The organism is Archangium violaceum (genome assembly GCF_016887565.1).
In the GTDB taxonomy this organism is placed as follows: domain Bacteria; phylum Myxococcota; class Myxococcia; order Myxococcales; family Myxococcaceae; genus Archangium; species Archangium violaceum_B.
The window spans coordinates 12,176,702-12,234,372 of record NZ_CP069396.1; the positions used below are offsets into that span (position 1 = coordinate 12,176,702).

Consider the following 57,671-nt stretch of genomic DNA (forward strand, 5'->3'; position numbering starts at 1 on the left):
ACTTCTTCGTCCGGGCCTTCCGCTCGCTGCCGGAGACCGTGGAGCTGGTGCAGGCCGAGCACAAGGGCAAGGTCATCGCGGGCGCCTTCAACCTCGCCACCCCCGAGCGCCTCTATGGCCGCTACTGGGGCTGCTTCGAGGAGCATCCCTTCCTGCACTTCCACGTGTGCCTGTACCACTCGGTGGACGAGTGCATCCAGGCGGGCCGCAAGGTGTTCGAGCCCGGTGCGGGCGGTGAGCACAAAATCGCTCGCGGCTTCGAGCCCACCGCGGTGCACAGCGCCCACCTGCTCTTCGACAAGACGCTCGACAGAGCCGTGCGCGACTTCCTCCGCCGCGAGCACGCCCACCTTCAGCCCGCCATCGAGCAGGCCGAGGACCTCGCCGGCCTCAAGCCCTGGCCCCTCCCCGGTCAGGGCCGCGCCACCGGTTAGTAGCGCACGTCCAGGCTCGGCAGCAGCAGCCGTGCCTCGCCCTGCGCGCGCAGCGACTGTCCCAGGTCCAGGTGCACCACCGCGTGGCCTCGCTCCGCCAGGTACGCCACCGGCGACTCGAAGCGCAGCGGCGCCACCCGCGTGTCGATGACTCCTCCGCTCGCGGCGTCCTCGTAGCCGCCGAAGTCGTCGAACTCCACCTCCACCTTCACCCGGTCCACCCCCTCCGGCACCACGAAGCGGCCAATGAGGTACGCCTGCTCGGGGTTCGTGAGGTCCATCGACTGGCGGGACTTGAGCCGCGTCGGCAGCGAATACCCCTCCATCGTGGTGACCGAGATTCGCCGCACCTGCACCAGCGCCGAGGCATAGCCCGGGTTGTTCACCCCCTTGAGGCGCAGCTCGAAACGCTGGCCCTGGAGCTCCTCGGGGAAGTCCGGACGCGGTCCCGGAGCCTCCTGCGTCCGGCCCGCCTCACCGCAGCTCGCGAGCACGAGCGCCACCGCTCCCATCGCCGACAGCATCAGCTTCTTCATGGTGTGTGTTCTCCTGGAAGGCGTGTGAAGGAAACGGCCCTACGGACGGCCCGGCTCCGTCGGGTCCGCGGCGATGCTCGCGGCGTGCGCCGGCGTCGCCCGTCCCGCGTCGAACCCCTGGGGCAACGGCTCGCGCGTCCCCGCCTCGTTCTGGCTCCTCAGCTCCTTCATGAGGCGCTCGGCGCCCTCTCCACCCGAGCGCAGGGCCCTCAAGGCCTCGTCCAGCACCCGGCCCCGCTTCGCGCTGGCCCCGAAGAGCCGCTCGTTGCAGGAGGCCACCAGCGCCTCGCGCGCGAGCTCGAAGCGCCCCGCGTCCGCCTCGCTCCGGACGCCTCCGTTGCGGTCCAGGCCAGGGCTCGCCCACAACAGGCCCAGCGCCTGCTCCAGCGACTCCACCCGCGCCACGCCCAGCTCGAGGTACCCAAACCCGAGGCACTGCTGGAGCGCCTGCTCGTGCACCTTGAAGAAGCCCGCGTTGCGCGAGGTACTCCGAGCCCCGGACGCCGACTCCGTGCAGTACGGGTCCTCCGGCGGGCACGCCATCTCGCAGTCCACGAAGGGCTCGCAGCAGGTGACGCGCGCGGCGCACTGCGTCTCTCCCAGCGCCCACTTCACCCGAAGCGCGCTGTCGAAGTTCCCATCCGCCCTGCCATCGCTGGCCGCCAGCGCCTGACACGCCTCGGGCGAGGCCAGCTTCAGCTCGAAGGTGGCCTCTCCCGACCTGCCCACCCCGAGCGCCAGCGGCGTGGCGAACGGCGCTCCGAAGCCGTACGGCGCCAGCAGCGGATCCTCCACCAGGTCCGCCACCGACTCCGCCTTGGGGTGGACATTCCTCAGCGTGTAATGGAAGCGCAGCGTGGCCGGAAACTTCGTCACCCGCGGCGCCTCGTCCTTCGGCCCACCCTCGCCCTGGACCTGGACGCGCTTTTCACAGGTGAACTCGTGGGCACTCGCCGCGCCCGCCGCCCCCAGCACCGTGGCCATGGCCGCCGCCTTCCATCCCCTCAGCATGTCGCTCCTCCCTGTGTGGACCCGAGCGCCCTGACTGCTCGCGCCGCCGTGCCCCTTCACGACCCATACCGGGCGAGAAACCACCCACTTCGTCCACCGGCGGTCGCTTCGTGGGTACACCGAGCAACAGGGATGCTTGCCTGCCTGCCCTGGGCTGGGAAACGGCGTACCCCTCGGTGGGAAGGAGGTTGCCCACCATGGGACCTGACACAACCCGGTGAATGGAAAGTGAATCGCGGTGAAACAACTCGTAGAGTCCCCCCCGCTATGAAAGCGCCTGAGACGGAAGCGGACTTTCTGCAGTGGTACGAGGACTGTTGGGCGGATCGGGACGAGGTGGAGTACCCCAAGCTCTTCGGGGCGATCAGCGAGGAGGTCTACACGCTGGAACAGAGCGGGGCCCTGGAGGCATGGCTGGAGAGTGACCTGGCCGAGGTCAAGGAGCTGGATCCGAACTGGGGCGGCATGGGCGTGCGCGTGGCGCCGCCGAGCCCCGAGTACCCCTACTGGACGTACGTAACGAGCGGTCTGTCCAACCCCTTCACGGTGGTCCCCGGCCAGGAGATCGAACCCGGCACGCCAAGCGGCATCGGCTACGAGATGGTCATCCACACGTCCGAGGAGGCGCAGTGGCCGGTGCTCCGGCTGCTGGACATGATGGCCTACAACCTGGTGTGCATGCGGGCCTTCGCGATGGGGCACCGCTATCCCGTGGAGGGCACGCTGACGGGCGGTGAGACGAAGCTCAACGGCTTCGTCTTCGTGATGGACCCGTCGCGCCCCTCGCACTTCCAGCTCGAGTCGGGGCAGGTGCAGTTGCTCACGCTCGTGGGCGTGACGAAGAACGAGATGGCCTTCTCTCGCTCCAACGGCATGGACCGGCTGATGGCGAAGCTGGTGGCCGCGGGCTCCGGCTACATCACCTACCCGGACCGCGAGCAGGTGCAGCTGTAGTCCGCAACCTCCTTCCCCTCCTATTGGGAGGGCCCACCCCTCTCCCGCTCTGGGAGAGGGGTCGCTTCACCCCAGGCGGCCGTAGACGGCGCCGCGGACATCCACGCCCAGGCCCCACTCGCGGCCGGCGATGTCCACCTGAGGCCCGATGGGCAGCGAGTGGTTCGACCACGTCCGCCCCCCGTCCTCGCTCTGGTGCAGGGCCAGGTCGGTGCCCTTGGACGGGTCCGCGCCCCGGGTGAGCAGGCGCAGCACGCCATCCGTGGCCACGAGGCGCAGCGGCTCACGGCCCTTCGGCAGCGGCTCCAGCCAGTGCACCTCCGAGCCCTGACGCTCGCCCACCCGGGCCTGCCCGTCCACCACCGCGGCCACGAAGGCCCCAGCCACGTCCACCACGCGCGCCGCGCCCACGTCCACCTGGCTCCAGGTGGCGCCACCATCCGTCGTGACAGAGAGACCGCGACCCAGCAGGGCCACCCCGCCCTCCACCCGCCGCAGCCGCTCGGTGTGCGGGTTGCGCTCGCCCTCGAGCTCCAGCTCCGTCCACGTGGCACCACCGTCCGCCGTGCGCCCGAGGAACCAGGCGCCCAGCACCCAGACCTCCTGCGCGCTGACGGCCAGCACCTGACCGAGGCTCGGCGCCCCCACGGGCCCGCGCGTCTGCCACTCGCGGCCACCGTCCGTGGACACCAGCAGGTGGTAGTCCGACCCCGAGCCCGAGGGCTTCAGCGTCGAGCCGATGGCCACGGCCAGCGCCCCGTCGCAGTCCAGGGCCTGCACCCAACCCGGACCCTCCCAGGTCCTCGACACGGACCCGGCGGCGACGCGATGGATTTGAGCGCGGCGGCCCCTCATCCGCTCCAGGAGGCTGCCTCCGGACGGCTCCACCACCGCGCCGATGAGCCCGAAGCCCTCATGGCTCGCCGCCACCGCTCCGATCTTCAAACCCTCGGACAGCTCTCCCAGCCTCTCCCAGTCTTTCTCCGGCACGCGTCAACCTCGGATGTCGAATGCGGGGGCGAAGATGCCAGCCCGCCCGCTACCAGGGAAGTGAGAGGTGGGGCAGCTTGATGATCGGCGGCCACGACGGCTTGATGTCCTTCCACAGCTCCTTGAGCGACTCCTTGGCCACGCTCCCCAGGTCCTCGGGCTTCATCTTGCCGAGCGCCACGGCCACCTGACGCAGCCCATCCTTGGTGAACAGGTCCTTGAGGTCCGGCGTGGTGCCAATCTTCAACAGGTCCTGCGCCGGCAGCTTGTAGAGGCCCGACTGCACGTAGGCGTCCGGGTGCGAGTCGTAGGCGAACTTCTTGAAGGCCTCGGGGTCGCGCTCGAGCTGGGCGAAGCCCACCGGGTCCTCCATCCGCTTGGTCTCGATGGACTCCTGCAGGGCCTTGAGCGTCCGGTCGCGCCACGCGAGGCCCTCGGGGGTCAGGTCCTTGGACCCGAGGCTGCCGAAGCGGTCGCAGTACTTCTGCCCGTACTCCAGGTAGTACGCGGGCGGCGTCATCCCCGGGTTGCGGCGCACGAAGTCGTCGTAGCGCTGGCGGTAGTAGTCCTTGGTGCCGGTGGGAATCTCCGCCGGGAGGTTCCGGGCGGCGTTGCTCCGGGCCGTGCCCCCAGCGGCGGCCGTCTGGGCCGCGCGGGGCGTCTCGAAGGTATCGGCGGAACGGGCGGCCGGGGCCGTCGGAGAGGGGGTGGCCGGCGTGCGGACCGCGTTCTTCTGCGCGGCGGCGGGCTTGGACTCCGTCTGCGGCGCCTGGGTCCGGGTGGGGGGAGTGCCGGGGCGGCTGATCCTCATGATGGCGTTCCTCGGGATGCGCCCGGCGCTGGGAACTTCGGGTCAGGCCAGGGGGGACAAACGCGATTATCGCGAGGACCCGCCGGAAGTTTCCACCCGAGCGCGGAAAATACCATGGGTGCGCTCCGTGGAGACTGGGGGTATGGGAGCGCTCACGGCCCGCCCGTGCCCACCAGGTCGATGACGGCGATCTCCGGCCGGCACAGGAAGCGGATGCGGGGGGCATGGGGCTCGACCCCGACGCCCCGGCTGACGAAGAGGGTCGTCTGGCCCACCTCATAACGGCCCATCTCGTACTTCTTGTCGAAGCGGGACATGGTGAGGACCGCACCATAGAAGGGCAGGCGCACCTGGCCACCGTGCGTGTGGCCCGCGAGGTAGAGGTCCGGCCCGAGCGGGGCCAGGTCCTCCACGAGGTCCGGCGTGTGATAGGCCACGAGCCGGAAGCCCTCGGTGTTGTCCCGCAGACACGAGGCGACGGCTCCGGGTGCCCCGTAGGGAGCGCCACAGAGCACCAGCCGCCCCTCGGCGGTCCGGAGGGCCTCGCTTCGCAGTTCCTCCGCGACTCCACCACCGAAGAGGTCCAGCCCGCGCCACAGCGAGACGTCGTGGTTGCCCTGGACGGCGAAGCGGCCGTAGCGCGTCTGGATGCGCGAGAGCACCTCGCGCAGGACGGGAAGCCCGGCCTCCGAGTTGAGGGAGTCCCCGGTGAAGACGAGCAGGTCCGGCTGAAGCGCGTTGACCTCGTCCGGAAGACGCGAGAGCGCCCTCGTCCATCCGTCGACGTGGAGATCCGAGAGATGGACGATGCGCAGCGTGTTCCCCGCGGGCAGCCTGGGTGTCCTCACCTCCACGCGGGTGACCTGGAGCCAGTCGGCCTCGATGGTGAGCGCGTACACGAAGCAACCCACGCCAATGAGCAGGAGGCCGATGAAGAGGACAGCGGCCCTGCGAGTTCCTCGCGAGACGGGCCGCTTGCGCAGCTTCGCCAGGAGGAGCTTCACCCCCAGGAAGAGCCCTCCGCTGCACACGATGGCGATGAGAAACGCTAGGAGCACGAACCGCTGCTCCTGCGCCTTGAAGGCCTCATTCATGCAGAGCCCTTCGCGATGAAGGCGCACGCCGTGGACAGCGCGGCGCACAGTGGCGAGTAGAGCCACGTGTCCCAGGTCGCGAAGCGGGTGCCCCGGACGCGCTTGAAGAATCCCACCCGCCGGAACTCGCCCACGGCTCGCATTCCGAACACTCCCGCGAGCACCCAGGTCCCCAGCGTCACCACGCCCCAGAGCATCGTGTCCCGGACATGGTCGGCCAGCGCCCCGCGCAGCAGCACCACGACCGCCGCGGCCAGCAGCAGCCCCGCGACTCCCAGGGTCATCGCCGGCGAGGGCGTGAAGGCCCGTGCTCCCCCCTCCTCCGGCAGCACGGCCGACATCGCCCAACGCCCCCCGAGCGCCCAGTAGATATGGAGCAGGGACAGCAGGAGCAGCACCGCGCAGACGAGCAGGGTCACCAGGAGCATGGCAGTGAGGCCCAGCCTACCCGCTCGCCGGGCGGGCGACCTGCCAGAACGTAGGGAAGTGTCCGCCCGGGCAGCTTGAGCCCCCTTCCCTCCCTCCCCAGCTTTCGGCGGCGCGGAATCCTCCGCGCGGCTTCAGGAGGAGGGCAGGCATGGCGGCGATGGACCTGAACAAGATGATCGATCGGCTCAATGAGCTCATCGCGCTCGACTTCGACGCGGTGGGTGCCTACGAAGCGGCCATCAACCGCATCGACGTGGAGTCCCTGCGCATGAGCCTGCGCACGTTCCAGCAGGACCACGAGCGCCACATCCGCGACCTGTCCCGGGTCGTGCTGACGCTGGGCGGCACTCCCACGAAGAGGCCGGACCTCAAGGGCTTCATCCTCAAGGGCTTCACCGCCGTCACCTCCATGATGGGCAACGAGGCCGCGCTCCAGGCCATGCGCGGCAACGAGGAGCTCACCAACCGCACCTACCGCGCCGCCCTCGAGGTGGAGTGGGGCGACGAGGCCCGCGCCATCATCGAGCGCAACTACTCGGACGAGCAGCGCCACCTGGCCTTCATCGAGGCCGCCCTGCGCAACCGCATCTGGGAGCAGAGCACGGTTCAGCCGTAGGCCACGCGAGGTGCCCGGCCAGGGTTCGCGGCCCGGCCGTCCGGCGACCCGGCACGGAGCGGGCGTCCTCGAGCGGGACGGCTGCCCGCTCCCCCGTGTGTTCCCTCTCCATCGGGTGCGGGAGACACCCGCCCCAGGGGAGGGAGACATGCGAGAGAGCGAACACCCCGCGCGCTGGTGGCATGCGCTGGAGGATGGACGCATCCAGTGCGACCTGTGCCCTCGCGACTGCAAGCTGCACGAGGGCCAGCGGGGCATGTGCTTCGTGCGCCAGCGCACGGGCGACCAGATGGTGCTGACCACCCACGGGCGCTCGTCGGGGTTCTGCGTGGACCCCATCGAGAAGAAGCCCCTGGCGCATTTCCACCCGGGCAGCAGCGTGCTGTCCTTCGGAACGGCCGGGTGCAACCTGGCGTGCCGCTTCTGCCAGAACTGGGACATCTCCAAATCCCGTGAGATGGACCGGCTCACCGATGAAGCGAGCCCCGAGGCCATCGCCCGCGCCGCGGAGGCGTACGGCTGCCGCAGCGTGGCCTTCACGTACAACGACCCCGTCATCTTCGCCGAGTACGCCATGGACGTGGCGGACGCCTGCCATGCGCGCGGCATCCAGACCGTCGCGGTGACCGCCGGCTACATGCACGCCGAGCCGCGCCGCGAGCTCTACGCCAGGATGGACGCGGCGAACGTGGACCTGAAGGCCTTCACCGAGGACTTCTACTTCCAGCTCACCGCCGCGCACCTGAAGCCCGTGCTGGAGACGCTCGAGTACCTCCACCACGAGACGAACGTGTGGCTGGAGATAACGACGTTGCTGATTCCGGGGAAGAATGACTCGGACGCGGAGGTGCGCGCCATGAGCGAGTGGCTGATGCAACACCTCGGGCCGGACGTGCCGCTGCACTTCACCGCCTTCCATCCGGACTACAAGCTGCGGGACATCCCGCCCACCCCGCCGGCCACGCTGCGCCGGGCGAGGGAGCTCGCTCGCGAGGCGGGGCTGCGGTACGTGTACACGGGCAACGTGCACGACCCCTCGGGCGAGACGACGTCCTGCCCCGGCTGCGGCTCGGCGCTCATCGTGCGCGACTGGCACGAGCTGCTCACGTACAGGCTCACGGCGGACGGCAAGTGCCCGGACTGCGGCGCGAAAATCCCCGGACACTTCGACGCGAAGCCCGGAGATTTCGGACGCCGCCGCGTTCCCGTGGCCGTGATGTGACCCGACTTCCCCTCTCCCTCCGGGAGAGGGACGGGGTGAGGGTATCTCGAACCCCGGGTTGAACCCGTGGCGCCCCACCGTTACGCATTGACGCCGTGCTGGACTCCGACGCCACTCCCATCCGTGTCGTCCTGATCGCCGAGGACCCTCTCGCCCGAGGTGCGCTCTCCCGGGCCCTCGTCGAGCAGGGCGGCGACATCGTCGTGCTCCTGTCTGGCACACTGGCCGAGGTGGAGTCCTCGCGCCAGGACTCCCCTCCCGATGTCGTCCTGTGGGACGTGGGCCTCCACCCGGCTGACGGTGGACGGCTCGATGCCCCCGAGCTCGGTGCTCCCGTGCTCGCGCTCGTCCCCGATGAGCCCTCCGGAGAGGGCGCGCTCTCCGCGGGTGCTCGGGGCCTGCTGTTCCGCGACGTGGCCCCCGCTCCGCTGCTCGCCGCGCTCCGGGCCGTGGCCCGAGGGCTCTCCGTGTTCGACCCCGCTCTCTCCTCCGTGCGCACGGCCCCACGGGCATCGAATCCTTCCTCGGGGCAGGAAACGCTGACACCTCGTGAACGCGAGGTGCTCGCCCTGCTCGCCGAAGGCCTGTCCAACAAGGCCATCGCGGACAGGCTCGCCATCAGCGAGCACACCGCCAAGTTCCATGTGAATGCCGTCCTCGCCAAGCTCGGTGTTCAGCGGCGCACCGAGGCCGTCGTGCGGGCCGCTCGCATGGGACTCGTGACCCTCTGATGACGGAGGGGAACCTGGGGGACTCGATACCCTCACCCCGTCCCTCTCCCAGAGGGAGAGGGGAGAGTGTGGGCCCTGTTCTTCCTGGGGATGACCCTCACCCCGACCCTCTCCCAAAGGGAGAGGGAGCCTGTCCATTCGGGTAGGTCGGGTACCATCCGTCTCGCCGATGTGCGGCCTGGGCGCTCCTCTTAGCTTTTACAGCGAAAGGAACGCCTCAAATGTCCCTCGACCTCAACGCCCTCTCCCAGTCCCTCGCCTCCATCGTCGAGCGCGTCGCTCCCAGCATCGTCCGCATCGAAGCCCGCCGCCGCCACGGCGCCACCGGCATCGTCTGGAGCTCCGAAGGTCACATCGTCACCACCCACCACTCCATCGAACACGAGGGCTCCATCTCCATCGGCCTCTCCGATGGTCGCACCGTCTCCGCCGAGCTCGTCGGGAGAGATCCCTCCACCGACCTCGCCCTCCTCAAGGCCGATGTCCCCGGCCTCGTCCCCCTGCCCCCCACTCCGCTCCAGGACCTCAAGGTGGGCCACCTCGTACTCGCCCTCGGCCGCCCGGGCCGTACCGCGCGCGCCACGCTCGGCATCGTCAGCGCGTTCGGCGAGGGCTGGCGCACCTTCGCCGGTGGCCGCATCGACCGCTACCTGGAGACCGATGCCGACCTTCCCCCCGGCTTCTCCGGTGGCGCGCTCGTGGACGCGCAGGGCCGCTTCCTCGGTCTGCTCACCGCGGCCCTGTCCCGCACCGCCGCCGTCGCCATCCCCGGCGAAACCATCACCCGTGTCACCCAGGCCCTCCGGCAGCACGGTGGCATCCGCCGGGGCTACCTCGGCGTGGGCGCCCACCCCGTCCGTCTGCCGCAGGCGCTCGGGGCCCGTGTCGGGAGCGAGGCCGGCCTCATCCTCCTCACCGTCGAGCCCGACGGCCCCGCCGACAAGGCCGGGCTGCTCATCGGCGACGTACTGGTGAGCCTCGGGGGACAGCCACTGCACAGCATCGAGGAGCTGCTCGGCTACCTCGGTGACGAGAAGGTGGGCACGCAGGTGCAGGCACGGGTGCTGCGCGCGGGCGAAGTGCGCGAGGTCCCCATCACCATCGGCAAGCGTTCTTGAAGGGAGAGTGAAGCCATGAAGTTCCTCCAACAGTTCTCCGATGAGCTCGAGTCCCTCGTGTCGAAGGCGGCGCCCGCGGTGGTGGCCGTGGAGCACGCGCGAGGCCATGGCACCGGCCTCTTCCTCACGCCCGACGGCTACATCCTCACCAACCGCCACGTGGTGCGCAGCCCGCGCCGGCTCACCGTCGAGCTGCACGATGGCACCGAGGTGCGCGCCGAGCTCGTGGGCGCGGACGCTCCCACCGACCTCGCCGTGGTGCGCGCCGAGACGGGCTCGAAGTTCCCCACCCTCCCGCTCGCGGATCCGCATGACGTGCGCGTGGGCCAGCTGGTGATGGCCATCGGCAATCCCTTCCGCCTGGAGCGGTCCGTGTCCATGGGCGTGGTGAGCGCCGTCAACCGCACCCTGCCCCTGCCGGATGGGGTGGTTCTCGAGGGCCTGCTGCAGACGGACGCGGCCATCAACCCGGGCAACTCGGGCGGGCCCCTGCTCAACATGCGCGGGCAGGTGGTGGGCATCAACACGGTGGTGCTGCCGTACGCGCAGGGCATCGGCTTCGCGGTGAGCGCCACCACGGCGGCCTGGGTGGCCAGCCTGCTCATCCAGCGCGGCAAGGTGGACAGGCGCTTCCTCGGCATCGCCGCCACCGCCATCAACCTGCCTCCCGAGCAGGCCCGGGACACGGGCCAGCCGCGCGCCGTGCGCGTCCTCAAGGTCGGCGAGGGCTCGCCCGCGGCCGACGCCGGTCTCGAAGCGGATGACCTGCTGCTGGGCATCGACGAGCGGCCCGTCACCAATGTGGACGACGTGCAGCGGCTGCTGGCGCTCGCCACCGCGCCCGAGGTCAGTCTGAACGTGCTGCGCAAGGGCCGCCGCCGCACCCTGCGGGCCCGCGCCGCCCAGCGCGAGCACAGCAAGGCGGCGTGAGCCTCCCACTCACGGCATGACGTGGAAGAGCAGCGGCAGCGAGGTGCCACCTCCAGGTCCGGGGGTGTGCACCACCACCGTCGCCTCACCCGCCGTGGCCAGGGCCGAGGCCGGCACGGTGGCGACGAGCGTCTCGTCCTCCAGCCGCGTGGGGAGGGGCTCGCCATTCCATTGCACCACTGAGGCCGCGTGGAAGCCCGAGCCACTCACCCGGAGCGGAAAGGACGGGCTGCCCACGGGCATGCCAGCGGGCCTCAGCCTCTCCAGGAGCGGCACTGGCCGTTCGGGCGTCACGTGAAGGAGCGCCGTCAGCGACTCGGTCTCTCCCACGGCGGAAGGCTTGGACAGGCGCACCTGCACCATCTCCGCGGTACGCACGTCGGCCGCGGTCACGGGAATCCAGGCATCGAACCCGGACGAGTTCAGGCTCATGCTCCGGGCCGTGCCATTCCACAGCACCTGGGTGTCCGGCGGCCGGTATTGGCTGGAGTATTGGGCGCCAACGAAGTTCTGCCCGTGCACCCGCAGGGCACCGGAGCCGGTCTCGCCCCACTGCCCCACCGACACCACGCCGGGAGAGAGCGTCCTGAGCAACGGCGTGCGCGGGGGGACGATGTGGAAGAAACTGGGAGCACTCAGCCCCACCCCGGGCGTGGACACCCGCACCTCCACCTTCCCGGCGGAGGCCAGCTGCTCCTTCTCCAGATGCACGGAGAGGCTGCCCACGCCACGGATGAAGGGCACGAGCACTTCGCTCCCCCAGTGCAGAACCGAGTCCTCGGTGAGGGGGGAGTCGGACCGCCAGCCGCTCACGTTGAGGAACAGCTCCTGGGTCCCCACCTCGGCGGAGGCCGGGGACAGCGTCCCCCCCCACTCGCCGGGCGCCAGGACGGTGAAGATCACCGGGTCGCTCAGCCCCCCTCCTGGCTCGGGACTGAACACGCGCACCTCGGCGGTCCCCGGACTGGCCAGCAGCGAGGCCGGCACACGCGCGGACAGACGCCCCTCCCCAAAGCGGGAGTACTCATCTGCGTTGAACCAGGTCGACAGTGCCATCCCATTCCAGAGAATGACGGACGTGGGCTCGAAGCCATACCCCACCAGGGAGAGCGCCACCTCCGGTGTGCCCGCGGGGGCTGTCATGGTGCCGGGCAGGCTGATGAGCGGAACGGCGTGGCGTGGCTCGATGCGCAGCAGCAGCGGAAGGGACGTTCCTCCCCCGGGGCCCGGGGTCACCACCGTTATCCGAGCCACTCCGGCACTCAGGAGGTCCGCGGCCGAGAGGGTGGTACCCAGGGTGCTCGAATCCGAGAAGGTGGTCTCGCGCTCCTCGCCATTCCATCGAATCCGCGAGGTCCGGTGGAAGCCGCTGCCGTACACCCAGAGCGTCCTCGAGCCACTGCCCGCGGTGAAGACGGCGGAAGAGAGGTCCCGGACCACCGGCGCGGGACGTTTCTCGGAGACGAAGAAGCCCAGGGACGGGGAGCTCTTCCCGTCCCCTCCCACCACGGTGATCCGCGCCGTGCCGGACAGGGTCAGGTCCGCCGCTGGAATCTCGGCCAGAAGACCCCTGTAGGGGAGGAACCGGGTCGTCCGCGCGCGCCCGTTCCAATACACCGTCGAGGCGCCATCGAACCCCTCCCCCCACACCTCCAGGGTGAAACCAGCACCTCCCAGCTCCGCACTCGCGGGGAACAGCTCTCGCGCCACGGGGCCCGAGCGGATGAAGAGGAGCGTGGGGCTCGACGTGCCCCCGCCCGGAGGGGCGTTGTGGACCGTGAGCTCCCCCTGGCCGCTGGTGGCGACGAGCTCCGGTGGGAGCACCACCGTGAACGTCCCATCGCCGTTCCGGAAGAAAGAAACCCGGGTGCCGTTCCAACGCACCTCCGTGCCGGTCCCCCGGCGGAGCAGGCCCGTGCCCCGCAGGGTGAGATAGGCATTGCGATCCGTGGGCGTGCCCGCGTCCACTCCCGCATCCGCGCCTCCGGACTCGCGGACGGAGATGACGCGCGGCCAGACGTCATCGATGACCGGCTCGGGGTTGCGCACCTCGAACGTCACCCGGGCCGACGAAAGCGGCCAGACGGAGGGAGTGTCCACGTACAGCAGGCGGGTGTCGGCCGAATAGCAGGTCGACCGTTCGAGCCGCGCGATCAGCTCCTGGTTGCTCACGAAGGTGGTGGGCAGGGGGAGGCTCCCCACGAGCGACACGACGGAGGTCCGCAGGAAGTTCTTCCCGAGCACCCGGACGGTGATGGGCTCTCCGGTCTGCTCGCAGTCAGCGGCGATGTGGCCGGGCACGAGCTCCGAGATGACCGGCGAGGGCAGCGGGACATAGACCCGTGCGGACAACCCTCCTCCGGGAGCCGGTGCGAAGACCTGAACGGCACCATTCATCACCAGGTAACGGAACGAGGCACTCGGGAACGTGGCGGTGAGCCGGGTCTCGCTGACGTAGGTGGTGGAGAGGGGCTGCTCTTCCCAGTGGATGATGGAACCGGGAACGAACCCCCGACCCTGGACGGTGAGGATGATGGTCTCCCCATCAGGATCCGCGTAGGTGAGCTCCGAGGAGCGCTCCACCACCGGCACCGGAGTCTCCTCCGGGGAGACGCCCGTGTCCGGCTTGCTTCCCGTTCCGCCCGTGCCCGCATCGGGGTTCAGACTCAGTCCCGGTCCACAGGCACAGAGCACCACGGCCAGGGCCCAGGCCCCCAGGTGATTCCAGACTCGCATCGACGCCATCCCCTCGTTTGGATTTCAGCGCGTTGCCTCCTGAACCCCGGAGGCGGAGGGAATGCGCAAGGTTTCTTCGCGTCAGCGCAGCACGAAGGCCACGCCGAGCCGGCCGCTGGGGATGAGCTGCGTGGACGTCGGCCCGTCCTGACGCTTGAGCAGGGTGATGGGGGCATGCACCTCGGCGAGGGCCAGGACGCTGTCCGACAAGGGCCACCGCACGCCAACCCAGGGGCCGAGACCGGGGCTCACCAGCCAGCCGATGACCTGCGCCCCCGAGGTCTGGTGGATGAGCTGTCCCACCAGCGCCATCCCCAGATAGGCCTGGAAGCGATCCCCGGGCCTGCCCAGCACGTTCCAGCGCAGGCCCAGCGAGAGCTGTCCCACCGTCTCACGTATCTCTCCCACGCGGAGGCTGCCTAGCTCGAGCCCCGCCACCAGCCGGAGCGTCCCCCTTCCCGAATACGAGAGGTGGGCCAGCGGCATCAGCTCCCCGCCGAGCGCGGCCGTCCCGCGCACGCCCGGCCCCAGGGTCAGCTCCGCGCCCTCGATGAAGGGCACCACGGGCTCCGCCTGTACGGGCACTTCCGGAACGGGAACCTCCAGCTCGGGCTCCTCGCCCTTGGCGCTGGCCGCGACAGTCGGTCCCGCCTCGGCGGGAAGCTCCTCCCACCGGAGCTGCTTCGCCTCTCCGGTGCCCACGCGCACGCGAGCCCGGTGGAGCTTGCCGCCGCGCCACACCTTCACCGCGTACTCGCCCGGAGGCAGGGCCACCTTGCGCGGAGCGCCCGCGGGCAGCTCGACCAGGATCTGGTCGCGCAATATCTGGATGAGGAGCGCACGCTCGAAGCCCTCGGGCAGCTCCAGGGCCGAGGCCGGCGTGTGCACCTGGGTGAGCACCAGGTCTCCCTGTCCCGAGAGCCGGTAGTCGTAGGCCGGGTGCTGGCCGCCCGTGAAGGTGTTGGAGGTGGCGGTGACGGTGCACGAGAAGGCGTACTGGTAGGCCTCGGTCAGCGTCACCTGTCCGTCGCCCGAGGCATCCGCCGCGCCCCGCAGCCCCGACACCAGGTGGTGGGTGAAGAAGGAGCCACCGATCTCCTTCGATTCCAGCGACACCTCGTCCTCCGCGCTGGAGGTGAGCAGCACCTGCCCCGCGCTGGCGACGTCGTCCGCGAGCTTGATTTGAAACGCCGGGCCGGGCGTGCCCCCCTTGGCGCGCAGCAGCGCACCACTCCGGCAACTGTCGACGACGGCCAGCCGCACCTCGGCGCCCGTGCGCTCCAACCACTCGCGGAGCGCGGTGAAGGTGAGGCGCTCGCGGCCCAGCTCGAGCGCCACCCCATCCGAGTGCCCGGAGAAGTAGAAGAGGAGGACGACGCGGGTGCCCGGCTCGCCCCGCCAGGAGGAGATCCTCCGGGTGGCGAGGTTCAACGTGTCTCGGAGCTGGGCCAGTCCCTTGCCCTGGAGGAGGAAGAGGTCATCGGGGGCCACGTCTCCCAGCTCCGTGAGGACACGGGCCATCTTGCCTGCATCGGTCTCCGCGAAGCGCAGCGGCGGCCGGTCTCCACTTCCCACGTTGTTTCCCACCAGCACTGCGACGCGGCGGGTGTCCGCGAGCGCGGGCGAGCCCACCAGCAGCGCGGCCAGGACGGGGAGCAGCAGGAGTCGCGGGCTCATGGCGTGGCTTTCTCGAAGAGGAAGGAGGCCTGGTCATCGGCCTCGACGGGCAGGCGCGTGGAGGCGCGGATGGCGGCCGGGCCACCGGATCCTATCTCCTCGAGCGCGGCGCGCACGGTGGTGGCCTGGAGGGGCTCGCGGGAGAAGAGCGCGAAGAGCCGCTCCGGTCCCGGCGCGGCGTCCAGGATGATGCTGTAGGGGAGCGCCACCGCCTCGCCCGTCTCCACGGGGCCGCTCTTCAGCCCGTTGAAGGGGTAGTAGATGCTCGGCTTGCCCGCGCCGTCGATGGAGACCACCATCAGGTACGGCAGCCCGCCGGACTCCACCTGGAAGCGGATCTGATCCTTCGGAGCGAGCGGCTCGCCCTCCCCGGCCTTCCACACGCGCTCGTCGCGGTGCACGAAGACCTGGAGCGTGGCCCCGCCCTTCACGGCCAGGTCCGGCGCCTCGTGCACGGCCTCGCGGGGCAGCACGAGGAAGAGCGCGAGTCCGGCCACCGCGAGCACGGGCACCACCCGGGCGAACAGCGCGCCCCAGCGGGCCCACGGCGAGGGACGCCACCGCGGATCCGCGAGGTGATGCGGAAGGACATGGCGGGTGAAGTGGGCCTTCAGGGCGGCGTTCTGCTCGGAGCGCTGGCGGCACGTGGCGCAGGTGCCGAGGTGCGCCGCCATCCGCTCCTTCTCCGGGGAAGGGAGCGCGTCGAGCGCGAGCGCATCGAGCTCCAGGCTCGAGAGGTGGGCCTGCGCGGGATTCATGCGTCACTCCTCCTGGCGAACTTGTGGGCGTTCTTCTCGAACTCGGCGAGCCGGTTGACGACGGTGCGGCGGGAGATGCCGAGCACCTCGGCGACCTCGTCCTGGCCGAGCCCCTCCGCGTGGTAGAGCCAGGCCACGGCGGCGACCTTCTCGGGAGCGCGGGCGATGACGCGGCGGGCGAGGTCGGCATCGAGCAGCACCTGCTCCAGGTGGGGCCCGCCGAGCTCGGGCAACTCGGCCACGGGCTCGGCGTGGCGGCGACGGTTGCGCTCCTGGTTGAGGCAGTAGTGGGTGGCGACGCGGTAGATCCACGCGAGCGCGTGCTGGTTGTCGGCCGCGCGGTCCAGGTGCTTGTAGAGCCGCAGGAAGGTCTCCTGGGTGGCATCGGCCGCCGCGGCGTCGTCGCCCAGGATGCGCCGGCAGCGGGCGTACAGCGTGGGCCCGTAGGTGCGGTAGAGAGTGGTGAAACGGTCTGGGTCCATGGGCCTGCGGCGGTGCTCCTACACGAGCGGTCACAGGTCGAACACCGACGCCCGGGAAATCGCGCAAGAAATCTTCAGGGCCCCTATCTTCCGCGACCATGCGATTCGCCATCGTGGGTTCCGGCGCCGTCGGCGGCTTCTTCGGCGCGAAGCTGGTCCAGGCGGGCCATGACGTGACGTTCCTCGCGCGGGGCGCGCACCTGGAGGCGCTGCGCCAGCGGGGGCTCGAGCTCCGCACGCCCACCGGGAACGTGCGCGTCCAGGTGCGAGCGGAGTCGGACCCGGCCCGGGTGGGGCCGGTGGACGTGGTGATGCTGGCGGTGAAGACGTACGACATCGCCGGTGCGCTCCCGGCGGTGAGGACGCTGGTGGCCGCGTCCGACACACCGGCCCTGGGAGGGAGCACGGCGGTGGTGCTCACGCTGCAGAACGGCGTGGACAGCCCCGACGAGGTGGCCGCCGCCGTGGGCCGGGAGGCGGTGCTCGGCGGCTCCGCCTACATCTCCGCTGCCATCGCCGAGCCCGGAGTCCTCACCCAGACGGGCACGCACCAGCGCATCACCTTCGGCGAGTACTTCGGTGACACCTCGCGCGTGTCCTCGCGGGTGGCCACCCTGCGCGACGTGCTCGCCGGAGCCGGCATCCACACGGACGCGGTGGCCGATGCCCGCGTGTCGCTCTGGGACAAGCTCGTCTTCCTGGCGCCCTTCGCCGGGCTCACCGGCAGCACCCGCCTGCCCATCGGCGTGCTGCGCGACTGCCAGCCGGCACTCGACACATATAAGGAGGCGGCCTCCGAGGTCATCCGGGTCGCCGCCGCCGAGGGCGTCACCGTGAGCCGGACTCCGGACCTCCTGGTGGGAGAGCTGGCCAGACTGCCTCCGCAGACACGTGCGTCGCTGCTGGTGGACCTGGAGCAGGGCAAGCGGCTGGAGGTGGAGGCGCTGATGGGCTCGGTGGTGCGCCGGGGCCGGGCGGCCGGAGTGCCCACGCCGGTGATGGCCACCTTCCACGGCGTGCTCGCCCCCCATGCGAGCGGGCGGCCCCAGGGCTGAGGGGCTCCCTGGCTCGAACGCCCTCGAAGGCGAGCGTGGCACGAACGAGCGCCTGGTCCGCCGCCTGCCCATTTGCACGCACGCCGAGGCCCACCAGCTTTCCCCCGTCCAAGGAGGAATAAATGACGAGAAAGCTGATCGCTGGTGTGGCGGTGCTCACCCTGTGGGCCGGGAGTGCCGTGGCGCAGGAGCGCCGGGAGGCCAACGCGGACATGCGCGGACTGACCGTGCAGCTCGGTGGCGGTGTGGAGGGCTACACCAACGCGCTCGCATCGGACATCAACCCTGGCGTCGCGTACGGGGCGACCCTGGTCCTCAAGCCCACCAAGGTGCTGGGGCTCGAGGTCGGCTACTCCGGAGCGGTGAACAACTTCGACCGCAACTCGGTGGCCGCCTCGGTGACGACGAGCGGCCCGGACATCATCCGCAATGGCGGCCAGGCCGTGGCCACCGTGGGCCTCACCGCCGCCCCGCTGCAGCCCTATCTGCTCGCCGGACTCGGCCTCAGCCACTACAACGTCCGCGGCAGCGCCCCGGGCTTCCAGGATGACAACGTGGGCAACGTGCCGGTGGGCGCGGGGCTGCGCCTGTACGCCGGCAACTTCACCGCGGACGCGCGCATCAACTACAACGTCCTCTTCGATCAGGAGTTCGCCGCCGTGCCCACGGCCGACGTCTCCCTGCCGGTGGGCGAGACCTTCAGCAAGGGTGGCAGCTACACGGGCACCCTCAACTTCGGCGCCACCTGGTGAGAACCGGTGGGGACGAGGCGGGCCGGCCCCCTCACGCGCGAGCCTCGCCGCCGTGCATCGGCAGGCTCACGCGGAAGGTGGTGCCCCGGCCCACCTCGCTCTCCACGGAGATGTCTCCCCCGTGCGAGGAGATGATGCGCTGACACACGGAGAGCCCCAACCCGCTGCCCTGGCCCACGGGCTTGGTGGTGAAGAAGGGCTCGAAGATGCGCTCCAGCTTGTCCGCGGGGATGCCGCATCCCGTGTCGCGCACCTCCACGGTGACTCGCTGGGCGTCCTCCACCCGGGCCACGAGTTGAATCTCGTTGCGCTCCACGGCGCCCGGCGAGATGGCGTGCGCCGCGTTGATGAGCAGGTTGAGGAACACCTGGCACAGGCGGGCGCTGTTGCCTCGCACCGGCGGCACGTTCTCCACCAGCTGCACCAGCCGCGCGCGGTCGCGGATCTCATGCGCCGCCATCTTCGCCGCGCTGCGCACCACCTTCACCAGGTCCACCGGTCCGCTCTCGCGGTCGTCCGGGTGGGACAGCATCTTGAGATCCCTCACGATGAGGCGCACGCGCTCGGCGCCCTCGCGCGCCTCGGCGAGTGACTCCAACAACTCCCTGCGCTCCACCTCGGTGGGCGCCGCATCCAGGTCCGTCACCACCTGCTGGGCGTAGTTGAGGTTGCTGAGGACGAAGGCGAGCGGGTTGTTGATCTCATGCCCCACGCCCGCCGCGAGCTGGCCGATGGTGGCCAGCCGGTCGGCGAAGAGGAGCTGGGACTGGGTGGCCTGCAGCTGCGTGAGACTCTCGGTGAGCCGGGCGTTGGCCTGCTCCAGCTCGGCGGTGCGCTGGTGCACGGTCTCCTCCAGGAGGGCGTTGGAGCGCTCCCGCTCCCGCAGCGCCTCCTGGAGCTGGACGGCCATGCGGTTGAAGGAGCGCGCGAGCTGCCCGTACTCGTCACGGCCTCCCTCCGGGAGCAGGGTCTTCAGGTCGCCCGAGCCCAGACGCTCCGCGCCCCGCAGCATCTCCAGCAGCGAGCGGCGGATGGTCAGGTAGATGGCGATCGCCAGCGAGCACAGGAGCCCCAGCGCCACCCCGGGGACGAGCAGCCCGCAGGCCCGGCCCATCCGGAGCGCCCGCTGGCCCTCCTGCGTGTGGGCATCCAGCTCCGCGCGCTCCAGGTCCCAGGCCCGCTCCAGGAGGGGCGCCACCTGCGCGCGGAAGGAGGAGAGCGCTCCGTGCAGCAGCGTGGCCTCCGAGCCCGCCGGGGCCTCCCGCACACTCCGCTCGGAGCGCCGCAGCCAGTCCAGGTGGGCCCGCTGGAGCTGGTCGATGCGGACGAGCTCCTCCGCCTCGGTCGCGTCCTTCTTCTCCTGGCGGACCAGCTCCCGCAGGTGCGAGAAGCCCTGCTCTGCCTGCTTCTCCCGCTCCGCGAGCAGGGCCCGGGTGTCGCCGCCCGTCCCATGGGCCTGGAGCAGCTCGTGCAGATACCCGAGCGACTCGTCCGTCATCCGGCCGTAGAGCTCCGTCTGCTTCTGGATGGCGAGCATCCGCTCCATGCTCGCCCGACCCCGGTCCGCCAGGACGAAGAGGAAGGCGCCCACCAGGACGATGAGCCCCACCGCTACGGACGCGAACAGCAGCACCTTGCCGCGCACTGTCATCGTGTTGGCCTCACCCGCGTGGGATTGATCCTGGAAAATCCAGGTCCAATGTCCAGCACTGGAATTCTCCTGGAGCCGGGAAACCCTTCCAGTTCCCCGCGGGTGGAAACCCGCTCGCGTCCGGTGTATCCCCAGCGGCCCCTCCGCCCGGCGGTGGCGCGCCCCCCGGGGAAGCGTGTCCGGGGGCAGACATGAAAACGCCCCCGTGTCTGTGAACGGTTTCACACCCCCTCAGTGAGGTGATTCACAGCCCCGGGGGAGGTCCTCGCGGTATCAACATTCCTGGGAACGGGGACTCGATGCCCGTTGGACCCGAACGCCGTACCCGAGACGACCGGGGCCATGCCTGAGGGGGGATGGCCACAGGGCGCGGGGATGGAACAAGGTCCGACACCATGGCCATGCCGGGGGGTGTGGCCTACCGTCCAAGTTCCCAGGGGAAGGAGAGGCCACGCTGGGGGGCGCGGCCTCCGCCCATGTTTTCGGGAGTCGAGACCGCGCGGGGGGCGCGGGCTCCTCCCCACCTCAGTCCACCACGTCGCGGCGCAGCCGCTCGGGGTCCACCAGGGTGATCTGCCCGTTCTCGTACGACAGCAGCCCCTCGCGGGCGTAGAAGCGCAGCCACTTGTTGGCGCTCTCGCGCGTCACGCCACACAGGTTGGCCAGGTCCGCCTGGGTGAGCTGCTTGGGGATGACGATTCCGCCGCCGGCGTTGGGCTGGCCCTGCGTCCGGGCCAGGTCCAACAGCACCCGTGCCAGACGCGCGCGCGCGTCCAGGAAGGCCGAGTCATGCACCAGCTGGGTGACGCGCCGCACCATCTGGCTGAGCACCGCCAGCAGCCCCATGGCCACCTGCGGGCGCTCGCTCAAGAAGCGCCGGAAGTCCTCCTGGTGGAGGCTCAGCAGGTGCGTCTCCTCGCGCGCCACCGCGTCCGTCGAGCGCGGCTCCCCGTCCAGCAGCGCCAGCTCCCCGAAGGCATCCCCCCGGCCCAGCAGCGCCAGGATGACCTCCTTGCCCTCCGCGGAGCTCAGGCGGATGGCCACCTCGCCCTTGCGCACGATGAACAGCGCCGTCCCCACATCCCCCTGGTGGAAGATGACCTCGCCCTTGCTGTAGCGCCGCTGCTGCAGCAACGCGGAGAGGTTGTCCAACTCCTCGCTCGCGAGGTGCTCGAACATCGGGATTTGAGCCAGCAACTGCGAGAAGGACATGGGGGAACCTCGGCATCCTGAACGGGCGAAGCAGGCGAACGCCGGAAGTCTCCTCCCGCCCGCGCACGGGTCAAAACCATATCGGATCCTCCCCACAGGCCAATGCCCGCTTGCTTGCACTCCTCTCATGACGGGGGGCGCGGGCAGGGTCACATTGACCATCAAGTATCATTGCGGAATGATGTGCCGAGGGTGTAACGCCGAGCTCGACACGCGTGGATGCCCCGGCCGTGTTTCTCGAAGCGTGATGAGCGAATGACCGCAGAGGCTCCCTCGGCCGCCACGGCCCCCCGTCCCCAGTGCCCACGTTGCGCGACGGTGCTGCCCGCCGTGAGCCAGGGCACGCAGGTCATCCGTTGCGCGGGCTGTGGTGCCGCCCTGCAGGTGAGTGTGCGTCCCGTGGAGCCCTCGGCGCCCCCCCTCCCAGGCCCCTCGGCCGACGGTCCGGGAGTGGCGAGGCCCCGCCGCCGGCCCATGGTGGAGGTCCCCGGCCCCCGGCGCGTGGAAGCGGAGCCCACCCCGGCGCCCGCGCACACCATCACGGTGGAGCTGTCGCAGCGGGACATCGACTACGAGCCCGAGCCCGAGCCCGGGTCCGCCCCCTCCACCCCGGCGCCCGTACGGCCGCCGACGCCAGCCCCCGCCGCCAGCGCCGACGTGCCCTGGTTCGCCGAGGACATCGAGCGGTTGCCGGAGACCAACGTGGACCTCGGGCAGCTGGCGCTGGAGAACTTCGAGCCCTACCCGCCCCTGCCCCTGCCCCCGCGGCCCGACGTCCCCCCGTCGTCCCGGTCCGTGGAAGCGCCGTCACGCCCGCCTGGTGTGCCAGCGTCTCATTCGCAGGTGAAATGACGACCATCCAGCAGGCTGGTGCTCTGACGACCAGGCCCGCGACCCCATGACGCCCCCGAGGGGTGGGTGGGGTATCATGCCCGGGGCGCGCGGTTCGACGACGGCACGCATCAAGGAGGGAGTGGAGGAGCGTGATGAGGAACCCAACCAGCATGGAGTCATCCGCGGACGCCTCGGCGGACCTCCAGGGGGCGCGGCAGGGTTGCATCGAGCTGGGGCGCCAGGCCGAGAGCGTCGCCGAGTTGGTGTTCCCCCTGTTGCGGCAGGCGACGCAGGAGCTCAACCGGCTGGAGACGCAGCGCGACGAGCTGCGCAAGACGGCGGCGACGCGCGAGACGCCGCCGACGGTGCTGAACCGGCTGAACGATCGCATCGAGGAGCAGGGCCAGGGCGTCAAACGCCTGGAGCGGGCCAGCCGCGGACTCAAGGAGCTCATCTCCGGGCTCGGCGGGCTGGGCGAGCGGCTGCGCAACGGACTGGCCCGGCGCGACGAGGAGCAGCGCGAGCTGGAGGCCATCGCCCGCGAGGAGAAGCGGATGTGGCTGCGCGAGCTGGAGACCCTGCGGGAGCAGGCGCGAGGCCAGGCGGGCGCCTCGGGTCCGTCGCCCGCGCAGCAGGAGGAGCTGCAGCGGCTGCGCGCCGAGAGCGAGGGCCTGCCCAAGCTGCGCGCCGAGAGGGATCGGCTCGCCCACCGGGTGGCCGAGCTCGAGAAGGGGCTGGCCGAGCGCGAGCAGACGCTCACGGCCAAGGAGCAGACCATCGAGGACCTGCGCAGGATGATCGTCCTGCTCACCGGGGACTCGGCGGCGGCCTCCACCCCGTCCACGCCCACCGCGCCCAAGCCCGTGCCGGCGCCCGTCAGCGTCGTTCCCCTCGGCACCTCCAGCAAGACCCCGGCGGCGCAGGCCCCGAAGCCCAAGGCGTCCAATACGATGTTCGGCAACAGCACCATGCAGCTGGCCGACAGCCTGTTGGAGACGCTGGGCGAGAGCGCCCCGGACATGCCGTACACCCCGCCGCCCATCTCCGTGGAGCCCCTGGCCCCCGACAACCGGCCTCCGAGCATGGAGATCATGCTCGGCCCGCTCGATGAGCTCGTGGCGCCGCCGCCCGCGGCACCGCCGCCCGTGCCCGCCCTGCCGCTCGCGCCGCTGGTGCCTCCCGTGGCGCCGCTGTCCACCATGCCCAAGGCGAGCGCGCGGGTCGCTCCGCCGCCTCCCTCCAAGACGCCCGCCCCCCTTCCCGGCATGGCCATGAAGGTGGTGAGCCGCCCCGGCACGCTCGTCATCAGCGAGGACATGTTCAACGACATGCTCGTCGAGGAGAAGGACCTCGGCGGACCCGGTAAGAAATGAGCATGGCGCCGTCCGGGGACACCACACTGCCGGCGCGCTTCGGCCGCTATGTGCTGCTCAGCCACCTGGGGCGCGGCGGCATGGCGGACATCTTCCGGGGCGTGGCGCTCGGCGCGGGCGGCTTCGCCAAGCCCGTCGTGGTCAAGCGCGTGCTCCCGGAGGCCACCCAGCAGGAGTCCGCGGTGAAGATGTTCATCGAGGAGGCGCGGCTGTCGGCGCTCCTCCAGCACATGAACATCGCGCAAATCTTCGACTTCGGAGAGCAGCGCGGCGAGTACTTCATCGCCATGGAGTTCATCCATGGGCGCGACCTGCATGACGTCCTGCGGCGCGTGTCGACGCGGGGGCAGGGCATCCCCGTGCACGTGGCCTGCTACATCGCCATGGAGGTGCTCAAGGGACTGGACTACGCGCACCGGGCGCGCTCGGCCGCCGGCGAGCCGCTCCACCTGGTGCACCGCGACGTCAACCCCACCAACATCCTCCTGTCCTTCGAGGGGGAGGTGAAGCTGCTCGACTTCGGCGTGGCGCTGGTGGGCAACGCGGACACCACGAACAACGTGCGCGGCAAGCCGGGCTACATCCCGCCCGAGCAGCTCGCCCGGAAGAAGGCGGACGGGCGCGGCGACATCTTCGCCCTGGGCATCACCCTCTACGAGATGCTGGCGCGCCGGCCCGCCTTCAAGCCCGGTCCGATGATGGACGTGCTCAAGCAGACGGTGGCGCTGAAGGCCCGGCCCCTGCGGCTGCAGGACGCATCCCCCTTCCTGCCCGAGCCGCTGTGCGCGGTGGTCAACCGGTGCATCCTCGCCAACCCGGACGAGCGCTTCCAGACGGCCGCCGACGCGCTCGACGCGCTCGACGAGTTCCTGCTGTCCGCCGGCCTGCGCGTGTCCCAGCGCGACCTGGCCGCGCTGATGGCCAGCACCTACGAGCCCGAGGTGCGCACCCCTCCGGTGCAGCCGCCCATCCCCCCGGAGCTGCTGGCACAGGAGGTCCCCGCCCCGGTGGCCCCGTCCGCCGCCGCGCCCACGTACGCGGTCCGCGAGCCGGGTGGAGGCCTCGCCCTCTCGAAGCTGGGCGAGGACGACGTGCAGCTCCTCTTCGCCGCCGGAAAGCTGTCTCCGAAGGCACAGGTGTCCCAGGCCGGCGGGCCCTTCCTGCCGCCCTCCGCCTTCGCCCGCTTCAGCGCCGCGGCGGCCTCGGCCCAGGAGAGCCTCGCGGCCCGGCTCGCCAAGGCCCCCCCGCCCCGCTATGCCGGGAACCTGACGCTGGCGCCGGCGCTCCGGGTGATGGCGCGGCTCATGCTGTCCAAGGCCACCGGCCGGCTCCACTTCGCGGACAACCACGCCCACAAGGAGCTCTTCCTCAAGGCGGGCCAGGTCATCGCGGTGCGCTCGAGCGTGGCGGCGGACCGCTTCGGCCCCTTCCTGCTCCACACGGGAAAGCTGACGGCGGAGCAGTGGCAGCGGGCGGTGGAGAGCACGCGCCCCTTCTCCGGCCGGCTGATGGACGCGCTGCTCGCCTCCCGGGTCCTCTCCCCCGCGGAGCTGGCCGAGTGGTCGCGCGAGCACCAGCGCACCGTGGCGCTCGGCCTGCTGGGCTGGACGCGGGGCCGCTATGCCTTCTTCGAGCGCGAGGCCCCCATCACCGACGGCTCCGAGGAGCGGCTGGGAGGACTCGCGCTGCTCAACGAGGGCCTGCGCGCGCACTACCCGCTGGAGCGGCTGGTGCGGGAGCAGGAGCCGCTGCGCCACAAGCCCCTCTTCCGCAACCTGGACGCGCCGGTGGCCGCCAGCGACCTGGCGCTCTCGGCCTCCGAGCTGCGCGCGGCGTCACTGCTCAACAAGCCCGGAAATACCCTGTCTTCCGCGCTTGCGGAACTCAAGCGTCCGGAGGATGAAGTAGCTCTGCGCCGCGTGGCGCTGCTCTTCACCGAGGTAGGGCTCCTGGCGGCGGCCTAGAGGTGGGCCAGGAGGGACGGGGCGTATGGGAATCGTTCTCGGAATCGACCTGGGCACGACGAACAGCTGCATGGCCGTGGTCGATCCGGCCACGGGACATGCCCGCGTGCTGCCCAACCGCGAGGGAGAGCGCACCACCCCGTCCGTCGTCGGCTTCGATGCCTCGGGCAAGGTGACGGTGGGCAGCGCGGCCCGCCGCCAGGCCGTGCTCCACCCCCGTGACACCGTCTTCAGCGTGAAGCGGCTCATCGGCCGGCGCTTCTCGGATCCAGCCGTGCAGCGGATGACGAAGCTGCTGCCCTACGAGGTGGTGGCGGACCCCTCCGGCAACGCCGCGGTGCGCGTGCACGGCCAGGTGATGACGCCGGCCGAGGTGTCCAGCCACGTGCTGCGCTACCTCAAGGAGAGCGCCGAGGCTCAGCTCGGCCAGAGCGTGGACGGCGCCGTCATCACCGTGCCCGCCTACTTCGACGAGGTGCAGCGCCAGGAGACGAAGAACGCCGGCCAGCGCGCCGGGCTCACCGTGCACCGGCTGCTCAACGAGCCCACGGCGGCCATGCTCGCTTGCCGCTTCGACGAGTCCCAGCCGGAGAACATCGCCGTGTTCGACCTGGGCGGCGGCACCTTCGACATCTCCCTGCTGCACGTGGAGGGCGAGGTGGTGCAGGTGCTCGCCACCTGCGGCGACAACTTCCTGGGTGGCGACAACGTCGACGAGCTGGTGGTGGAGGCCCTGCGCCGCATCTTCCTCAAGCAGACCGGGATGGACCTGACGGGCAACCCCGAGGCCCTCTGGCGCTTGAAGGAGGCCGCCGAGTCCACCAAGCGCACCCTGTCCGAGACGGACCAGACGTCCATCGACCTGGCCTTCCTCGCCACCCTCCCCGAGGGGCCCCTGCACCTGTCCATCCCCTCCTTCTCGCGCACCCTCATGGAGAACCTGGTGTCCAAGGAGCTGGACAGGCTGCGCGGCCCCTGTGAGCAGGCCCTCCAGGACGCGGGCCTGAAGGTGGAGGACATCCACCGCGCCATCCTGGTGGGCGGCATGACGCGCATGCCCGCGGTGCGCGCACGCGCGGAGAAGTACCTGGGCCGGCCCGGCGAGCGCTCCGTCAACCCCGACGAGGCCGTGGCCGTCGGCGCCGCCCTGGAGGCGGACATCGTCGCCGGCACCTCGCCCGAGGAGCCCAAGGTGCTGCTGCTGGACGTGCTCTCGCGCAGCCTGGGCATCCGCACCGAGGGTGGCCGCTTCAGCGTCCTCATCCCCCGCAACACCACCATCCCCACGCGAGAGACGAAGGTGTTCGCCACCACCTTCGACCACCAGACGCACGTGGACATCGAGGTCTACCAGGGCGAGGAGCCCACCGTGGAAGGCAACCGCTACCTGGGAGAGCTGCAACTGGCGGGACTGCCCGCCGCGCCGGCCGGCACCGTGCGGGTGGCCGTGGACTTCACCATCGACGCGGATGGCCTGCTGCAGGTCACCGCGCGCGAGCCCGCCACCGGCCGCAAGGCCGAGGCGACGCTGCGCCCTCCCACCGCCAGCTCGCCCTGAGAGGGTTTCCCCATGCCCCAGGACCTCTCACCCTTCCACGACAAGAATCCCTTCGAGGTGCTCGGGCTCCAGGGCACGGAGGACCTGCCCGCCATCCGCAAGGCCTTCCTGACCATCGCCGCGAAGTCCCACCCGGACCGGCTGCGGACGAAGTCGGAGGCGGAGAAGGCCCAGGCGCTGGAGACCTTCCTGAGCGCGAAGAAGGCCTTCGAGGTGCTCTCCCACCCGGACAAGCGCCGCGAGTGGAGCGAGAAGCTGGCTCGCACGAGAGCCGCTCCTGGCAGGCCCCAGACACCGGCCGCCCCGGTGGTGCCACCTCGCGAGACCCCGAGCGCCCCGGTTCCCGCGCCGGTTCCACCCCGTCCCGGCCCCGCCTTCACTCCCGTCCACGGCGTGCCCGTCGCCCCGCGTCCCGGAGCTCCGGTGGCACCGCCCTCGCGCGGAGTGCCCGCCGCCCCGCCCCCTTCACGCCCCGGTCCCGCCCTGACGCCCGTGCACGGCGTGCCCACCACCCCGCCCCCGTCACGCCCCGGTCCCGCCCTGACACCCATGCACGGCGTGCCCGTCGCGTCTCCACCGTCGCGCGCCGTGCCCACCGTGACGCCGGCCGCGCCCGCTTCGCCCGAGGTGAAGACCCCGTCCCTGCCCACGCCACGCGGAGGACCCCTGCCCGCCGCCATGGCGCTCCAGCTCTACAAGCTGGGCATGCTCGCGCTGGAGTCCGCGGACTACGCCAAGGCACTCGACCTGTTCGCCAAGGCCGCCAAGGCATCCCCCACGCCTCGCAACCAGGCCATGGAGCTGGTGAGCCGGGGCCACCAGTACCTCAGCACCCGCTTCTTCGATCGCGCGCGCGAGAGCTTCGAGCGCGCCCTCCAGCTCCTGCCCGAGTGCCGCGAGGCCCGCGCGGGCCTGGAGCTCATCGACAAGCAGTCGGGCCGCTACATCAAGGGCCGCTAGGCGCGCGCCCCCCTCACTGGATGGTGATGGGGATGTTGTAGAGGAAGCACACCGGCACCTTCTGGGGCTTGTACTGCCAGCCCTCCTTGATGCCCGCGATGATGTCCTCGTCCGCGCCGGGCACGGCCTTCACCGGCGTCACTTCATAGACGCTGCCGTCCGTGGACACGCAGATGCGGTACATGCCGTTGAGCGTGCCCTGACCGCGGCGCGACTGCTTGAAGACCTCGGACAGGCGCGGCGGCGTCTGGCGCACCACGTCACGCTGGATGACGAAGGGCGGCACGTTCTTGGGCTTCACCGGCTCCTCGCCCGTTCCCCCGAGCTGACCGCCGAGCTGCCCTCCCACCACGCCCCCAATCACTCCGCCCACCACGCCGCCCTCGACGCCTCCCTGCACTCCGCCCTCGACTCCGGCCGGAGCATCCTCCGCGGCCGGCTCGGCCTCGGGCTCCGGCTCGGGCGTCGGCTCCGGTTCCGGCTCCTTGGGCTTCTCCTCGATGATCGGCTGGATCTTCTCCGGCTGGCGGATCACCACCTCCTTGCGAGGCGTGGGCTTGCGCTGCACCACCGAGCGCACACCCGCGGGCGGCGGAGGGGGCGGCGGGGGCGGCAGTGATCGCATCAGCGACACGGCCACCTCCTTCTCCTCCACTGGCTTCTCCTGGGGCCTCGCGAAGAGGAACAGCACCCCGATCACGCCAGCGTGGACTACCACGGAAAACAGGGTAGGACCGAACAGGTGGGAAGACTGAGAAGCGGTCTGCTGCGCGAACATGAGATCTGGGGGCTGAAGGTCTCCCTCTCATACCACACTCCGGCCCGGTGTCTCCCCTACCCCCCCGGTCAGGATGTGAACTGCACGTGAAAATGGGTGCCCGGTTGGAAAAAAGTCCCAAGTGTTGATACATGGCCTTCCCGGCAGCGGCGCGCGTTCACTTCAGAACGCCCATGTCGAGGCCTCCCCCAATCTCCCCACTCTCCCCAGAGAGGCTCCTCGTGCAAACGAAGCAGAAATGGGCACTGACGCTGATGATGGCGTTGGGTGCCGTGTCTTGTGGCGGCTCGGCTCAGCCGGGTGATCCGTATCGGGGCACCATCGACGCCACCGGACTCGACGCGAAGTTCCAGCCCCACGCCACCTGCGGCTCCAACAAGCGGGACAAGTGCCCCTTCGAGGCGCAGAAGGCCTACAGCGGGGGGACGCAGTTCTCCTACTTCTTCCTGGGCACCATCGCCAAGGACAACGCGAACCTCGCCAAGGACGCCCTGCAGCGTCCGGCGGTGCCGGCCAAGTTCGTGAAGATCACCGCGTATGACTTCCCGGACGGGTGCAAGACGGGCAAGGAGTACGACGTCCGCACGGACGCGTACCGCGAGGACACGCAGTACTCCGTGTTCGACGGGCTGCCCTCGAGCACCACCAGCACCAGCACGCTGGTGGTGCCGCTGGTGAAGGTGAAGCCCTGGACGGGCACGGCGCAGCAGCCCTGCAACGCCATCAAGGATCTCACCTCCCTCACGGAGGGTGACTTCGGCGGCAGCGCGGCCGAGGGCGAGTCCTTCGCCTTCCGCGCGATCGTCGACACGACGTATGCCCCCTATCCCGCTCCGGCCGAGCTGAAGTACGGGTGGTACCGCGGCCTGCAGCTGGCCTACTTCGACAGCGGCGCGGTGACGGTGGACGAGGCCGGCAACTTCCAGGCGATGGACGCCGTGTGGCTCAAGGCCGCCGCCGCCGACAGGACCCCGGTCTACAACTCCAAGTTCGTGTTCCAGGCGAAGCCCGGCGAGGCGAATTGGTCTCCGGTGGTGCGGGTGTATGAGCTCGTCCCGCCCGCGGGCAGCAACTACACGAGCCTCTGCTACGACCCGCCGTGCGCCGCGGACGCGCTCGACATGACGACGGTCAAGACCCTCAACGGCGTGATGTTCCTGGCGAGCAGCCCGCAGTGAGCCCCTCCTCTTCCCCCGAGATTTCATTCATGACGACCACCACCCTGCTCCGTGGCCGGGGCCTGCTGCTGGCACTGCTGGCGCTCACCGTCCTGCCACTGTCCGCGCTCGCCGCGGGCGAGAACTACGGCCGCGTCTCCGGCTACGTGTACGACCCCACCGGCACCCCGCTGTCCGAGGTGCCCCTCACCATCAGCGGCCCCGCGCTCCAGCAGCCCATCTCCCGCACCAGCGGTGAGGACGGCCGCTTCGAGTTCGGCCAGCTGCCCCCGGGCGAGGGCTACTCCCTCGAGGTGAAGGTGGAGGGTTTCACCCCCATCAAGAAGACCGGCATCATCATCCGCCTGGGTCAGACGACCCCCGTGGACGTGAAGCTGGAGGTGCTCACCGAGACGCAGGCGGTGGCCACCTATGAAATCGTCGAGAAGGTCAACCCCATCATCAACCCCGACTCGGCGCAGACGGGCGCCGTCGTCACCTCGGAGAAGGTGGCGTCCATCCCCGTCTTCACCCAGGTGCAGGCCATTCCGCAGCTGGTGGCTGGCGTGGGCCCGGGCAACGCCCCGAGCAGCCGCGGCGGTCTGTCGCGCTACGGCAAGTTCTACGTGGACGGCATGGACACCACGGACGTGTCCGACGGCTCCATCACCTCGCCGATGAACTTCTACGCGGTGGAGAACTTCGAGGTCATCACCGGCGGTCTGGACGCGCAGTACAACGCGCTGGGCATGGTGGAGAACGTCGTCACCAAGAGCGGTTCCAACAAGTTCACCTACGACGCCACCATCATCCTGTCGCCGGCCTGGAGCAACGCCAAGGCGAGCTCCGCCACCAACCAGACCCCCTCGACGGGCGGCTTCCTGCAGAGCAGCACCCCGCAGTCGGAGACCGACTTCTACTCGCCGATGCTGGCCTTCGGCGGTCCCATCATCAAGGACCGGCTGTGGTTCTACGTCAGCGGTCAGTGGAACATCAGCAACCAGGAGACGCCGCTCACCGTCAATGGCGTCCAGGAGAACCGCCCCAAGGACACCAACACCCGCATGGGCCGGCTCAAGCTCACCTGGCAGCCCACGGACAAGGACCGTCTGTCCGTGGCCTTCAGCATGGATGACAACGTCATCGGCAACAACTCCTCCCGGGCGACGACCTCGCTGGAGGCGGAGTCGCGCATCGATCGTGGCGGCACCTTCATCATCGCCAACTACGACCGCAACATCAGCCAGGACGTCCTCTTCCAGCTCCAGACGGGCGCCACCAACAAGCGCGCGTTCATCGGTCCGCAGAACGAGGACCTGAACGTCCCCGCGCACGTCGACCTGGGCAACAACTCCTTCCTCACGGGCTCCTGGGGCAACTACACCAACGAGAACAAGTGGCGCTTCCAGTTCGACCCCACCGTCCTCTTCAAGGCGGGCGCGCACCAGATGAAGGGCGGCCTGCAGCTGGGCTACCTGACGGGCCGCCTGCAGGTGGGCAACACCGGCAACGTGCGCTACTTCGACCGCAACGGCGTGTGCAACCCGGACGATGTGGCCGCTGGCGGCTGCGAGTCGAAGACCACCTACTACAACCTGGATGGCCAGCCGGGCTCGCTCACCACGAGCGCCTCGGTGGCGCAGCTCGGCGCCTTCGTCCAGGACCGCTGGACCGTCAACCGCTACCTGACGCTGGTGGCCGGTCTGCGCGCGGACGTGGGCCGGATGTACGCGGACGACAACCAGTTCGTCACCAACCTGGTGGGCATCGGTCCCCGCCTGTCGGCCACGTACGACATCACCGGCGACCGCAAGACGCTGCTCAAGGCGCACTACGGCCGCTCCAACGAGGTGGGTGATGTGTATGTCGCGCAGCACGCCAACCCCGAGCCCATCCAGATGTCGGCCAAGGTCGTCAACGGCGCCTTCGTGGAGTGCACCCCGGACACGGTGCTGGATCCCAGCAACACCAACTGCACCCGCGCCGGTGGCCTCGCCCGCCGCACCTTCGACAAGACGCACACGCCCCCCAGCGTGGACGAGCTGAGCCTGGGCCTGCACCGCGAAATCACCGAGGGCACCGTGCTGGGCCTGGACGTCACCTACCGCCGCTACAACAACCTGTGGGTCGACGAGGAGGTGAACCAGATCTGGGACGCCTCCGGTACGCGCGTGGTGGGCTACGTGGACCCCAGCAAGACCGGCTCGCAGGTGCTGGTGCACAACCCGGACGACGCCTGGCGTGACTACAAGGGCATGGACCTGTGGGTGCAGGGCCGGACCGGCGGGTGGGACCTGCTGGCCAGCTACACCCTGGGCTTCAACAACGGCACCGTGGACACCTACTTCGACGGCTACGGCGCCAACCCGCGCATGAAGTACCTGTTCGAGGGCGCGACGCCCGACGACATCCGCCACACCTTCAAGGGCTCGGTCAACTACACCACCAGCTTCGGCCTGGACTTCGGCATCCGCGCCCGCTACCTGACGGGCACGCCGCTGTGGATGAACCAGTCGGTGTCCTACCCCGACAGGACCACCCTGTACCGCTCGCCGCGCGGCACCGGCTTCTCCACCAACCGTGGCACGCCGAACTTCAACGACCCGACCACCATCTCCGAGCTGCGCAACCCGGACCAGTTCGTCATCGACGCCCAGGCGCGCTACGACATCGGCCGGCTGTTCCAGATGTCCAACAAGCTGGAGCTGACGCTCATGGTGGTGAACGCGCTGAACAACACCGACCCGACGTTCTATTACGACCGCTGGGCGCCCACCAACAGCGACTACGGCCTGGTGTCCGGCCGCAGCCGCCCGCTGCAGGCCGAGCTGCTGCTGCGCTTCCGCAACTAGCGTCAAAGTCAGACACGACGTGAATCCGGGGCCCTCCGCGAGCAATCGCGGGGGGCCTCTGGTTTTTGTATACGGTGCCTCCCATGTCCCGACCCTGGCTGAGCGCCTTGCTTCTTCCCCTCGTGCTGTCCCTCGCGTGCGCCGCGCCGGCTCCCGCCGTGCGCGCCCCCGCCCCCGAGTCCGCCCCCGTCGGCGCTCCCGGCCTGGTGCTGGTGGAGAGCGTCCCCGTGGAGACGACGCTGGACCACGCCGACATCCCCGATGCCAAGGACGTGTGGCCGGAGATGGTGAACGGCGCCACGCGGACGCTCGACATCTCGGAGTTCTACGTGAGCAACGAGCCCGGCAGCCGGCTGGAGCCCGTCATCCAGGCCATCGAGGCGGCGGCGGACCGGGGCGTGAAGGTGCGGCTGCTCGCGGAGGAGAAGTTCTACAAGACGTACCCGGAGACGCTGGAGCGGCTGGCGAAGCGGCCGGGCATCGAGCTGCGCCGGCTGGACACCGCGAAGTCCATGGGCGGCGTGCAGCACGCGAAGTACTTCGTGGTGGACGGCCGCGAAGCGTACCTGGGCAGTCAGAACATGGACTGGCGCTCGCTGGAGCACATCCAGGAGCTCGGGCTGCGCATCCGCGTCCCCGAGGTGGTGCGCGCGCTCGCGGACGTCTTCGAGCTGGATTGGGGACTCGCCGCGGGAGGTAAGGCGCCGGCCACGGTGACGGCGGTGGGCGGCCCGTTCCCCGCGCACGTCTCGGGAGGCCCGGTGCGCGTGACGCCCGCGCTGAGCCCCCAGGGCTGGCTGCTGGACCCGGGCACGTGGGACCTGCCCAAGCTGGTGAAGCTCATCGATGGGGCGAAGCGCTCGGTGCGGGTGCAGCTGCTCACGTACCGCGCGAGGGGACGTGACGGGAGCACCTTCCCCGAGCTGGAGGAGGCGCTGAAGCGGGCCTCGGCGCGCGGGGTGAAGGTGGAGCTGCTGGTGGCGGACTGGGGCAAGCGCAAGGGCACCATCGAGGGCCTCCAGGCGCTGCACGCGCCGCCGGGGCTGACGGTGAAGCTCGTCACCATTCCCCAGTGGTCGGGCGGGTTCGTCCCGTTCGCGCGCGTGGTGCACGCCAAGTACATGGTGGTGGATGGAGAGCAGGCGTGGCTCGGCACGAGCAACTGGGAGCGCGACTACTTCACGCAGAGCCGCAACGTGGGCGTCATCGTGGAGGGCGCGCCGTTCGCGAGCCAGCTCGAGCGCTTCTTCTCGGACACCTGGTCGAGCCCCTACGCGGCCGAGGTGGACCCGAAGGCCACCTACACGGCGCCGAACATCAGCGGCACGCCCTGAAACATGGAAGAAAGCCGCTGACGCGCTCCAAGGGTTTTTACCTGGGGGTGCTCCTGAATTGGGGACCCAGCAGCCGCCTCAGCGCTTCCTGCTCGTCCCAGGCCGGCTCCGGCACGGCGGGCTCCACCTCCACCCGGCGGGAGGCCAATGACAACCGGACGGCGGGGTCCCCCAGCAGGATGTAGTTGGCGAGATCCTGGCGCTGCATCCACAGCCGGGCCTTGTCCGCCGGAGTCACGGAGGACGGACGTCCATCCATGAGGTCCATCTGCTCCTGGTTGTAGAGCGTCGCCAGCTCGCTGCTCGCCTCGTTGAGGAACTGCAGCAAGGTGCTCAGGGCGACACCGGCGCGGCTCCCCTGGGCGAGCGCCCTCAGCAGCTCGATGAAGCGCGAGGTCGTCCGGCGGCCCCTGTCGTTGAAGCCGCAGGACCAGGCCAGGTCCACGTGCCCCATCACCGCCAACGGCCCGTTGGGGTTGGCCAGCGCGGCCTGGGGCAGCGCGGCGATGAAGGGCCGCTCCCCCTGCTGGGGCAACGCCTCGAGTCCCCTGCGTGCGTTCGGGTCGCTCGTGGGGAGCTGGCGCAGCCAGTGCGTGTAGCTGCTCCGCGAGGGCGTCCCCGCGCTGAAGCACGCGAAGCTGAACCAGACCCCTCCCGGGAGGAAGGGCCGCGACGCGAGCGCCTCCGCCGGCAGGAACCGCCCGTCCGGCAGCAGCAGCTCTCCCTGATGCGCGAGCCGCTCCTCGGGCTTGCCCCAGCCGCCCGAGGGCCGACCCCTGCCGTGGCTCAGCGTGAACAGCACGCCCGGCCCGGGCCGCTCCGCGTGGGACAGGAGCTCCTCGATGGACACGGCCCCCTCCCCTCCCAGCTCGAGGATGTCCGCCGCGGGGAAGTCGTCCAACTGCTGGCGCTCCCGGCAGGCCGCGACGCTCGGGGCGATCAGCATGTCGTGCCCCATCTCCGTCGCGGGGGTGCGGTCCCGCGAGGTATAGAAGAGCATGCGCGCGCTCGCCTCTCGCGCGGCCTCGCCCTCCCACCGCAGCACCTTCTCGACGTAGGCCTCGTAGCCCGCGTCCGACGCGAAGGCCAGCCGCCCCACGAAGGCATCGGTGGTCAGCGCCTGCTGCAACTCCAGCGGCACCTGGTGCAGGTCCCCCAGCAGCAGCAGGTAGCGCGGGCGGTTCCTCTCGGACATCGTCTCGTCGCGGAAGACCTCCTTCTTCCATTCCGCGGCGAACGCGCCGTCCATCACGGACGGGACGCGGTAGAGCTCCACCGGCGCACCTCCCTGGGACGCCTGGCGCAGCCGCCGCAGCGGCTCGACGAGCGCCAGGAGCCGGTCGCCCTCGCGCCCCTCCGGAACCACCAGACCCCAACGCTGGGCGGGCAGGTCGTTGGGATCCTTCGTCGCGTCCCACAGGTCATCCGGCAGCTCGACGGCCTGGGGCCGTGGAGCGCGCTGGAGCGTCTCCATCTTCAATCCCTGGCCGGGTGCGGCCGGGCGTTCATCGGCTTGGGCGAGCAGCAGCTCGAGTGTCATGGGTTCCCCCCTCCGTTCCACGGTGAATCCATCCCGTCGCGACTCACGGGTCAGTGCTACGCCGCGATCTGCTGCGTGCTCGTGCTGAGGGTGCTCACGCCGTTGGAGGGCAGAATCGAGCGCGCATCGAAAGCCTTGGGGAAGGCCGCGGCGACGTACTGCTGCAGGAAGCTCAGCGACGGCCAGTCGCAGAGCCCCACGTAGGTTCCGGTCGCCCGCATCCGGGCCACGAAACCATCGAGGTGCACGGCCACCTCGCCCCTGGCCGCGAAGACGAACAGGTGCTTGCCCGATTCCGGAACGTCGGTGCACACGCCCAGGGCCAGGAATTCCTCATGGCCGGGCAGCGGCATGATGAAGACCTTCCGCGCGGAGACGTACTGCGCGGGCCACGTGGGGCCGTCGGAGATGGGCACGGACATCACCGCCTCCCACAGCGAGGGACCCGCGCCTCCCGCGTAGGAAATCCTCCCCGCGTCGGTCGAACCCTTGGGCGGCGAGGTCTCCGAACCATCGAAGGGGTCGTCGGAGGTGTACCGCTTCACGAGGGGCCACGGTAGCGGCACCCGCTCGTAGAGCTCCACGTCGGCCCCGGACCGCTTCATCCGCTCCAGGAAGTCCCCGAGGCGCTCGCCCACCCGGCCCCTGGCCACGAAGAGCACCGTGTTGGACGGGTCGAACACGCCGAAGGCCACGAACTCGGCGGGGTTGGACAGCGGCATGAGGAAGACGCGCCGCGAGCGGTCCTCGACCCCGCGCCAGTAGGGGTAATCCACGGAGAACTTGAGGTTGTAGAGGACCGGCTCCTGGTAGCTCATGGCTGACTCCTGTGCTGGGAAGGATGGAATCGCTCCACCCGTGCACAAGAACGGCCCCGGTCCGGTTTGTTACCTCGCCTTCTTTTTTTCTCATTCGAAGAGCAGCACGCTGTCGAGCCACGTCGCTCCCCGGCCCGCGCGCAGCCACTGCACGCGCTCGTCACGCAGCGCGAGAGCCGGCGCCGTCCCCGAGCGGATGCGCTCGCGGACGGCGTTGAAGAAGGCCCCCGCCTCCAGGTCCGGAATCTCCACGGTCGCCGCGAGCACGCCGCGCGCGCCCGCCTCGATGAAGGAGGCCGGGAGGCTGAAAGGCGTCTCGAACGTGTAGGCCGTGTGCGCGGCGTGGCAGGCCACGAGCACCACGAAGGGCGCCCCCCGCAGGGAGGCGGAGCGCACCCGCGGCACGCTCAGCTCCGGTCCGTCCTGCTCGGGCGCCAGCAACAGGTAGGAGGTGTTGGAGTAGCCGTCGACGATGCCGTGGGCCACCAGGTCGATCTCCGTGGCATCCCTCATGGCGGAGAGGACCCGGGACGGAGTCGCCTCGGCGCCCGAGAGCGTGACGCGCTGTTCCTCGGAACCGAAGACGGGAGTCCAGGCATTGAGCCGCTTGAGAGAGGCCTCGGTTGGCAGCTCCGCTTCCACGTCGTAGACGACGAGGTGGACCGAGGGCCCCACACGCGGGGCATGGGAAGGCGAGGTGCGCGTCAGATAGCTCCAGGCCATTTCCGGCGGGAGCAGCCCCGCCCGGCCATGGAGCGGAGGCCGGGCCAGCACCTCCACCCGAGGGCACGTGCGCAGGGCCGCCAGGAGCTTCTCCGGCACGAACCCGTCGAGCCGCTGGGGCAGCGGCTGGCGCCGGGACTCGTCGAAGTGGCCGAGCAGCTCCCCGGAGGCGCCCCGCGCCAGCAGCAGCGTCCGCTCCGAGTCCGCGGTGACCGCCAGCAGGCACTTCCCTGGCAGCTCCATGCCTCGCTCGCGCGCGAACAGCTCCAGTGCTTCCGGGAAGGCACCCCGCCGGCCCGCGTCATGCAGAAGCGAGGTGTAGCTGTAGGCGCGCGCCCGCCGCGCCCCCGGATCCTCCTCGAGACCCGGAGCCGAGGCCTCCTCGATGGCGCGCTGGAGCAGGGCACGCCCCTTCGCCGCGTCGCGCTCGATGTAGAAGCGCCCCCGCATGTGCGTGGCGACCGCGCGCTCGCCCGCGCTCAACGCGGGCCCGGCCGCCTCCAGCGCCTGGTTCAGGTGGGCCTCGTCCCCGGGCTCGCTCTTCAGCCGCGAGATGTCCGTCAGGGAGTAGGCGCCGCTGTACAGGAGCGGAAGACCCGTGGCCAACGCGGAATCGATCTCCCGCCGGGCCTCGTCCACCCGCAGTTCCCGGAACGCGATGCTCGCGAGATCCTGATGGGCACGGCGCCGCATGTCCGGATCCTCCCGGCCCCGCTCGAGATACTCCCCCAGGTAGGCACGCGTCAGCGCCGCGTCGTTCACCACCCGGGCGATCTGCGAGAGGTTCCACAGCAGATCATTCTCCAGCTCCCACTCGTTGTTCTCGCGAGCCGCCTTCCAGCTCCGCTCCGTATGGGTGCGCGCGGCGTCGACCATGCGGCGCAGGATGTAGAGGTTGGACAGCTCGCGATCGATGCAGAGGCAGCGGTACTCGACGCCGCGCGCCGTGCAGAGGCCACGCGCGGCGAGGAGGGTCCGGGTGGCCTGGGTCCAGCGCCCGGCGGCGCTCTCGGCCCTGGCGCGCTCCTGCGCCGCGAGGAGCTGGAACCAGCGGTCCCCCGTGGCGGCGGCCTTCGCCTCGTAGAGCTCCAGGTGACGGGCGGTGGCGCCCATCTGGATGAGCGCGCCCAGGAGGATGTCATCTTCCCGCGACTGGAGGAGCGCCGCGAGGAAGCGCTCCCGCTCCTCCGAAGAGAGGCGCTTGTCGATCAGCTCCGAATACTGGCGGGCGAGCGGGGCGCGGCGCGAGAAGTCCGCCTCCGCGCTCCGCTGCACGTAGCGCTCGAGCACATCGCCGCCCTCCCGCGCATCCAGCTCCCGAGCCACGGGCAGCAGCGCGAGCACCCGCTCCCGGTCCGGGGCGGACCGGACGGCGTCGTAGAAGAAGAGACGCGAGATGGGCACCTCACCGAAGCCCCTGGGCGGCACGCCCGGAGTGGCCTCGCGGAGGGCCCGGCCCGCCTCCCGGGTGGCCATCCACCGGGTGCGGCGCTCGAACACGGCGCGCTGGAGGGCCTCGGCCTTCCGCGCGGCCTCATCGGACCAGCCGGGCTCCTTCAGGGCGGCGACCTCGGTGAAGGCCCGGGCCGCCAGCAGCGGCAACCCCAGCTCGCGCAGCGCCAGGCCCCGGTTCCACAGCGCCTGCGGATGACGAGGGTGCGTCTCCAGCACGCCGTCCACCAGCCGGAGGGCCTCCTTGGGCTGGCCCTTGAGCAGCAGCGCCACCGCGCGGTCGTTGTCCAGCTCCGGCGAGTGCTCCAGCTTCTCCAGCTTCCGGAGCGCCTGATCCGCCAGACCCTTGTCGTCGCGAACCAGGTAGGCCGCCACGAGGCCGTGGGGATCCTCCCGCTCGAGCCAGGCCATGGCCTCGAGCGGCAGCTCCTCCGGGTTGCCCGTTCCGCCCATCATCTTCGGAGCCGGGGGACGATAGACGTCGGCGCCGGGGTGGCCGAGACGCGCCTCCAGCAGGCGCTCGGTGCGCTGCGCCAGCCACACGTCCTGACGGGGCTTGGAGGGCAGCAGGAAGCGCACCGCCACCAGCACCAGCAGGGCCGCGGCGAGGGCGGCCGGCACCAGCACGACGGACCGCTTCCAGAAGGCGACGGGCGGGACGCGCGATAACGGAGCCGGCGCGCGCTCCTCGGCGTTCTCCGCGTGGCGGTGGGCCAGCAGCTTGAGCTGCAGGAGCTCCGTCACCTCGCGCTGGCAGCGGGCGCAGTCGGGAAGGTGCTGGCGGAACGCCTCGGCGTGTTCGGGAGCCAGCTCCCCGTCCACGAACAGCTCGACGTTGTCACAGAGGCTGTCCATCAGTTCACTCCGGATTGGATGTGGCGCAGGAGGAACTCGCGCAATCTGGCGCGGGCATCGTGCAGCCGCTTGGAGACCGTGCCCACCGGGATGCCGAGGGAACGAGCGATGTCCTGGTATTTCTTCCCGGACGCGTGCAGCTCGAACGTGGCGCGAATCTTCGGGCTCAGCGTCTGGAGGGCCTCGGAGAACTGCGCGTCCGTGAGCGTGTCATAGACGGGCCGGGCGTCGGGCTCATGCTCCACCACCACCTCGTTGCTCAGGTGGGGATCCTTCGCGCCCTGGGCCTGCACCCGCCGCCTGCGGCACTGGTCGTAGAAGAGATGGGTCAGGGTGGTGACCAACCAGGCCTCGCAGCTGCGCTCGTTGGGGAGCGCCTCCAACTGGCCGAAGGTTTGGATGAATCGTAGCAGGGCGTCCTGCACGAGGTCCTCCGCGTCGGTGGCATTGCGGCAGAGGTTGTGGGCCTGGGCAAGCAGCCAGGCTCGATACCGCGTGGCGAACTCCCCGGCTCGTTGCTCGCTCTTCGCCGTGTCCATTGGCCCCCTTCGTCGCCCCGGGCCCTGCTCACGGGGACGAACGGGCAGCTTTATGACACGGGCCCCACCTGTTGAGGAGGGTCCTTCCGGGTCCGTCTGGCCCCACGACTGGGGGACGTCCGGTTGCCGGGCCTCACCGGGGGTGCGCGCCGCGTTCATCGAGGGTGCTTCGAGGGCCTCGGGATCGCATGACCGTGGAGGAGCCAGGAGCCGCATCAATCTTCTCGTTCGAAGGAGCCAGGGGGAGGACCGCGTGCCCTCCCCGCTCCGGCAAGACGCGAAGAGAGGGATTTGTTACCCGCGCCGCCGACGAGGGATGCCGCGGGTAACAAACCAGACCCCTCGCGTCCTTTCTTCGCGGGGGCGGTGATTCCAAACGAACGGCCCCGGCAAACCCATTACTGACAGCTGACCAGACCGCTCCTGGCCCTCTACGGACGTCGGGTGGGGGGAGAGGGCCAGGGGCGGCTCTGGGAACAGCGTGGGCCGCCCGTCTGGCGGAAAATCCGCGGGAAATAGGTGCGGGTAACAAACCCGCCGACGTGCGTCCTCTTCGAGGAACACGGGGAGCCGGCGCACGCCGTGGCCCCCGTGCAAAACGAGGGGGATTGCACATGAGCACAGCACACCTGGGGGAAGTGAGCCCACGACCCGAGTCCGGCCAACACGAGGGACCTGAGGCCGGCCCCTACGAGTTGGTGCTGGAACTGTCGCGCGCGGACAGCCCCGAGGATGCCCACGACTTCCACGCTGGGTCGCGGGACTACCTGGTGCGGGTGGGAGAAGGCGGCGTGAAGCGCGCCAGCCTTCCCTGGGCGGAGCTGCTGGGAGACCTGGCGGCGCTGACCGGGGGAAAGCCAGATGAGGAGATGGCCCGGCGGCTCGGGGAGCGGATGAGACGCTTCCTGGACACGCTGGACTGGGGCGGGCACGAGGAGGCGCTGGAGAGGGCACGTGGCAAGGGAGGGCAGCTGCGGCTGGTGGTGCGCTCGTCGGCGGCCGAGCTGTACTCGCTGCCCTGGGAGCTGGTGACGCTCGAGGGCAGCGGACGGCACCTGGCGGACGTGCCGGGGTGCACGCTGCGCTACGAGTGGCCCGGGCAGCGGGGGGAAGAAGCGCGCAGGGGGGCGGCGCGCGAGGGACGGGTGCTCCTGGCCTGGTCGGAGGCAGGTGGCGCCGTACCGGAAGACGCTCACCTGCTGGCACTCATGAAGGCCAGCCAGGAGGGAGGCTTCGCCTTCGACTCACGGCGGGACGTGCTGCCGAGGGTGTCGCTGGAGAGTCTGGACAAGAAGCTGAGGGAAGCCCAGCAGGCGCAGCAGCCGGTGTCCGTGCTGCACGTGCTCTGCCACGGAGCACCCCTGGAGACGTCGGGGCCGGGCCTCCATGGATTGGCGTGGAACGCCTCCGAGGTCCGGGGCGGTACCAAGGAGCTGGTGGACGGAGTGGCACTGGGCGCGGTGCTGGCGCCCTACGCGGACACCCTGCGCATGGTGGTGCTGTGCGCCTGCCATGGCGGAGATGGCGGCAGGGTGGCCGGCTACCTGGGCAGCGTCGCGCAGGAGCTGCACCGCGCCGGCATCGACATGGTGGTGGCCTCCCGGCTGCCCTTGTCGACCGTGGGCTCGGTGCTGCTGGCCGAGACGCTGTACCAGAAGCTGCTGGTGGACTCCCGCTCACTGGAGGAGGCGCTGGGGGCGGTGCGGCGCCGGCTGAGGGTGGAAGCCAGGAGCTTCGATTGGGCCTCGCTACAACTGTACGCGCGCCGGGAGGGCGAGGCGGATTTGAGGCCGGTGGTGTTGCGGCCCTACCGCGGCCTGCTGGCCTTCGGGCCGAAGGACCGGCGCTTCTTCTTCGGCCGAAGCCGCCTGGAGGCGGAGCTGCTGGAGCGGGTGGCGCAGGCGACGAGAGGGCAGAGGCCGCGCTTCCAGGTGGTGGCGGGAGCCTCGGGAGCGGGCAAGTCCTCGGTGGTGATGGCGGGGCTGGTGCCGCAACTGCCGCGAGAGGAGTGGGACTGCCTGGTGGTGAGGCCCGGTGAGCTGGTGCGTACCGAGCCTGAGGTGGCGGGGAAGCGCTCCGTGGCACTGAGGGAGCTGCAACACCGGCTGCACCGGGTATGGGACCTCGAGCCACTGCCGACCGGCGAGGGAGCCAGCCAACAGGAGGTGGTGGAGGAGGTGCGGCGGCTGAGGAAGGCGCGGCCGGAGCGCAAGCTGTTGTTGGTGGTGGACCAGATGGAGGAGCTGTTCACCCAGCTCGGAAGCGAGGAGCGCCAGGCATTGCTGAGGGCGGTATGGGCGCTGGGGAAGGAACCGGAGCTGGGATGCGTGGTGATCGCGACGGTGCGGGTGGACCACTTCGAGCGCTGCGGAGAGGTGATGCTGGATGAACAGACGCGGCTGGACACCGTGGTGTACGCCGAGGAGCACCGTCTGTTCGTGCCCCAGATGGGGCCGGAGGAGCTGGCCGAGGCGATAGAGAAGCCGGCGCGCGTGGTGGGGTTGGAGCTGGAAACGGGGCTGGTGGAGAGGTTGCGCGGTGACGTGGGGCAGGAACCGGGGGCGCTGCCGCTGCTGGCGCATGCACTGGACCTGCTGTGGCAGAGGAGGGAGGGCAGGAGGCTGACGCACCGGGCCTACGAGGAGTTGGGGGGCGTGACCGGAGGCCTGACCCAGACGGCGGATCGGCTGTACGAGGAGCTGGGCGAAGGCGAGCGCCAGCAGATACGGCGGCTGCTGGTGCGACTGGTGGCCGTGAAGGACATGGGCAGCCCCAGAGCCCGGGAACGGGTGTGGGTGGAAGGGATGAGGCCGCGGGACGGAGAGGAACGGGCCGCCTTCGAGTCGATGCTGGAGAAGCTGGTGACGAGCCGGCTGCTGGTGAAGGGAGGCACCCCGGAAGGCGGAGAAGGGAAACACGGGGCGTGGGTGCAGCTGGCGCACGAAACGCTGCTGCGGAAGTGGAAGCTGCTGGCGAGGTGGGTGGAGGAGGACTGGGAGCGGGAGCAGCAGCTCCGGGAGTTGGAGACATGGGCGGAGGACTGGGAGGAGAACCAACGCAGTGCGGATGGAGGAATCTCCTACCTGCTGACGGGGGACAGGCTGGGTTACGCCAGGAGCCTCCGGGAGAAGCACGGGGGAGAGCTCTCGCCGCGCAGCCAGCAGTTGCTGGAAATGTCCGAGGCCCTGCGGGAGCGCCAGCAGGAGGAAGAGCAGCAGAAGCAGCGGGCCTTGTTGGAGGCTCGGGCACGTGCGACGCGCTTCTTCCGCAGTAGCTTCGTGGTGACGGCCGTGCTGCTGGTGGTGGCGATCGCCGCGGTGGCCATCGTCTCTCACCTGCGGCAGCGGGAAAGAGAGCAGCGGGTGCTCTCGCAGAACACGGCCCGGCTCCTGCTGGCGGAGCAATACCGCGGCCAGGACCCGGCCCGGAGCCTGCTCTTCCTGCGTGAGGTGGGCAACGCCGAGAAGAGTCAGAAGTGGCTCACGACGGCCATGGATGTCCTTCAGCGGCCCATGGCCGGAGCCGTGCTGCGGGGCCACGGGGGTTGGGTGCTTTCGGCCGTCTTCAGTCCGGATGGGCACCAGGTGGTGACTGCCTCCGCGGACACGACGGCACGCTTGTGGAGCGCGCGAGGAGTGCCTCTGGCGAGTTTGGAAGGCCATGAAAGCTATGTGCTCTCGGCTGTCTTCAGTCCGGATGGGCAGCGGGTGGTGACTGCCTCCGCGGACACGACGGCGCGTGTGTGGAGCGCGCAAGGCGAGCTGCTGGCGAAGTTGGAAGGCCATGGCAACCATGTGAACTCGGCTGTCTTCAGTCCGGATGGGCAGCAGGTGGTGACTGCCTCCTCGGACGGGACAGCGCGCGTGTGGAGCTCGCGAGGCGCGCAGCTGGCGGTGCTGGCGGGCCACGAAGCAAGGGTGCTGACAGCCGCATTCAGTCCGGATGGGCAACGGGTGGTGACCGCCTCCGAAGACGGGACGGCGCGCGTGTGGAGCATCCAGGGAAAGACGCTGGCGGTGCTGAAGGGTCACGAAGCAAGGGTGCTGTCGGCGGACTTCAGCTCGGATGGGCAACGGGTGGTGACGGCCTCCGGGGACAGGACGGCGCGCGTGTGGACCGCGAACGGAAAGACGCTCGCGGTACTGGGGAAGCACCAGGGCCAGGTGGTGTCAGCCTCCTTCAGCCCGGACGGGGAATGGGTGGTCACGGCCTCCGATGAGGGAATGGTCCGGGTGTGGCGTGTCCAGGAGGGAGCGCTGTTCGCGAAGCTGGAGGGCCACGGCGGAGTGGTATCCAAGGCTGCCTTCAGCCCGGACGGAACGCGAGTGTTGACGGCCTCGATGGATGGAATGGGGAGGGTATGGACCCTGGATGGGAGGCTGTTGGCGACGCTGCCGGGCCACGGCGGGGGCGTGTATTCCGCCCACTTCAGCCCGGATGGCAACCGGGTGGTGACCGCCTCGAAGGACGGCACCGCTCGGGTGTGGAGTGCCGAGGGAGCGCTGTCGGATGAGCTGGAGGGCCACCACGGCTGGGTGATGAAGGCCCACTTCAGCCCGGATGGACAGCGGGTGGTGACGGCCTCCGCGGACGGCACCGCTCGGGTGTGGAGTGCCGAGGGAGAGCCGTTGGCGAAGCTCGAGGGTCACACGAGCCGCGTCATGAACGCCGTATTCAGCCCGGACGGGACGCGGGTGGTGACGGCCGCCCTGGACGGCACCTCCCGGGTGTGGAGTGCGGAGGGAGAGCCGCTGGCGAAGCTCGAAGGTCACACGGCTGCATTCAGCCCGGATGGGGCCCGGATCGTCACGGCCTCCAGGAAGACGGCGCGGGTGTGGAGCACGGAGGGTGAGCCATTGGCCGTCCTGGAGGGCCACGCGGGTGAAGTGAAATGGGCCGCGTTCAGTCCGGACGGGACCCGGGTCGTCACCGCGTCCGAGGACGGCACCGCACGGGTGTGGAGCGCGAAGGGTGAGCCGTTGGCCCTCCTGGAGGGCCATGGGTCTTCCGTGTGGACAGCGGCCTTCAGTCCGGATGGGACACGGGTGGTCACGGCGTCCATGGATGGCACCGCCCGGGTGTGGAGCCTGGAAGGAGCGCCGATGGTCCTGCTGCAGGGACACAAGAGCGGTGTGGTGTCGGCCGCTTTCAGCTCGGACGGGACGCGGGTGGTGACCGCGTCCCTGGATGGCACCGCGCGGGTATGGGGCGCGAAGGGTGAGTTGCTGGCGGCGCTGGACGGCCACGGAGATGCGGTGTTGTCGGCCGCCTTCAGCCCGGATGGAGAGCGGGTGGTGACGGCCTCGTGGGACAAGACCGCGCGGGTCTGGTCGGCGCAGGGGGCGCTGCTGGCCAGACTGGAGGGGCACGGAGCAGGTCTGTTGTGGGCCGCCTTCAGCCCGGATGGGGAGCGGGTGGTGACGTCCTCGTCGGACGGGGCCGCGCGGGTATGGCCTGTCAGCTTCAAGCTCGCGATGGAACGCCTGGAAAACGCGACCTACGACTGTCTGACGAGCGAGGAACGGCAGACGTACCTGGATGAAACACCCGAGGAGGCATTGGCTGGCTTCGAACGCAGCCAACGAGCACTCGAGCAGCGGCGCTTGAGCCAGAGCGCCAGGCCACCTCACCGGGCCCAGGGACTCACCGCGCTCGGGGCACCACGGCCCACCGTCCGTGGCGCTCCGTGACACACGTCGGAAACGCGGGGTAACAATCCTGAAGTCCGGCGTCTTTCTCATGCACCTGCCGAAGAGAGCTGCACAGCAGCTCCTCACAGCGCTCGAGGGGGAAGACACGTATGATTCAGCAGAACCGAAGCGAGCCCATCACCCGCCAGATCCCGACGCCCGACATGTCCCAGCTCACGCGGATGCTGCTCGAAGCGGCGGGCAAGGACTCGCGGGTTCGTGAAGCCATCAACCCGGTGCTCGCCTGGAAGGTCCAGCCGTTGGATCCAGCGAGTCTGAAGGCATACAACCGGCTCCGCCGGCCAGGGGCCCTGCGCAAGTTCCTCGGCTTGCAGGAGGGAGCCGCCACCCTCATGACCATGAACTACATGCGGGCGATGGATGCCCTCATCCAACCAGGGCTCGTCGACAAGCTCCAAGGATACCTGGCCGACCCCAACCAGCTCGCCGAGACGGTGCGGAAGGGGCTGGCCCGGTTGGGAGAGCGGTTCGATGGCGACCTGCTGGTCCAGTTCGAGACGGAGGCCAGCCAGGCGCCGGCGTTTGGCCGCGAGGTCACCACCGCGATGAAGTCGCTCGAGGAGCTGCTCGAGGCGGTTCAGCGGGAGCCCGCCATCCAGGCGCTGGCGGGTGTGGTCCCGATGGTCTGCGCCACATTGGATTCCCCGGAGAACAACCTCGGCTTCTTCGGTGCCTCCATTTGTACCGCCACGACCTTCGAGGAGTTCCTGGTCTGCCTGGCGATCGCGGCGGTCATCATCGTCATCATCCTCATCTTCTTCTGAGCCATCCCGGAGCGACGGCCCGGCCAGGGAAGACCCACGAAAACAGAGGCGGGTAACAAACCCGCCGATGTGCGTCCTCTTCGAGGAACGCGGGGGAGGCGCACGCCGTGCCCCCCGCGCGAGCGAGGGGGATTGCACATGAGCGCAGCACACCTGAGGGCAGAGAGCCCACGACCCGAGTCCGGCCAACACGAAGGACCGGAGGCCGGCCCCTACGAGCTGGTGCTGGAGCTGTCACGCGCGGACAATCCCGAGGATGCCTACGACTTCCACGCCGGGTCGCGGGACTACCTGGTGCGGGTGGGAGACGGAGGCGTGAAGCGCGCCACCCTTCCCTGGGGGGAGCTGCTGGGAGACCTGGCGGCGCTGACCGGAGGAAGACCCGACGGGGAGATGGCCAGACGGCTCGGGGAGCGGATGAGGCGCTTCCTGGACGCGCTGGACTGGGGCGGGCACGAGGAGGCGCTGGAGAGGGCACGCGGGAAGGGAGGGCAGCTGCGGCTGGTGGTGCGCTCGTCGGCGGCGGAGTTGTACTCACTGCCCTGGGAGTTGGTGACGCTCGAGGGCAGCGGACGGCACCTGGCGGACGTGCCGGGGTGCACGCTGCGCTACGAGTGGCCCCAGCAGCGGGAGCCAGGGGCACGTGGGGGGGGAACACGAGAGGGACGCGTGCTCCTGGCCTGGTCGGAGGCAGGCGGCGCAGTGCCAGAGGACAAGCACCTGCTGGCGCTGATGAAGGCCAGCCAGCAGGGTGACTTCGCCTTCGACTCGCGCCGGGACGTGCTGCCGCGGGTGTCGCTGGAGAGTCTGGACAAGAGGCTCGCGGAGGCGCGGGACGCCCAGGAGCCGGTGTCCGTGCTGCACGTGCTCTGCCATGGAGCGCCCCTGGAGACGTCGGGGCCGGGCCTCCATGGGCTGGCGTGGAACGCCTCCGAGGTCCGGGGCGGTACCAAGGAGTTGGTGGATGGAGTGGCGCTGGGCGCGGTACTGGCGCCCTACGCCGACACCCTGCGCATGGTGGTGCTGTGCGCCTGCCATGGCGGAGATGGCGGGAGGCTGGCCGGATACCTGGGCAGCGTCGCGCAGGAGCTGCACCGCGCCGGCATCGACATGGTGGTGGCCTCCCGGCTGCCCTTGTCGACCGTGGGCTCGGTGCTGCTGGCCGAGACGCTGTACCAGAAGCTGCTGGTGGACTCCTGCTCGCTGGAGGAAGCGCTGGAGGCGGTGCGGCGCCGGCTGCGGGTGGAAGCCAGGAGCTTCGACTGGGCCTCGCTTCAGCTGTACGCGCGCCGGGAGGGCGAGGCGGACTTGAGGCCGGTGGTGTTGCGGCCCTACCGCGGCCTGCTGGCCTTCGAGGCGAAGCACCGGCGTTTCTTCTTCGGACGGGAGAAGCTCTCGCGGGAGCTGTTCGAGCGGGTGCGGGACGCGGCGGCGGGACGCAAGCCCCGCTTCCAGGTGGTGGCGGGGGCTTCTGGCGCGGGCAAGTCCTCGGTGGTGATGGCGGGACTGGTGCCCCTGCTATCCCCGGAGGAATGGGACGTGGTGGTGGTGCGGCCCGGTGAGCTGGCGGCGGAGGGCGCTGCCTCGGAAGAAGGGTTTCCGTCGCTCCGGGAGCTGAGCAGGCGGTTGCGTGCGGCCCATTCCCCCGAGCCACTCTCGGCGGGGCAAGGGGCCACCGAGACCGAGGTGCTCGTCGAGGCGCGGCTGCTGCGCCAGGCCCGGCCCGGGCGCGGGCTGCTGCTGGTGGTGGACCAGCTCGAGGAGGTGTTCACCCAGCTGGCGAGCCTGGAGGAGCGCTCCTCGCTGATGCGGGTGTTGTGGACGCTCGCCAGGTCGACCGAGCTCGGGTGCGTCGTCCTCGGCACCCTGCGGGTGGACCACTTCGAGCGCAGTGGGGAGGTGGCGCTGGACGAGCGGACGCGGCTGGACACGGTGGTGTACGCCGAGGAGCACCGCGTCTTCGTCGCGCACATGGAAGAACAGGAGGTGGCGGCGACCATCGAGCGGCCAGCACGTGCGGTGGGGCTCGAGCTGGAGGCGGGACTGGTGGAGCAGTTGTGCCAGGACGTGGGCAAGGAACCCGGAGCGCTGCCCCTGCTGGAGTACGCGCTGGACCTGCTCTGGGAGCGCAGGGAGGGCCGGCGGCTGACGAACCGGGTGTACGAGGAGCTGGGAGGCGTGACGGGAGCCCTGACGCGAACGGCGGAGCGACTGTACGAGTCGCTGTCGGAGCCCCAGCGAAGGCAGGCGAGACGGTTGCTGGTGAGGTTGGTGGACTTCCGGGATGCGGCGAGTCCCCAGACGCGGCGGCGGGTGCGGGAGGAGGAGGTGCGGCCCGTCGAGCAGGAGGTACGCGAGGCGTTCGACGAAGTGCTGGAGAAGCTGGTGAGAAGCCGGCTGCTCGTGAAGGGCGAGGAGCAGTCGGAGGGAGAAGGCGGGACGTGGGTGCAGTTCGCGCACGAGGCGCTCATCCGGCGGTGGAAGGCGGTCCAGACCTGGGTGAAGGAGGACTGGGAGCGGGAGCAGCAGCTGCGGGAGCTCGACGCCTGGGCGAAGGCGTGGGAGGCACGACAGGGGGGCGGGGACCGGGGAACGTCGTACCTGCTGACGGGAGACAGGCTGGGCTACGCGCGCCGCGTGAGGGACAACCATCGCGGAGAGCTGTCCGCGAGGAGCTTGCGGTTCATCGCGGCGTCGGACGTGGCCGAGGCGCGAAGGAGGAAGCAGCTGGGCGCCGTGGTGCTCTCGCTGGCCGTGCTCCTGCTGCTGGCGGTCGTGGCCGCGATCGTAGCGGCCTGGCAGAGGGAACAAGCCATCGAACAGCGCCGGGAGTCCGAACACCAGCGGACCCTGGCGCTCGATGCCTCGCGAGTCTTTCAGGCCAGGCGCTTGCTGGAACGAGATCCGACCGCGGCGGCGCTCGTCCTGCGTGAGGTGCTTCACCCGGAAGAAACACCCGAGTGGACGCAGACAGCCCTCGACCTCCTGCGCAATCCCGTGAGCGCCGCTGTCCTGACGAGACATCAGGAGCTCGTCACGAGCACCGCCTTCCTGGAGCAGGCGAATGGGAGGATCGAACCGGGGATACGCCGCTCCTCCGAGAAGAGAGCGTGGTCGATGGACTTCAGCCCAGACGGGCAGTGGGTGGTGTCGGTCACCAGGGACAGAACCCCGCGGGTGTGGCGTGCGGATGGGTCGGGCGAGCCGGTGGTGCTCCGCGGTCATGAAGACCGGGTGTCTTCCGCTGCTTTCAGTCCGGACGGGCAGTGGGTGGTGACGACTTCCATCGACAAGACCGCGCGGGTGTGGCGTGCGGATGGGTCGGGCGAGCCGGTGGTGCTCCGCGGCCATGAGAATGCCGTGGAGTCGGCCGTCTTCAGTCCGGACGGGCAGTGGGTGGTGACTGCCTCCATGGACGGAACGGCGCGGGTGTGGCGCACGGACGGGAGGGGCACACCGGTGGTGCTCCGCGGCCATGAGAATGCCGTGGAGTCGGCCGTCTTCAGCCCGGACGGGCAGTGGGTGGTGACGGCTTCCTTGGATCTGACCGCGCGGGTGTGGCGTGCGGATGGGAGGGGCACCCCCGTGGTGCTCCCTCACCACCATGGCCGCGTGCGGTCAGCGGCCTTCAGCCCGGATGGGCAGTGGGTGGTGACGGCCAGTGGCTATGAGGCGTGGGTGTGGCGCGCGGACGGGATGGGTCCCCCCGTGGTGCTCCACGGCCATAGGGATATCGTCTGGTCGGCGGCCTTCAGTGCGGACGGGCAGTGGGTGGTAACGGCGTCCGATGACAAGACAGCGCGGGTGTGGCGTGCGGACGGAACGGGCAGGCCGGTGGTACTCCGCGGCCATGCGGATGCCGTGAGGTCGGCGGCCTTCAGCCCGGACGGGCAGTGGGTGGTGACCGCGTCCGATGACATGACGGCGCGGCTGTGGCGTGCGGACGGGAGAGGCGAACCGGTGGTGTTCCTCGGCCATGACAAGGCCGTGTGGTCGGCGGGCTTCAGCCCGAACGGGCAGTGGGTGGGGACCGTGTCCCAGGACGGGACGGCGCGGCTGTGGCGTGCGACCGGGACGGGAGAGCCGAGGGTGCTCCGCGGCCATGACCAGTCCCTGTGGTCGGCGGCCTTCAGTGCGGACGGGCAGTGGGTGGTGACCGCGTCCGATGACATGACGGCACGGGTGTGGCGTACCGACGGGACGGGTACCCCGGTGGAGCTCCGCGGCCATGAGGGGGAGCTGCGGTCGGCGGCCCTCAGCCCGGATGGGCAGCGGGTGGTGACCGCGTCCATGGATGGAACGGCGCGCGTGTGGCGTGCGGATGGGTCGGGTGCCCCCGTGGTGCTCCGGGGTCATGGGGCGGCGGTGTGGTCGGCGGCCTTCAGCCCGGACGGGCAGCGGGTGGTGACAGCGTCCTTGGATGGATCGGCGCGGGTGTGGCGTGCGGACGGGACGGGCACTCCCGTGGTGCTCTGCGGCCGTGAAAGCACCGGGGGACTCGTGAGGTCGGCGGCCTTCAGCCCGGATGGGCAGCGGGTGGTGACAGCGTCCGTGGATGGAGCGGCGCGCGTGTGGCGTGTGGACCGGACGGGCACTCCCGTGGTGCTCCGCGGCCATGAGAGAGAGGTGGTGTCGGCGGCCTTCAGCCCGGATGGGCAGTGGGTGGTGACAGCCTCCATGGACGGAACGGCGCGGGTGTGGCGTGCGGATGGGACGGGCACTCCCGTGGTGCTCCGCGGCCATGAGGAGGCGGTGCGCTCGGCGGCCTTCAGCCCGGATGGGCAGTGGGTGGTGACGGGTTCCAATGACGGGACAGCGCGGGTGTGGCGTGCGGATGGGAAGGGCACTCCCGTGGTGCTCCGTGGCAATGGGAAGGAAGTGCCGTCCGCGGCCTTCAGCCCGGACGGGAGGCGGGTGGTGACGGCTTCCATGGACACCACGGCTCGACTCTGGACATTGGACGTCTCGAGGCTCCAGGCCTTGCTGCGCACGGAGACCACCACCTGTCTGGATCGCGAGCAGCGCCAGCGCTTCCTCATGGAGACCCCCGAGCAAGCACAGTCTGGCCATGAGCAATGCGAGCGCGCTCATGGCCGGAAGCCAGAGTCCGCCTCCTCGCCCGCGGGATGAACCTGGCGATGAAATGAGCGGGAAAAAGGGCAGGTAACAAACCCGCCGCACCCCGTTTCTTCATCAACCGCCGAGGAGAGCCACCGCACAGCGGGAACTGCTCCGGGGGCGGCCATACATGCGGGGGGAGGCCGTGCCAAACGACTACTCCTCCGTCAAAACCAGACACACGAGGAGACAGCATATGAACAGCTTCCGTGCATTCACCTTCCTGACCTTCGCTTCCCTGCTGGGCGCCTGCGGCGAGGGCATGCCCGAGCCGACCGAGCAGCCGGCCCCGCAGGAGCAGCAGAGCGAGCCCCAGGTGCCGGACGAGTCCCAGGAGCAGGACGAAGCGCCGGACGTCCATGCACTCGTCGACGACGACTTCATCTACCCGCAGGAGACGAAGACCTTCGCCAGCAACTGGTTCTCGAGGACCCCGATCTACATCAACAACGTCAGCGGAGTCGATGTGCAGGCCCACGCCTGGTGCGCGAGGTACGCGTGGAGCCAGTGGGTGACGATCGCGCCGGGGCAGACCGCGCCCTTGAGCGCGCCCTGCGAGGGCACCACCATCTACATCCACAACAATGCCTCGCTGGGTTCCGGCAACAACCTGTACGCCACCGTCAACAACTAGGCCGTCCGTCGTGGAAGAGGTCTGAGCACTGACGGCCAGACATCACCCCGAGGGAGGCCCGGTCCACTCCGGCCTTCCTCGGGGAACCGGCTCGAGGGCCTCACGCCAGCATCCACCAGCTCCCGAGCACCACCGAACCGAACGAGGCCACTCCCGGCACATGCCGCAGCAGCGCCTCGGGCTTCGGCATGGCGCTCGAGCCGGCCGCCAGGGCCGCCGTCAGCGCCGCCATGGCCAGCGTGCTACCGAACACGAAGCCACCGAGGTACAGCGCCTGCCACATCCGCGAGGCGGACACCGCCGCCGGGAGCAACAGCAGCACCGCCGCCGCGCCCGTCAGGCCGTGGATGAGACCGATGGAGAGCACGCTCCAGGTGCTCGCCGCGCCCTTGCTCGAAGCGCCCGCTCCGTTGCCCGGTGTGCGGCGGGTCAGCCAACGGCGCAGGCCCACTCCTCCCGTCACCACCAGCGCGGCCCCCGCCAGGCGCTCCCCCCACGTCGCCAGGATGTCGAGCCGCAGCGCCGCGGCCACCACCGCCACCGCCGCCACACACAGCAGCGTGCCCAGCGCGTGCCCCAGCCCCCACACCAGCCCCACCCGCCAGGCCTTCCGGCGGATGCCCAGGGAGAGAGGCGCCAGGCTCAGCAGGTGATCCGGTCCCGAGATGGCGTGAAGCGCTCCCGATCCCAATCCAGCAAGTGCCGCGACCATGGCCTTCCTCCTGATGCCTCAGCGGCCCACACACGTCGGCCTCTGATGGATTCAAGATGCTCGCCGCGGCCTCATCACGCCAAGACAACGTTTTCATCGCCCTGATAGACCCGGGTTATCAGTGACTCCCCTCCCCCGGCGGGCGAGCAGGCGCGCGGCTCAGATGCGCGACGCGGCGACGGGCAGGTTCTTCAGGCGCTCCATCTCCTCGGGGGAGATGGGGTCTTCTCCGCGCAGGAACCGCTCCAGGTGCCCCAGCGAGTCGACGCCGAAGAAGAGCTCCCCATCGGCCACGACGGAGGGAACGCCGAAGCCCCCCAGCGCGAGCAGCTCCTCCGTGTCGCGGCGCACCTGGTCCTTCACGGCGGGCGTCTGCGCCGCCGCGAGCAGCGCCCGCACATCCAGCCCCACCGAGGCCACGACCGCGCTCACCCGCTCCGGCTCCACCAGACCTCCGCCTCCGGCCCACACCGCAGCGTAGAGCGCGGAGACGAGCCGGCGCCGGGCCTCCGGGTCCTGCACGGCGGCCGTCACCCGGAGCGCGAGCAGCGGGTTGAAGGGATGGCTCGCGGGCATGACGAAGGGCACGCCGAGCTCGTGGGCGATCCGCCGCGTGTGCTTGTAGATGTAGAAGCGCTTGGCGGGCACCTCCGCGGGTCCCGTCGTGCCGAGCACGTTGAGCATCCCCGCGAACAGGACCGGCACGAGCTCCACGGAGCGGCCGTGACGCCCGGCCAGCGCCGGCAGCTGCGTCCACGCGAGATACGAGTACGGCGAGACGTAGTCGAAGAAGAAGCGGAGCGGGGCTCGGTTCATGGCCCCGACTCTACGCCGTCCGAACCCCCGCGCGTTCCTCGGGAGAGGACGGGGACGTCGCGCCCGACCGGCTCCACACCAGGGCGAGCCCCACCACCACCGCCACCAGCGGCACCGCGCACAGCAGATCCGTCAGGTAATGGAAGCGTCCCACCAGGGTGGCCGCGATGAGACCCAGGCCCGGCAGCAACATCACGCGGAAGACGCGCCGCTCGAAGCGGAAGGCATACAGCAGCACCAGCAGCGTGACTCCCGTGTGCCCCGAGGGAAAGCAGTCCCGCGCGAAGGGCGGCGTGCGCATCACCGAGTCCAGGAAGGGCGTCAGCCACAGCCCGCTCAGGGGCTCGGAGAAGGAGTGGAAGAGGAAGTAGCGCGGGCCGATGGCCGGCACCAGCGCGTAGCTGAAGTAGTTGAAGGAGAAGAAGAGGCTGAGCGCCAGCAGGTACTCGTCGAAGGAGCTCCTCTGCCCGGTGAAGTACAGCACCCCCGCCAGCGCCACCGGCCAGATGAAGTGGCCGTAGTAGCAGATCATCAGGATCTCCGTGAGCCAGGGAGGCACCACGTGCCCGAGCAACACCGAGGCCTGCGCGCCGAGCAGCAGCTGGTCCATGGCCGCGAGCTGGGCATCGCGCAGCACCGGGGTGATGGCGTCCACCAGGGGATTGAGCAGCCCGTGGCTGACGCTCAACACCGGCAGCAGCCAGAAGGAGGCCACGAAGGCCAGCATCTGGTGCCGGGGGAAGGCGGCCTCCAGTGTGCGCAGCACCAGCGGCCCCAGCGCGAGCGCCAGGAACCAGACGGAGGACTCCGTGGCCCCGGGCGCCCACCGCGCCGGCCCCGCGAGCGCCAGGGCGGCCACCGCGCAGGACACCAGGATGACGACATCCACCCCTCGCAGGTGCACGTCCCCGCGCAGCGCACCCGCGAGAGTCTTCTCGTGCAGAACCCGTCGGAGACGTCTCATGGCGCTGCCCATCCCGTTAGTTAGCTAGCATCAACTAACTAATCCTGATTCAGGAATCAAGCGGGGGGGGGGCCGCGCTTCAGCGCGTGGTTCCCGACAGCTCGCGGACGAGGTCTCGCCCGGCGAGAAAAGCCGCCGCGATGAGAAGCAGACCCATGCCGCGCACCACCCAGGTCAACGCGGAGCGCGGTAGTTGATTCTCATAGCGACGCAGCAGCCAGACGAACAGCAGCTCCCAGCAGGCCACGCCCGCGCCCGCCGCGGCACCGAAGGGGAGCGCGAGCACCTCGGAGAAGGTGAGGAGCTGCCGCGAGTAGAGGAACGCGACCGCCGCGCTCCACGTGGCCAGCAGGGTGGGATTGAGCGCGGAGAGGGTGAAGCCGAGCAGGAAGCCCGTGACATGCCAGGCCCGCCGGCCGGAGGGCTCCTCCTCCTCCGCCTCGGGCCTCCACCGGAGGAAGTACACCCCGAGCACCGCCAGTACGAGGGTGCTCACACCATGCGAGATGGGAAGGATGATGGGGCGGTCCGCGAGGAACGTCGTGAAGCCCCAGAAGGCCACGGTGGCATAGAGGGCTTCCGCCGCCGCCGCTCCCAGGCCGACGCGCACGGCCACGCCGTAGCGCTTGCGGACCCCCAGGGAGAACACCATCACCGCGATCGGACCCGTCAGCGGCATGGAGCCGATGAACCCGAACGCGAAGGCCATGAGCGCGGTGAGGAACACCTCAGTCGCCCTCTGTCTCCGTCACCTTCTCGCCCAGGCTCTGCAAGCGCGAGTAGAGGCGCCTGCGCGTGATTCCCAGCAGCTTCGCCGCCGCCGTCTTGTTCCCCCCGGCCCGCTCCAGCGCCGCGTACAGCAGCTCACGCTCGAAGGCATCCAGGTTGAAGCCCTCGCCCAGCACGTCCGCCGCCCGCACCGCCCTGCTCCCACCCCTCGACAGCGAGGGCCCCCCGGCGCCCACATGCTCCGCCGCGATGTCCCCTTCCCCCGACAGGATGAGCGCGCGCTCCAGCATGTTCTCCAGCTCGCGCACGTTGCCCGGCCACCCGTACCCCGCCAGCCGCGCCTCCGCCTCCTTCGACAGCTTCGAGGCCGGCAGCCCCTTGCGCGACAGGAAGGCCCGCGCCATCGGCACGATGTCCTCCTTGCGCTCGCGCAACGGCGGCACCTCGATGCTGAAGACGTTCAGCCGGTAGTAGAAGTCCTCGCGGAACCTCCCCTCCCGCACCGCCGCCACCAGATCCCTGTTCGTCGCCGCCACCACGCGCACGTCCACCTTGCGCGCCTGCGTGCTCCCCAGCGGTACGAACTCGCGCTCCTGCAGGAAGCGCAGCAGCTTCACCTGCGTGGCCGGTGTCACCTCGCCAATCTCGTCCAGGAACAGCGTCCCCCCATCCGCCGCCGCCAGGTGCCCCGCCTTGCGCTCCGTGGCCCCCGTGAACGCGCCCTTCTCGTGGCCGAACAGCTCGCCCTCCAGCAGCGTCTCCGGCAGCGCCGCGCAGTGCACCTCCACCAGCGGCCCCGCCGCGCGCTTGCTCGAATAGTGGATGAGCCTCGCCAGCTGGCTCTTGCCCGTCCCGCTCTCGCCCAGCAGCACCACGCTCGCGTCGCTCGCCGCCACCTGCCGCGCCGCCCCCAGCGCCTGCTTCATCCGAGGGCTCTCCGCCACCAGGTCCGGCGTGAGCCGCCGCACCAGCCGCTCGCTCTTCGTCTCCGCCGCGCGCTGCTCGGCCAGCCGCCTCACCCGCAGCCGCACCTCGTCCATCGCGAAGGGCTTGGTGAGGTAGTCCGCCGCCCCGGCCTTCATCGCCGCCACCGCGTTCTCGGCGCTCCCGTACGCGGTCATCATCACCACCGAGGGCGGTGTGGGCAGCGCCTGCGCCGCCTTCAGCACCTCCAGCCCGTCCACCTCCGGCATCCGCAGGTCCGTCAGCACCACGTCGAAGCCGCCGCGCGCCAGCTCCACCAGCGCCCCGCGCCCGCCCGTCACCCGCGTCACCGCGTGCCCGTCCAGCTCCAGCGCCTCCGCCACGAGCTTGCCGAGCTTCACCTCGTCGTCCACCACCAGCACCTGCGCCATGCGTCACCTCCCGCGCGTCCGCGCCCATCATGCCTCGGGCCCGGACACCTTCAGCCCTCTCGAGGGGACCCCCACCCTCCCCTCCCCGGCCACGCAGCGGACGGTCAGGTACCTCTCCGGGCAGGTGCGCCCCTGTCAGCCGCACCCGGGCGTCTGCCCGTCGCGGCAGTCGAGCACGCCTTCCTGGATGGGCAGGTCGAACACGATGCGCAGCGGGATGTTGGCCCTGGCACTGGCGTAACAATGATCCGGCATCGGGGCATCCTGCGGAGGATTCTCGCAGGTGGCGTCCGCCGTCTGACGGCCGACGAGCTCCACGAGGGTGGTGCGGATCTCCCCCTTCAACCGTCCGTCCTGGAGGCCCGTGAACCGGACCTGGAAGTCAGGCTGCCCCACGCGGTGCACCACGCTGCGCGCGCCGATCCGCCAGCCGGTGGCCTCGAGCCCCTCCACCTCCTTCAGCTCGTAGCTCACGTGCTGGGCGTGCGCGCGCAACGACTCGAGCGTCATGTCCTTCACCACGACCGGCTCGAAGCTGAGCGACAGGTAGATGCCCCGCGCGTCGTACGAGTAATGGCGGTAGTCGTAGTGCTCGTCACAGAGCACTCCCAGAGGGCAATGGATGACGAGCCCCCGGGCCGCGTCCGTCTCGCGCAGCTCGATGACGCGCTCCTTGCCCTCCTGCTCGTCCGCGAAGGACTCCAACTGCTCCTGCACGACGCTCTTGGGCGCCCCACAACCCGAGAAGAGGGCCGCCGCCACGATTCCAATGAGGATGTGTCTCATGCCGCGCGGGTAGAGCAAACGCCGGGCCAGCGCGAGGAGGGCTGACGAGTCCACGGGAGGAGCGGCCCTGGTGAGTCGCGAAACGCGGCGCCCCGGGCCCTCGAAACTTTGAGAGGCCACGCCTCCGATGTCTCGGTGACCACGTG

The 57,671-nt window shown here is 70.2% G+C and carries 44 protein-coding genes (1 of these 44 cut by a window edge); 21 read left to right on the forward strand and 23 right to left on the reverse strand.

Features of this window, described 5'->3' with window-relative positions:
* Positions 1–434, forward strand: partial view of a GNAT family N-acetyltransferase gene (locus JRI60_RS48605; RefSeq protein WP_204222894.1) — the end only. The gene continues 757 nt to the left of window position 1, outside the view; 434 of the gene's 1,191 nt are visible here — the last part of the coding sequence; its start codon lies off the left edge, out of view; it ends in the stop codon at positions 432–434.
* Here JRI60_RS48605 and JRI60_RS48610 read toward each other — a convergent pair.
* Positions 431–970 (reverse strand): hypothetical protein, encoded by a 540-nt coding sequence (locus tag JRI60_RS48610; RefSeq protein ID WP_204222895.1) that lies wholly within the window; start codon positions 968–970, stop codon positions 431–433. The two genes, JRI60_RS48605 and JRI60_RS48610, sit on opposite strands and share 4 nt — an antisense overlap.
* 39 nt (positions 971–1,009) lie before the next feature.
* On the reverse strand, positions 1,010–1,981 hold the full coding sequence (locus tag JRI60_RS48615) for a hypothetical protein (protein WP_204222896.1): 972 nt from the start codon (positions 1,979–1,981) through the stop codon (positions 1,010–1,012).
* Between the two features lie 267 nt (positions 1,982–2,248).
* Here JRI60_RS48615 and JRI60_RS48620 point away from each other — a divergent pair, with 267 nt between their 5' ends.
* Complete coding sequence (locus tag JRI60_RS48620; protein ID WP_204222897.1) at positions 2,249–2,935, forward strand: suppressor of fused domain protein; 687 nt, start codon at positions 2,249–2,251, stop codon at positions 2,933–2,935.
* 66 nt (positions 2,936–3,001) lie between these two features.
* Here JRI60_RS48620 and JRI60_RS48625 read toward each other — a convergent pair whose 3' ends face one another.
* The 4 genes from JRI60_RS48625 to JRI60_RS48640 form a co-directional block, all read right to left on the reverse strand.
* Complete coding sequence (locus tag JRI60_RS48625; RefSeq protein WP_204222898.1) at positions 3,002–3,925, reverse strand: WD40/YVTN/BNR-like repeat-containing protein; 924 nt, start codon at positions 3,923–3,925, stop codon at positions 3,002–3,004.
* Positions 3,926–3,974: 49 nt separating this feature from the next.
* Positions 3,975–4,736 (reverse strand): hypothetical protein, encoded by a 762-nt coding sequence (locus JRI60_RS48630; protein ID WP_204222899.1) that lies wholly within the window; start codon positions 4,734–4,736, stop codon positions 3,975–3,977.
* Between the two features lie 152 nt (positions 4,737–4,888).
* Positions 4,889–5,830 carry a metallophosphoesterase gene (locus tag JRI60_RS48635; RefSeq protein ID WP_204222900.1) on the reverse strand — a complete coding sequence of 314 codons (942 nt, stop codon included), beginning with the start codon at positions 5,828–5,830 and terminating at the stop codon, positions 4,889–4,891.
* A complete protein-coding gene (locus JRI60_RS48640) occupies positions 5,827–6,258 on the reverse strand; it encodes a DUF3995 domain-containing protein (protein WP_204222901.1) in 432 nt (143 codons plus the stop codon). The genes JRI60_RS48635 and JRI60_RS48640 overlap by 4 nt, the downstream gene beginning before the upstream one ends.
* A 149-nt stretch (positions 6,259–6,407) precedes the next feature.
* On the opposite strand from JRI60_RS48640, the gene JRI60_RS48645 reads away from it, so the two are divergent.
* From JRI60_RS48645 to JRI60_RS48665, 5 genes are all read left to right on the forward strand, one after another.
* Positions 6,408–6,875 carry a ferritin-like domain-containing protein gene (locus tag JRI60_RS48645; RefSeq protein ID WP_204222902.1) on the forward strand — a complete coding sequence of 156 codons (468 nt, stop codon included), beginning with the start codon at positions 6,408–6,410 and terminating at the stop codon, positions 6,873–6,875.
* Positions 6,876–7,023: 148 nt separating this feature from the next.
* Positions 7,024–8,097: an AmmeMemoRadiSam system radical SAM enzyme gene (gene amrS, locus JRI60_RS48650; RefSeq protein WP_204222903.1), complete on the forward strand. Its 1,074-nt coding sequence runs from the start codon at positions 7,024–7,026 to the stop codon at positions 8,095–8,097.
* Positions 8,098–8,192: 95 nt separating this feature from the next.
* Positions 8,193–8,828: a response regulator transcription factor gene (locus tag JRI60_RS48655; RefSeq protein WP_204222904.1), complete on the forward strand. Its 636-nt coding sequence runs from the start codon at positions 8,193–8,195 to the stop codon at positions 8,826–8,828.
* Positions 8,829–9,049: 221 nt separating this feature from the next.
* Positions 9,050–9,946 carry a S1C family serine protease gene (locus JRI60_RS48660; RefSeq protein ID WP_204222905.1) on the forward strand — a complete coding sequence of 299 codons (897 nt, stop codon included), beginning with the start codon at positions 9,050–9,052 and terminating at the stop codon, positions 9,944–9,946.
* 15 nt (positions 9,947–9,961) lie between these two features.
* Entirely contained in the window at positions 9,962–10,876 is a 915-nt protein-coding gene (locus tag JRI60_RS48665) for a S1C family serine protease (RefSeq protein ID WP_204222906.1), read from the forward strand.
* Positions 10,877–10,885: 9 nt separating this feature from the next.
* On the opposite strand, the gene JRI60_RS48670 is transcribed toward JRI60_RS48665, so the two are convergent.
* The 4 genes from JRI60_RS48670 to JRI60_RS48685 form a co-directional block, all read right to left on the reverse strand.
* On the reverse strand, positions 10,886–13,612 hold the full coding sequence (locus JRI60_RS48670; RefSeq protein WP_204222907.1) for a hypothetical protein: 2,727 nt from the start codon (positions 13,610–13,612) through the stop codon (positions 10,886–10,888).
* 81 nt (positions 13,613–13,693) lie between these two features.
* The gene (locus tag JRI60_RS48675; RefSeq protein WP_204222908.1) at positions 13,694–15,289 is read right to left on the reverse strand and encodes a caspase family protein; all 1,596 of its coding nucleotides are present in this window, start codon (positions 15,287–15,289) and stop codon (positions 13,694–13,696) included.
* The gene (locus JRI60_RS48680) at positions 15,286–16,047 is read right to left on the reverse strand and encodes a DUF4384 domain-containing protein (RefSeq protein ID WP_204222909.1); all 762 of its coding nucleotides are present in this window, start codon (positions 16,045–16,047) and stop codon (positions 15,286–15,288) included. Before JRI60_RS48680 ends, JRI60_RS48675 begins: the two co-directional genes overlap by 4 nt.
* Positions 16,044–16,529 (reverse strand): RNA polymerase sigma factor, encoded by a 486-nt coding sequence (locus JRI60_RS48685; RefSeq protein ID WP_204222910.1) that lies wholly within the window; start codon positions 16,527–16,529, stop codon positions 16,044–16,046. The genes JRI60_RS48680 and JRI60_RS48685 overlap by 4 nt, the downstream gene beginning before the upstream one ends.
* A 98-nt stretch (positions 16,530–16,627) precedes the next feature.
* On the opposite strand from JRI60_RS48685, the gene JRI60_RS48690 reads away from it, so the two are divergent.
* Together JRI60_RS48690 and JRI60_RS48695 are read left to right on the forward strand one after the other, a co-directional pair.
* On the forward strand, positions 16,628–17,584 hold the full coding sequence (locus tag JRI60_RS48690) for a ketopantoate reductase family protein (RefSeq protein WP_204222911.1): 957 nt from the start codon (positions 16,628–16,630) through the stop codon (positions 17,582–17,584).
* A 122-nt stretch (positions 17,585–17,706) separates the two neighbouring features.
* Positions 17,707–18,336: a hypothetical protein gene (locus JRI60_RS48695; RefSeq protein ID WP_204222912.1), complete on the forward strand. Its 630-nt coding sequence runs from the start codon at positions 17,707–17,709 to the stop codon at positions 18,334–18,336.
* A gap of 31 nt (positions 18,337–18,367) precedes the next feature.
* On the opposite strand, the gene JRI60_RS48700 is transcribed toward JRI60_RS48695, so the two are convergent.
* The gene (locus JRI60_RS48700; RefSeq protein WP_204222913.1) at positions 18,368–19,987 is read right to left on the reverse strand and encodes a sensor histidine kinase; all 1,620 of its coding nucleotides are present in this window, start codon (positions 19,985–19,987) and stop codon (positions 18,368–18,370) included.
* Positions 19,988–20,512: 525 nt separating this feature from the next.
* On the reverse strand, positions 20,513–21,199 hold the full coding sequence (locus JRI60_RS48705; RefSeq protein WP_204222914.1) for a Crp/Fnr family transcriptional regulator: 687 nt from the start codon (positions 21,197–21,199) through the stop codon (positions 20,513–20,515).
* Positions 21,200–21,454: 255 nt separating this feature from the next.
* Between JRI60_RS48705 and JRI60_RS48710 the strand changes: the two genes are divergently transcribed.
* From JRI60_RS48710 to JRI60_RS48730, 5 genes are all read left to right on the forward strand, one after another.
* Positions 21,455–22,051, forward strand: a complete 597-nt coding sequence (locus JRI60_RS48710; RefSeq protein WP_204222915.1) for a hypothetical protein — start codon at positions 21,455–21,457, stop codon at positions 22,049–22,051.
* 134 nt (positions 22,052–22,185) lie between these two features.
* Positions 22,186–23,406, forward strand: coding sequence for a hypothetical protein (locus JRI60_RS48715; protein ID WP_204222916.1), 1,221 nt, complete (start codon positions 22,186–22,188; stop codon positions 23,404–23,406).
* A 2-nt stretch (positions 23,407–23,408) separates the two neighbouring features.
* Positions 23,409–25,370 (forward strand): serine/threonine protein kinase, encoded by a 1,962-nt coding sequence (locus tag JRI60_RS48720; protein WP_204222917.1) that lies wholly within the window; start codon positions 23,409–23,411, stop codon positions 25,368–25,370.
* A gap of 25 nt (positions 25,371–25,395) precedes the next feature.
* The gene (locus tag JRI60_RS48725) at positions 25,396–26,928 is read left to right on the forward strand and encodes an Hsp70 family protein (protein ID WP_204222918.1); all 1,533 of its coding nucleotides are present in this window, start codon (positions 25,396–25,398) and stop codon (positions 26,926–26,928) included.
* A 12-nt stretch (positions 26,929–26,940) separates the two neighbouring features.
* Positions 26,941–27,888, forward strand: a complete 948-nt coding sequence (locus JRI60_RS48730; RefSeq protein WP_204222919.1) for a J domain-containing protein — start codon at positions 26,941–26,943, stop codon at positions 27,886–27,888.
* A gap of 13 nt (positions 27,889–27,901) precedes the next feature.
* Here JRI60_RS48730 and JRI60_RS48735 read toward each other — a convergent pair whose 3' ends face one another.
* Positions 27,902–28,606 (reverse strand): PaxA, encoded by a 705-nt coding sequence (locus tag JRI60_RS48735; RefSeq protein ID WP_239470180.1) that lies wholly within the window; start codon positions 28,604–28,606, stop codon positions 27,902–27,904.
* Positions 28,607–28,887: 281 nt separating this feature from the next.
* On the opposite strand from JRI60_RS48735, the gene JRI60_RS48740 reads away from it, so the two are divergent.
* The 3 genes from JRI60_RS48740 (at position 28,888) to JRI60_RS48750 (ending at position 34,009) form a co-directional block, all read left to right on the forward strand.
* Positions 28,888–29,844, forward strand: a complete 957-nt coding sequence (locus JRI60_RS48740; protein WP_204222920.1) for a hypothetical protein — start codon at positions 28,888–28,890, stop codon at positions 29,842–29,844.
* Positions 29,845–29,873: 29 nt separating this feature from the next.
* Positions 29,874–32,675 (forward strand): TonB-dependent receptor, encoded by a 2,802-nt coding sequence (locus JRI60_RS48745; protein ID WP_204222921.1) that lies wholly within the window; start codon positions 29,874–29,876, stop codon positions 32,673–32,675.
* A gap of 83 nt (positions 32,676–32,758) precedes the next feature.
* Positions 32,759–34,009 carry a phospholipase D-like domain-containing protein gene (locus JRI60_RS48750; RefSeq protein WP_204222922.1) on the forward strand — a complete coding sequence of 417 codons (1,251 nt, stop codon included), beginning with the start codon at positions 32,759–32,761 and terminating at the stop codon, positions 34,007–34,009.
* Between the two features lie 37 nt (positions 34,010–34,046).
* Here JRI60_RS48750 and JRI60_RS48755 read toward each other — a convergent pair whose 3' ends face one another.
* The 4 genes from JRI60_RS48755 to JRI60_RS48770 form a co-directional block, all read right to left on the reverse strand.
* Positions 34,047–35,549: a hypothetical protein gene (locus JRI60_RS48755; protein ID WP_204222923.1), complete on the reverse strand. Its 1,503-nt coding sequence runs from the start codon at positions 35,547–35,549 to the stop codon at positions 34,047–34,049.
* Positions 35,550–35,605: 56 nt separating this feature from the next.
* Complete coding sequence (locus tag JRI60_RS48760; protein ID WP_204222924.1) at positions 35,606–36,367, reverse strand: hypothetical protein; 762 nt, start codon at positions 36,365–36,367, stop codon at positions 35,606–35,608.
* 90 nt (positions 36,368–36,457) lie between these two features.
* A complete protein-coding gene (locus JRI60_RS48765) occupies positions 36,458–39,397 on the reverse strand; it encodes a CHAT domain-containing protein (protein WP_204229430.1) in 2,940 nt (979 codons plus the stop codon).
* Positions 39,397–39,936, reverse strand: a complete 540-nt coding sequence (locus JRI60_RS48770) for an RNA polymerase sigma factor (protein WP_204222925.1) — start codon at positions 39,934–39,936, stop codon at positions 39,397–39,399. Before JRI60_RS48770 ends, JRI60_RS48765 begins: the two co-directional genes overlap by 1 nt.
* A 614-nt stretch (positions 39,937–40,550) precedes the next feature.
* Here JRI60_RS48770 and JRI60_RS54895 point away from each other — a divergent pair.
* The 4 genes from JRI60_RS54895 (at position 40,551) to JRI60_RS48790 (ending at position 52,163) form a co-directional block, all read left to right on the forward strand.
* The gene (locus JRI60_RS54895; protein WP_204222926.1) at positions 40,551–45,626 is read left to right on the forward strand and encodes a CHAT domain-containing protein; all 5,076 of its coding nucleotides are present in this window, start codon (positions 40,551–40,553) and stop codon (positions 45,624–45,626) included.
* 110 nt (positions 45,627–45,736) lie between these two features.
* Positions 45,737–46,411, forward strand: a complete 675-nt coding sequence (locus tag JRI60_RS48780) for a hypothetical protein (protein WP_204222927.1) — start codon at positions 45,737–45,739, stop codon at positions 46,409–46,411.
* A gap of 138 nt (positions 46,412–46,549) precedes the next feature.
* A complete protein-coding gene (locus JRI60_RS48785) occupies positions 46,550–51,541 on the forward strand; it encodes a CHAT domain-containing protein (RefSeq protein ID WP_204222928.1) in 4,992 nt (1,663 codons plus the stop codon).
* Between the two features lie 184 nt (positions 51,542–51,725).
* Positions 51,726–52,163 (forward strand): hypothetical protein, encoded by a 438-nt coding sequence (locus JRI60_RS48790; protein ID WP_204222929.1) that lies wholly within the window; start codon positions 51,726–51,728, stop codon positions 52,161–52,163.
* Between the two features lie 100 nt (positions 52,164–52,263).
* Here JRI60_RS48790 and JRI60_RS54130 read toward each other — a convergent pair whose 3' ends face one another.
* From JRI60_RS54130 to JRI60_RS48820, 6 genes are all read right to left on the reverse strand, one after another.
* Entirely contained in the window at positions 52,264–52,875 is a 612-nt protein-coding gene (locus JRI60_RS54130; protein ID WP_239470181.1) for a hypothetical protein, read from the reverse strand.
* Positions 52,876–53,034: 159 nt separating this feature from the next.
* Entirely contained in the window at positions 53,035–53,691 is a 657-nt protein-coding gene (locus JRI60_RS48800; protein ID WP_204222930.1) for a 2-hydroxychromene-2-carboxylate isomerase, read from the reverse strand.
* A 10-nt stretch (positions 53,692–53,701) separates the two neighbouring features.
* On the reverse strand, positions 53,702–54,655 hold the full coding sequence (locus JRI60_RS48805) for a phosphatase PAP2 family protein (protein WP_204222931.1): 954 nt from the start codon (positions 54,653–54,655) through the stop codon (positions 53,702–53,704).
* A gap of 79 nt (positions 54,656–54,734) precedes the next feature.
* Positions 54,735–55,364, reverse strand: coding sequence for a LysE family transporter (locus tag JRI60_RS48810; RefSeq protein ID WP_204222933.1), 630 nt, complete (start codon positions 55,362–55,364; stop codon positions 54,735–54,737).
* Positions 55,365–55,383: 19 nt separating this feature from the next.
* Positions 55,384–56,739 (reverse strand): sigma-54-dependent transcriptional regulator, encoded by a 1,356-nt coding sequence (locus JRI60_RS48815; protein ID WP_204222934.1) that lies wholly within the window; start codon positions 56,737–56,739, stop codon positions 55,384–55,386.
* A 135-nt stretch (positions 56,740–56,874) separates the two neighbouring features.
* On the reverse strand, positions 56,875–57,525 hold the full coding sequence (locus tag JRI60_RS48820; RefSeq protein ID WP_204222936.1) for a hypothetical protein: 651 nt from the start codon (positions 57,523–57,525) through the stop codon (positions 56,875–56,877).
* Positions 57,526–57,671 lie beyond the last annotated feature (146 nt).

Bases quoted from the DNA above. Each gene is read 5' to 3' on its own strand.
- JRI60_RS48695 (WP_204222912.1), top strand. From the start codon at position 17,707: ATGACGAGAAAGCTGATCGCTGGTGTGGCGGTGCTCACCCTGTGGGCC.
- JRI60_RS48760 (WP_204222924.1), bottom strand. From the start codon at position 36,367: ATGAGCTACCAGGAGCCGGTCCTCTACAACCTCAAGTTCTCCGTGGAT.
- JRI60_RS48675 (WP_204222908.1), bottom strand. From the start codon at position 15,289: ATGAGCCCGCGACTCCTGCTGCTCCCCGTCCTGGCCGCGCTGCTGGTG.
- JRI60_RS48665 (WP_204222906.1), top strand. From the start codon at position 9,962: ATGAAGTTCCTCCAACAGTTCTCCGATGAGCTCGAGTCCCTCGTGTCG.
- JRI60_RS48750 (WP_204222922.1), top strand. From the start codon at position 32,759: ATGTCCCGACCCTGGCTGAGCGCCTTGCTTCTTCCCCTCGTGCTGTCC.
- JRI60_RS48705 (WP_204222914.1), bottom strand. From the start codon at position 21,199: ATGTCCTTCTCGCAGTTGCTGGCTCAAATCCCGATGTTCGAGCACCTC.
- JRI60_RS48615 (WP_204222896.1), bottom strand. From the start codon at position 1,981: ATGCTGAGGGGATGGAAGGCGGCGGCCATGGCCACGGTGCTGGGGGCG.
- JRI60_RS48765 (WP_204229430.1), bottom strand. From the start codon at position 39,397: ATGGACAGCCTCTGTGACAACGTCGAGCTGTTCGTGGACGGGGAGCTG.
- JRI60_RS48815 (WP_204222934.1), bottom strand. From the start codon at position 56,739: ATGGCGCAGGTGCTGGTGGTGGACGACGAGGTGAAGCTCGGCAAGCTC.
- JRI60_RS48610 (WP_204222895.1), bottom strand. From the start codon at position 970: ATGAAGAAGCTGATGCTGTCGGCGATGGGAGCGGTGGCGCTCGTGCTC.
- JRI60_RS48755 (WP_204222923.1), bottom strand. From the start codon at position 35,549: ATGACACTCGAGCTGCTGCTCGCCCAAGCCGATGAACGCCCGGCCGCA.
- JRI60_RS48745 (WP_204222921.1), top strand. From the start codon at position 29,874: ATGACGACCACCACCCTGCTCCGTGGCCGGGGCCTGCTGCTGGCACTG.
- JRI60_RS48810 (WP_204222933.1), bottom strand. From the start codon at position 55,364: ATGGCCTTCGCGTTCGGGTTCATCGGCTCCATGCCGCTGACGGGTCCG.
- JRI60_RS48770 (WP_204222925.1), bottom strand. From the start codon at position 39,936: ATGGACACGGCGAAGAGCGAGCAACGAGCCGGGGAGTTCGCCACGCGG.
- JRI60_RS48800 (WP_204222930.1), bottom strand. From the start codon at position 53,691: ATGAACCGAGCCCCGCTCCGCTTCTTCTTCGACTACGTCTCGCCGTAC.
- JRI60_RS48690 (WP_204222911.1), top strand. From the start codon at position 16,628: ATGCGATTCGCCATCGTGGGTTCCGGCGCCGTCGGCGGCTTCTTCGGC.
- JRI60_RS48645 (WP_204222902.1), top strand. From the start codon at position 6,408: ATGGCGGCGATGGACCTGAACAAGATGATCGATCGGCTCAATGAGCTC.
- JRI60_RS48630 (WP_204222899.1), bottom strand. From the start codon at position 4,736: ATGAGGATCAGCCGCCCCGGCACTCCCCCCACCCGGACCCAGGCGCCG.
- JRI60_RS48820 (WP_204222936.1), bottom strand. From the start codon at position 57,525: ATGAGACACATCCTCATTGGAATCGTGGCGGCGGCCCTCTTCTCGGGT.
- JRI60_RS48635 (WP_204222900.1), bottom strand. From the start codon at position 5,830: ATGAATGAGGCCTTCAAGGCGCAGGAGCAGCGGTTCGTGCTCCTAGCG.
- JRI60_RS48720 (WP_204222917.1), top strand. From the start codon at position 23,409: ATGGCGCCGTCCGGGGACACCACACTGCCGGCGCGCTTCGGCCGCTAT.
- JRI60_RS48780 (WP_204222927.1), top strand. From the start codon at position 45,737: ATGATTCAGCAGAACCGAAGCGAGCCCATCACCCGCCAGATCCCGACG.
- JRI60_RS48725 (WP_204222918.1), top strand. From the start codon at position 25,396: ATGGGAATCGTTCTCGGAATCGACCTGGGCACGACGAACAGCTGCATG.
- JRI60_RS48670 (WP_204222907.1), bottom strand. From the start codon at position 13,612: ATGCGAGTCTGGAATCACCTGGGGGCCTGGGCCCTGGCCGTGGTGCTC.
- JRI60_RS48805 (WP_204222931.1), bottom strand. From the start codon at position 54,655: ATGAGACGTCTCCGACGGGTTCTGCACGAGAAGACTCTCGCGGGTGCG.
- JRI60_RS48715 (WP_204222916.1), top strand. From the start codon at position 22,186: ATGAGGAACCCAACCAGCATGGAGTCATCCGCGGACGCCTCGGCGGAC.
- JRI60_RS54130 (WP_239470181.1), bottom strand. From the start codon at position 52,875: ATGGTCGCGGCACTTGCTGGATTGGGATCGGGAGCGCTTCACGCCATC.
- JRI60_RS48730 (WP_204222919.1), top strand. From the start codon at position 26,941: ATGCCCCAGGACCTCTCACCCTTCCACGACAAGAATCCCTTCGAGGTG.
- JRI60_RS48620 (WP_204222897.1), top strand. From the start codon at position 2,249: ATGAAAGCGCCTGAGACGGAAGCGGACTTTCTGCAGTGGTACGAGGAC.
- JRI60_RS48680 (WP_204222909.1), bottom strand. From the start codon at position 16,047: ATGAATCCCGCGCAGGCCCACCTCTCGAGCCTGGAGCTCGATGCGCTC.
- JRI60_RS48685 (WP_204222910.1), bottom strand. From the start codon at position 16,529: ATGGACCCAGACCGTTTCACCACTCTCTACCGCACCTACGGGCCCACG.
- JRI60_RS48785 (WP_204222928.1), top strand. From the start codon at position 46,550: ATGAGCGCAGCACACCTGAGGGCAGAGAGCCCACGACCCGAGTCCGGC.
- JRI60_RS48700 (WP_204222913.1), bottom strand. From the start codon at position 19,987: ATGACAGTGCGCGGCAAGGTGCTGCTGTTCGCGTCCGTAGCGGTGGGG.
- JRI60_RS48710 (WP_204222915.1), top strand. From the start codon at position 21,455: ATGACCGCAGAGGCTCCCTCGGCCGCCACGGCCCCCCGTCCCCAGTGC.
- amrS (WP_204222903.1), top strand. From the start codon at position 7,024: ATGCGAGAGAGCGAACACCCCGCGCGCTGGTGGCATGCGCTGGAGGAT.
- JRI60_RS48660 (WP_204222905.1), top strand. From the start codon at position 9,050: ATGTCCCTCGACCTCAACGCCCTCTCCCAGTCCCTCGCCTCCATCGTC.
- JRI60_RS48790 (WP_204222929.1), top strand. From the start codon at position 51,726: ATGAACAGCTTCCGTGCATTCACCTTCCTGACCTTCGCTTCCCTGCTG.
- JRI60_RS48640 (WP_204222901.1), bottom strand. From the start codon at position 6,258: ATGCTCCTGGTGACCCTGCTCGTCTGCGCGGTGCTGCTCCTGCTGTCC.
- JRI60_RS54895 (WP_204222926.1), top strand. From the start codon at position 40,551: ATGAGCACAGCACACCTGGGGGAAGTGAGCCCACGACCCGAGTCCGGC.